This is a genomic window from Polaromonas sp. CG_23.6 (assembly GCF_029892315.1).
Classification (GTDB): Bacteria; Pseudomonadota; Gammaproteobacteria; order Burkholderiales; family Burkholderiaceae_C; genus Polaromonas.
The window spans coordinates 1,477,384-1,533,832 of record NZ_JARXUY010000001.1 but is presented as its reverse complement, the minus strand read 5'-3'; the positions used below and the strand labels follow the sequence as shown (position 1 = coordinate 1,533,832).

51 protein-coding genes and 4 pseudogenes (2 of these 55 running past the window's edge) are annotated in these 56,449 nt (G+C 61.9%); 22 read left to right on the top strand and 33 right to left on the bottom strand.

The genetic code is table 11. The annotated features are described in order from the left end of the window. The 8 genes and pseudogenes from H4V98_RS07265 to H4V98_RS07230 form a co-directional block, all read left to right on the top strand. Positions 1 to 222: the 3' end of a sigma-70 family RNA polymerase sigma factor gene (locus H4V98_RS07265; RefSeq protein WP_196861607.1), read on the top strand. It extends 312 nt beyond the left edge of the window; 222 of the gene's 534 nt are visible here — the last part of the coding sequence; its start codon lies beyond the left edge, outside the window; the stop codon is at positions 220 to 222. Positions 223 to 244: 22 nt separating this feature from the next. Next, positions 245 to 1,102 (top strand): anti-sigma factor, encoded by an 858-nt coding sequence (locus H4V98_RS07260; RefSeq protein WP_196861606.1) that lies wholly within the window; start codon positions 245 to 247, stop codon positions 1,100 to 1,102. Positions 1,103 to 1,230: 128 nt separating this feature from the next. Further along, positions 1,231 to 2,661, top strand: a complete 1,431-nt coding sequence (locus H4V98_RS07255; protein ID WP_196861605.1) for a YncE family protein — start codon at positions 1,231 to 1,233, stop codon at positions 2,659 to 2,661. Continuing rightward, positions 2,658 to 3,023, top strand: coding sequence for a DUF305 domain-containing protein (locus H4V98_RS07250; protein WP_196861604.1), 366 nt, complete (start codon positions 2,658 to 2,660; stop codon positions 3,021 to 3,023). Before H4V98_RS07255 ends, H4V98_RS07250 begins: the two co-directional genes overlap by 4 nt. Positions 3,024 to 3,208: 185 nt before the next feature. Further along, a pseudogene (locus H4V98_RS07245) lies at positions 3,209 to 3,377 on the top strand (IS3 family transposase); the annotation flags it as partial. Positions 3,378 to 3,619: 242 nt separating this feature from the next. After that, positions 3,620 to 5,740: a BCCT family transporter gene (locus H4V98_RS07240; protein ID WP_255532069.1), complete on the top strand. Its 2,121-nt coding sequence runs from the start codon at positions 3,620 to 3,622 to the stop codon at positions 5,738 to 5,740. Positions 5,741 to 5,787: 47 nt separating this feature from the next. Beyond that, positions 5,788 to 6,102 (top strand): annotated as a pseudogene (locus tag H4V98_RS07235) (transglycosylase domain-containing protein). Between the two features lie 192 nt (positions 6,103 to 6,294). Beyond that, positions 6,295 to 7,455: an alpha-hydroxy acid oxidase gene (locus tag H4V98_RS07230; protein WP_196861603.1), complete on the top strand. Its 1,161-nt coding sequence runs from the start codon at positions 6,295 to 6,297 to the stop codon at positions 7,453 to 7,455. 34 nt (positions 7,456 to 7,489) lie between these two features. Here H4V98_RS07230 and H4V98_RS07225 read toward each other — a convergent pair whose 3' ends face one another. Together H4V98_RS07225 and H4V98_RS07220 are read right to left on the bottom strand one after the other, a co-directional pair. Beyond that, positions 7,490 to 8,311, bottom strand: a complete 822-nt coding sequence (locus tag H4V98_RS07225) for an alpha/beta hydrolase (protein WP_196861829.1) — start codon at positions 8,309 to 8,311, stop codon at positions 7,490 to 7,492. Positions 8,312 to 8,496: 185 nt separating this feature from the next. Then, a complete protein-coding gene (locus tag H4V98_RS07220; protein ID WP_280757368.1) occupies positions 8,497 to 9,495 on the bottom strand; it encodes a tripartite tricarboxylate transporter substrate binding protein in 999 nt (332 codons plus the stop codon). A gap of 448 nt (positions 9,496 to 9,943) precedes the next feature. Here H4V98_RS07220 and H4V98_RS07215 point away from each other — a divergent pair, with 448 nt between their 5' ends. From H4V98_RS07215 to H4V98_RS07205, 3 genes are all read left to right on the top strand, one after another. Then, on the top strand, positions 9,944 to 11,146 hold the full coding sequence (locus H4V98_RS07215) for a DNA polymerase IV (protein WP_196861827.1): 1,203 nt from the start codon (positions 9,944 to 9,946) through the stop codon (positions 11,144 to 11,146). A 15-nt stretch (positions 11,147 to 11,161) separates the two neighbouring features. After that, positions 11,162 to 11,389 (top strand): hypothetical protein, encoded by a 228-nt coding sequence (locus H4V98_RS07210; RefSeq protein ID WP_196861602.1) that lies wholly within the window; start codon positions 11,162 to 11,164, stop codon positions 11,387 to 11,389. Positions 11,390 to 11,556: 167 nt separating this feature from the next. Beyond that, on the top strand, positions 11,557 to 12,507 hold the full coding sequence (locus tag H4V98_RS07205) for a ZIP family metal transporter (RefSeq protein ID WP_231374279.1): 951 nt from the start codon (positions 11,557 to 11,559) through the stop codon (positions 12,505 to 12,507). Between the two features lie 107 nt (positions 12,508 to 12,614). On the opposite strand, the gene H4V98_RS07200 is transcribed toward H4V98_RS07205, so the two are convergent. Together H4V98_RS07200 and H4V98_RS07195 are read right to left on the bottom strand one after the other, a co-directional pair. Next, positions 12,615 to 12,992 (bottom strand): hypothetical protein, encoded by a 378-nt coding sequence (locus tag H4V98_RS07200; RefSeq protein ID WP_196861601.1) that lies wholly within the window; start codon positions 12,990 to 12,992, stop codon positions 12,615 to 12,617. A gap of 204 nt (positions 12,993 to 13,196) precedes the next feature. Then, positions 13,197 to 17,171: an NAD(P)-binding protein gene (locus H4V98_RS07195; protein WP_280757367.1), complete on the bottom strand. Its 3,975-nt coding sequence runs from the start codon at positions 17,169 to 17,171 to the stop codon at positions 13,197 to 13,199. 344 nt (positions 17,172 to 17,515) lie between these two features. On the opposite strand from H4V98_RS07195, the pseudogene H4V98_RS07190 reads away from it, so the two are divergent. Beyond that, positions 17,516 to 17,926, top strand: a pseudogene (locus tag H4V98_RS07190) (enoyl-CoA hydratase-related protein); the annotation flags it as partial. Positions 17,927 to 17,978: 52 nt separating this feature from the next. Here H4V98_RS07190 and H4V98_RS07185 read toward each other — a convergent pair. From H4V98_RS07185 to yaaA, 7 genes are all read right to left on the bottom strand, one after another. Continuing rightward, complete coding sequence (locus H4V98_RS07185; protein WP_280757366.1) at positions 17,979 to 19,232, bottom strand: HupE/UreJ family protein; 1,254 nt, start codon at positions 19,230 to 19,232, stop codon at positions 17,979 to 17,981. Further along, positions 19,229 to 20,422 carry a hypothetical protein gene (locus tag H4V98_RS07180; protein ID WP_196861599.1) on the bottom strand — a complete coding sequence of 398 codons (1,194 nt, stop codon included), beginning with the start codon at positions 20,420 to 20,422 and terminating at the stop codon, positions 19,229 to 19,231. Before H4V98_RS07180 ends, H4V98_RS07185 begins: the two co-directional genes overlap by 4 nt. A gap of 126 nt (positions 20,423 to 20,548) precedes the next feature. After that, positions 20,549 to 20,800 carry a hypothetical protein gene (locus H4V98_RS07175; RefSeq protein WP_196861598.1) on the bottom strand — a complete coding sequence of 84 codons (252 nt, stop codon included), beginning with the start codon at positions 20,798 to 20,800 and terminating at the stop codon, positions 20,549 to 20,551. A gap of 25 nt (positions 20,801 to 20,825) precedes the next feature. Beyond that, complete coding sequence (locus H4V98_RS07170; protein WP_196861597.1) at positions 20,826 to 22,355, bottom strand: DUF4331 domain-containing protein; 1,530 nt, start codon at positions 22,353 to 22,355, stop codon at positions 20,826 to 20,828. 343 nt (positions 22,356 to 22,698) lie between these two features. Continuing rightward, entirely contained in the window at positions 22,699 to 23,544 is an 846-nt protein-coding gene (queF, locus tag H4V98_RS07165; protein WP_196861596.1) for an NADPH-dependent 7-cyano-7-deazaguanine reductase QueF, read from the bottom strand. Beyond that, positions 23,531 to 24,469, bottom strand: coding sequence for an alpha/beta hydrolase (locus H4V98_RS07160; RefSeq protein WP_196861595.1), 939 nt, complete (start codon positions 24,467 to 24,469; stop codon positions 23,531 to 23,533). The genes queF and H4V98_RS07160 overlap by 14 nt, the downstream gene beginning before the upstream one ends. Before the next feature lie 655 nt (positions 24,470 to 25,124). Then, positions 25,125 to 25,901: a peroxide stress protein YaaA gene (yaaA, locus tag H4V98_RS07155; protein ID WP_280757365.1), complete on the bottom strand. Its 777-nt coding sequence runs from the start codon at positions 25,899 to 25,901 to the stop codon at positions 25,125 to 25,127. A gap of 588 nt (positions 25,902 to 26,489) precedes the next feature. Between yaaA and H4V98_RS07150 the strand changes: the two genes are divergently transcribed. After that, entirely contained in the window at positions 26,490 to 27,254 is a 765-nt protein-coding gene (locus H4V98_RS07150) for a DUF2189 domain-containing protein (protein WP_231374433.1), read from the top strand. Between the two features lie 38 nt (positions 27,255 to 27,292). On the opposite strand, the gene H4V98_RS07145 is transcribed toward H4V98_RS07150, so the two are convergent. The 10 genes from H4V98_RS07145 to H4V98_RS07100 all read right to left on the bottom strand — a co-directional run bounded on the left by H4V98_RS07145 (position 27,293) and on the right by H4V98_RS07100 (position 36,629). Continuing rightward, positions 27,293 to 28,006 (bottom strand): heme-binding protein, encoded by a 714-nt coding sequence (locus H4V98_RS07145; protein WP_280757364.1) that lies wholly within the window; start codon positions 28,004 to 28,006, stop codon positions 27,293 to 27,295. Further along, a complete protein-coding gene (locus tag H4V98_RS07140) occupies positions 28,003 to 28,224 on the bottom strand; it encodes a TIGR02450 family Trp-rich protein (protein WP_196861592.1) in 222 nt (73 codons plus the stop codon). The genes H4V98_RS07145 and H4V98_RS07140 overlap by 4 nt, the downstream gene beginning before the upstream one ends. 230 nt (positions 28,225 to 28,454) lie before the next feature. After that, positions 28,455 to 29,027 (bottom strand): dCTP deaminase, encoded by a 573-nt coding sequence (gene dcd / locus H4V98_RS07135; RefSeq protein ID WP_029523828.1) that lies wholly within the window; start codon positions 29,025 to 29,027, stop codon positions 28,455 to 28,457. 368 nt (positions 29,028 to 29,395) lie between these two features. Next, complete coding sequence (locus H4V98_RS07130) at positions 29,396 to 29,779, bottom strand: 6-carboxytetrahydropterin synthase (RefSeq protein WP_196861591.1); 384 nt, start codon at positions 29,777 to 29,779, stop codon at positions 29,396 to 29,398. Continuing rightward, the gene (gene queE, locus H4V98_RS07125) at positions 29,776 to 30,411 is read right to left on the bottom strand and encodes a 7-carboxy-7-deazaguanine synthase (RefSeq protein WP_196861590.1); all 636 of its coding nucleotides are present in this window, start codon (positions 30,409 to 30,411) and stop codon (positions 29,776 to 29,778) included. Before queE ends, H4V98_RS07130 begins: the two co-directional genes overlap by 4 nt. 18 nt (positions 30,412 to 30,429) lie before the next feature. Further along, positions 30,430 to 31,506, bottom strand: a complete 1,077-nt coding sequence (locus H4V98_RS07120) for a BMP family ABC transporter substrate-binding protein (RefSeq protein ID WP_196861589.1) — start codon at positions 31,504 to 31,506, stop codon at positions 30,430 to 30,432. Between the two features lie 74 nt (positions 31,507 to 31,580). Further along, complete coding sequence (locus tag H4V98_RS07115; protein ID WP_196861588.1) at positions 31,581 to 32,852, bottom strand: YbfB/YjiJ family MFS transporter; 1,272 nt, start codon at positions 32,850 to 32,852, stop codon at positions 31,581 to 31,583. A gap of 102 nt (positions 32,853 to 32,954) precedes the next feature. Beyond that, on the bottom strand, positions 32,955 to 33,347 hold the full coding sequence (locus H4V98_RS07110) for a response regulator (protein WP_196861587.1): 393 nt from the start codon (positions 33,345 to 33,347) through the stop codon (positions 32,955 to 32,957). A 2-nt stretch (positions 33,348 to 33,349) separates the two neighbouring features. Continuing rightward, positions 33,350 to 36,268: a PAS domain S-box protein gene (locus tag H4V98_RS07105; RefSeq protein ID WP_231374276.1), complete on the bottom strand. Its 2,919-nt coding sequence runs from the start codon at positions 36,266 to 36,268 to the stop codon at positions 33,350 to 33,352. Continuing rightward, positions 36,261 to 36,629: an Hpt domain-containing protein gene (locus tag H4V98_RS07100; RefSeq protein WP_196861586.1), complete on the bottom strand. Its 369-nt coding sequence runs from the start codon at positions 36,627 to 36,629 to the stop codon at positions 36,261 to 36,263. Before H4V98_RS07100 ends, H4V98_RS07105 begins: the two co-directional genes overlap by 8 nt. 547 nt (positions 36,630 to 37,176) lie before the next feature. On the opposite strand from H4V98_RS07100, the gene H4V98_RS07095 reads away from it, so the two are divergent. From H4V98_RS07095 to H4V98_RS07085, 3 genes and pseudogenes are all read left to right on the top strand, one after another. Next, positions 37,177 to 37,440, top strand: a complete 264-nt coding sequence (locus H4V98_RS07095; protein WP_196861585.1) for an IS3 family transposase — start codon at positions 37,177 to 37,179, stop codon at positions 37,438 to 37,440. 27 nt (positions 37,441 to 37,467) lie between these two features. Then, on the top strand, positions 37,468 to 37,989 hold the full coding sequence (locus tag H4V98_RS07090; RefSeq protein ID WP_196861584.1) for an IS3 family transposase: 522 nt from the start codon (positions 37,468 to 37,470) through the stop codon (positions 37,987 to 37,989). A gap of 56 nt (positions 37,990 to 38,045) precedes the next feature. Next, positions 38,046 to 38,269: pseudogene (locus H4V98_RS07085) on the top strand (IS5/IS1182 family transposase); the annotation flags it as partial. A 252-nt stretch (positions 38,270 to 38,521) separates the two neighbouring features. On the opposite strand, the gene H4V98_RS07080 reads toward H4V98_RS07085, so the two are convergent. The 4 genes from H4V98_RS07080 to H4V98_RS07065 all read right to left on the bottom strand — a co-directional run bounded on the left by H4V98_RS07080 (position 38,522) and on the right by H4V98_RS07065 (position 42,063). Then, positions 38,522 to 38,914 (bottom strand): response regulator, encoded by a 393-nt coding sequence (locus tag H4V98_RS07080; protein ID WP_196861583.1) that lies wholly within the window; start codon positions 38,912 to 38,914, stop codon positions 38,522 to 38,524. 2 nt (positions 38,915 to 38,916) lie between these two features. Beyond that, entirely contained in the window at positions 38,917 to 41,316 is a 2,400-nt protein-coding gene (locus H4V98_RS07075) for an ATP-binding protein (protein ID WP_196861582.1), read from the bottom strand. A 194-nt stretch (positions 41,317 to 41,510) separates the two neighbouring features. Next, a complete protein-coding gene (locus H4V98_RS07070; RefSeq protein WP_196861581.1) occupies positions 41,511 to 41,702 on the bottom strand; it encodes a hypothetical protein in 192 nt (63 codons plus the stop codon). Further along, positions 41,695 to 42,063 carry an Hpt domain-containing protein gene (locus H4V98_RS07065; protein ID WP_196861580.1) on the bottom strand — a complete coding sequence of 123 codons (369 nt, stop codon included), beginning with the start codon at positions 42,061 to 42,063 and terminating at the stop codon, positions 41,695 to 41,697. The genes H4V98_RS07070 and H4V98_RS07065 overlap by 8 nt, the downstream gene beginning before the upstream one ends. 143 nt (positions 42,064 to 42,206) lie before the next feature. Here H4V98_RS07065 and H4V98_RS07060 point away from each other — a divergent pair, with 143 nt between their 5' ends. Beyond that, the gene (locus tag H4V98_RS07060; protein WP_196861579.1) at positions 42,207 to 43,019 is read left to right on the top strand and encodes a response regulator; all 813 of its coding nucleotides are present in this window, start codon (positions 42,207 to 42,209) and stop codon (positions 43,017 to 43,019) included. 57 nt (positions 43,020 to 43,076) lie between these two features. Here H4V98_RS07060 and H4V98_RS07055 read toward each other — a convergent pair whose 3' ends face one another. The 5 genes from H4V98_RS07055 to H4V98_RS07035 form a co-directional block, all read right to left on the bottom strand. After that, a complete protein-coding gene (locus H4V98_RS07055) occupies positions 43,077 to 44,114 on the bottom strand; it encodes an adenosine deaminase (protein ID WP_196861578.1) in 1,038 nt (345 codons plus the stop codon). A 95-nt stretch (positions 44,115 to 44,209) separates the two neighbouring features. Next, the gene (locus tag H4V98_RS07050; RefSeq protein WP_196861577.1) at positions 44,210 to 45,361 is read right to left on the bottom strand and encodes a BMP family ABC transporter substrate-binding protein; all 1,152 of its coding nucleotides are present in this window, start codon (positions 45,359 to 45,361) and stop codon (positions 44,210 to 44,212) included. Between the two features lie 80 nt (positions 45,362 to 45,441). Beyond that, on the bottom strand, positions 45,442 to 46,362 hold the full coding sequence (locus H4V98_RS07045; protein WP_196861576.1) for an ABC transporter permease: 921 nt from the start codon (positions 46,360 to 46,362) through the stop codon (positions 45,442 to 45,444). Next, positions 46,362 to 47,444 (bottom strand): ABC transporter permease, encoded by a 1,083-nt coding sequence (locus H4V98_RS07040; RefSeq protein ID WP_280757363.1) that lies wholly within the window; start codon positions 47,442 to 47,444, stop codon positions 46,362 to 46,364. Before H4V98_RS07040 ends, H4V98_RS07045 begins: the two co-directional genes overlap by 1 nt. After that, positions 47,434 to 49,005, bottom strand: coding sequence for an ABC transporter ATP-binding protein (locus H4V98_RS07035; protein WP_196861574.1), 1,572 nt, complete (start codon positions 49,003 to 49,005; stop codon positions 47,434 to 47,436). The genes H4V98_RS07040 and H4V98_RS07035 overlap by 11 nt, the downstream gene beginning before the upstream one ends. Before the next feature lie 449 nt (positions 49,006 to 49,454). Here H4V98_RS07035 and H4V98_RS07030 point away from each other — a divergent pair, with 449 nt between their 5' ends. The 3 genes from H4V98_RS07030 to H4V98_RS07020 all read left to right on the top strand — a co-directional run bounded on the left by H4V98_RS07030 (position 49,455) and on the right by H4V98_RS07020 (position 52,183). Then, positions 49,455 to 49,856, top strand: a complete 402-nt coding sequence (locus H4V98_RS07030; protein ID WP_196861573.1) for a hypothetical protein — start codon at positions 49,455 to 49,457, stop codon at positions 49,854 to 49,856. Positions 49,857 to 49,863: 7 nt separating this feature from the next. Further along, the gene (locus tag H4V98_RS07025; protein ID WP_196861572.1) at positions 49,864 to 50,844 is read left to right on the top strand and encodes a CvpA family protein; all 981 of its coding nucleotides are present in this window, start codon (positions 49,864 to 49,866) and stop codon (positions 50,842 to 50,844) included. Positions 50,845 to 51,220: 376 nt separating this feature from the next. After that, positions 51,221 to 52,183, top strand: a complete 963-nt coding sequence (locus tag H4V98_RS07020; protein ID WP_196861571.1) for a tripartite tricarboxylate transporter substrate binding protein — start codon at positions 51,221 to 51,223, stop codon at positions 52,181 to 52,183. A 91-nt stretch (positions 52,184 to 52,274) separates the two neighbouring features. Here the strand turns inward: H4V98_RS07020 and H4V98_RS07015 are convergent, their stop codons facing one another. Beyond that, positions 52,275 to 52,505, bottom strand: coding sequence for a hypothetical protein (locus H4V98_RS07015; RefSeq protein WP_196861570.1), 231 nt, complete (start codon positions 52,503 to 52,505; stop codon positions 52,275 to 52,277). A 317-nt stretch (positions 52,506 to 52,822) separates the two neighbouring features. Beyond that, a complete protein-coding gene (locus tag H4V98_RS07010) occupies positions 52,823 to 54,169 on the bottom strand; it encodes a glycerate kinase (protein WP_196861569.1) in 1,347 nt (448 codons plus the stop codon). Positions 54,170 to 54,255: 86 nt separating this feature from the next. On the opposite strand from H4V98_RS07010, the gene H4V98_RS07005 reads away from it, so the two are divergent. Both H4V98_RS07005 and H4V98_RS07000 read left to right on the top strand, forming a co-directional pair. Next, the gene (locus H4V98_RS07005) at positions 54,256 to 54,588 is read left to right on the top strand and encodes an SMR family transporter (protein WP_196861568.1); all 333 of its coding nucleotides are present in this window, start codon (positions 54,256 to 54,258) and stop codon (positions 54,586 to 54,588) included. A gap of 515 nt (positions 54,589 to 55,103) precedes the next feature. Next, on the top strand, positions 55,104 to 55,613 hold the full coding sequence (locus H4V98_RS07000) for a hypothetical protein (protein WP_196861567.1): 510 nt from the start codon (positions 55,104 to 55,106) through the stop codon (positions 55,611 to 55,613). Positions 55,614 to 55,891: 278 nt separating this feature from the next. Here the strand turns inward: H4V98_RS07000 and H4V98_RS06995 are convergent, their stop codons facing one another. Continuing rightward, positions 55,892 to 56,449, bottom strand: partial view of a tripartite tricarboxylate transporter substrate binding protein gene (locus tag H4V98_RS06995; RefSeq protein ID WP_196861566.1) — the 3' portion only. 459 nt of this gene lie beyond the right edge of the window; 558 of the gene's 1,017 nt are visible here — the last part of the coding sequence; its start codon lies beyond the right edge, outside the window; it ends in the stop codon at positions 55,892 to 55,894.

Genomic DNA, 56,449 nt, shown 5'->3' with positions numbered 1-56,449 from the left:
CTGGCAGTGCTCGACCTGCAGGCGGCGCTTGAGCAGCTTCCCGCCGAGCAGCGCGAAATCATGCTGCTGGTCGCGCTCGAAGACATGAGCTATGCCGAAGTCGCGGCCACCCTGGGCATTCCCATCGGATCGGTCATGTCCCGGCTGTCGCGCGGGCGCGAGCGGCTACGCTCGTTGTTGACGGGCCACGTTCAACCCGTTCGCCTGAAAGTTGTCAAATGAGCCGCTCCCCGAACACGCCCTTATGAATTCCGTCACGCCCCCATCACCACCGGCCGCGCCGGTGACCGAAGCCGAACTGCAGGCGTTTGTCGACCGCCAGCTCACGCCCGAGCGCCAGCGCGAGATCGAGGCTTACCTGGCCAAGCGGCCCGAGGAGGCGCTGCGCGTGGAGGCCTACCTGGCGCACAAGCGTGAGTTGCGTGCGCTGTTCGATCCGGTGTTGGACGAGCCACTGCCGCACCGGCTGAGGCAGGCCGCCAGGCCGCGGACACCTTGGTATGCGCAGCGCCTGGCGGCAGGCATTGCCATTGCGGTGGTCAGTGGCGCCGCAGGCTGGGCACTGCGCGGCATCGGTGCCGAACCCGGCGCACAAACGCTGGCGCGGCGCACCCCCAGCGCCATCACCCTGGCTTCGGCCACCGGCTTTGCCCAGCGCGCCGCCGTCGCGCATGCGGTGTACAGCCCGGATGCGCGCCGTCCCGTGGAAGTGGGCGCAGACCATGAAGACCAGCTGGTGGCCTGGTTGTCCAAGCGCATGGGCGCGCCCATGAAGCCGCCCCATCTGCAGGACCTGGGGTATGCCCTGGACGGCGGGCGGCTGTTGCCTGGCGGACAAGGTCCGGTCGCGCAGTTCATGTACCACGACAGCGCCGGGGCCAAGCTGACGCTGTATGTGTCCCGCGAAGTGGCTGCGCCTGACGCTGCTGCGCCGTCAGGTAGCCACCAGGAAACGGCGTTCAGGTTTGCCAGGGAAGGCCCGGTGAATGTCTTTTACTGGGTCAACGGTCCTTTTGGCTACGCCATCTCCGCCGATGCCGACAAGACCGAGCTGGCTCGGGTGTCAAGCGAGGTGTACCGACAGCTTGGCAGCGCACGCTGAGGGCGTTCGGACTCCGTTTAAAAAACTCTCAACATTCTGGACAACCCCATGCCCTGCAGACCGTCCACCGCGTTCGTGCGCTGCTTGCCATTTTCAATCGACCACACTATTTACTTGAAAGCTGACCAATGAATGCAAAACTGAACGACACGCGGCGCGACTTTCTGAAAGCCGCTGTCGCCTTGCCTGCAGCGACCGCTGCCGCAGCTGTAACGCCGTGGGCCATGGCCCAGGATTCCACCGCCGCGCCTGCCGCGCTCGCGATACCCACCGCCGGACCGGATATTTCGCCCGTGGACCGGGTCTTCATCACCAATGAAGACTCCAACACCATCAGCGTGATCAACCCGATGAGCAACACGGTCGACACGACGATCAACCTCACCAGCTTCGACGAAGACGCGCGCCCGCCCTTTCGCTTTGTCACCGGCGGCGTCATGCCGACCCATGCGGCGATGATCCACAAGCCGCTCTACCATGGCTGCGTGGACGCGCATGGCGCCGTGCCCAACCCGGACGGCACGCTGCTTGCCACCTCCGGGCGCGGCAGCAGCAACATCTACCTGATCGATGCGGCGAACCGCCGCGTCATTGGCAATGCCATCAATCCACAAGCCGGCCCGACGACCAGCCCGGATCGCCTGTCCAGCGGCATCTTGCTCGGCCGGGAGCCGCATGAGCCGACGTTCACGCGCAACGGCAAGGAGTTGTGGGTCACCTTGCGCGGTGAAGACCGCATCGCCATTGTTGACGTGAGCCAAGCCATGCGCCAGTTGACGGGTCAGGGGCCCATGCCTTCGCAGGCGGTGCGCGCTTACCTGCCGACCTTGAACGGGCCGGCCCAGGTGTGGTTCTCCAAAGACGGCCTGCTGGCCTTCGTGGTCAGCCAAAAGGCTGCGCAGCTCGAGATCATGCAGGTCAATCCGGACGCCAATGGCCATTCGCGGCCGAAACGTCTTCGCCTGGTGGACCTGGGCGCGCAGGACAAGCCGGCCTTCACGCCGTTTCAAAAGCTCTCGCCCGACGGCACCCAGATGTGGCTGTCGCACAAGCTGGCCGATGCGGTGTCGATTGTTTCGGTGAAAGACCCCGGCACCGTGCTGGCGACGCTCTCGTTAGGCGAGATGGCCCGGCCCAACCACCTTGAATTTGTTGACAACGCTGGCGGCCAGGTGACTTACATGAGCCTGGCCCGGGTCGATGACGGCGGGCCCAACGGCGCGGCGTCCAGCCGCCTGGCCATCATTGACCGCTCGGTGCCGCTGGCCCAGCAAAAGGTCGTGGGCATGGTGTACACCGGCGGGCGCGAAGCGCACGGCCTGTGGACCAATCCGGCCAACAACCTGCTTTACGTGGCGCATGAGCAGGACGAGCTGCCCGGCACGCCCCATGCAGGCCAGGTGGTGTGTTCGGCCTTCGACGTTTCAAGGCCGCTGGAGCCCAAGCTCATCACCCAGATTACGCTCGGCGCCCTGAAACTGCCGTCGGGCGAACTGCGCAACAAGAAAAGCATCAACCTGGTCTATGTGCGTCCTGGAACCAAGGGGCAGACCGCATGACGGACCATGGCGCGCATGGGCACGTCAAAGCGCGGCCGGGCACTGCCAGCGCCTTTGAATCGGACATGGATGCAGGTATGGCCCGCATGATGGACGACATGCACGGCCCGGGCTACACCGGTCAGCCCGATACCGATTTTTTGGCCATGATGATTCCCCACCACCAGGGCGCTGTGGAAATGGCGCGGCTGGTACTGATCCATGGGCGCGACCCGATGGTGCGCCAGCTTGCCCAAGACATCATTGCCAGCCAGACGGTGGAGATGGTCGCCATGAAAGGCCGAATGGCGGTGCTGAAAAAAGGACCGGACCCGCAGCCCGGCGGCTACCCCGCCCTGGGCGCCGTTCGGGGCGGCGCCTGATGGGATAAAAACCAAAAGCGCTCAAGCGGGTTGCCGTAACGTGCCCCACTTTGTAGGGGTGGTCGGTGTCGCAGGCCATTTTTTGACCCAAAGCAAACATGCTTTGTTGCCAGGACTGCCGACATCGGTGCTTGGCGTGCAGGCGTCAGGAAAAGCATAATGGCCACTGGCGCACTACAACCAGGATGGAACACTTTTTACTGAGCCTGAAGATGGAGCGGGTCTGGCAACGCGACGACGCCAATCCACGGCAAAGCCATTCATGACATGGCTGACTACATCGTCAACTTCTTCAACCCGGTGCGGCTGAACACCAAACCGGGGTACTTGTCACGCCAATGCTTTCGCGCCTAAATCGGCAACTCAACCCACCTGTTGACCTCTCCGCAATAACTTGACCACTGCAGCGAAACGCCGAATGCACGGATTGAAGCAAAGACGACGAAATAGCCATTGACCGACACGCACAGGCCGGCGCAAGGCGTACTATGCCCCGCTAACCCGACTGGCTTAGACCTTGCGCACCCGGTTTGATCAGGGTGCACAAGGCCGTCAGATGCCGGGCTGCCTTTGAGCCAATCCCAGGAGATCACCGCATGCAAGACCCTTCTCCCACCCCTTCCATGGCTTCCATAGCTTCCAGCCCTCCCGTCCCCATAGAGCCTGAAACAGGTCCCGGTATCAAGCCCCCTTCTCCCACGCCGGAGCGCGCACCGCTGACCACGCTGGTGCCGCAGGTCGTCATTCCGGCACTGCTGGTGCTGGGCGCCCTGCTGGTGTTTTGCGGCATGTTTCCGGAGCTTGCCAACCAGGTTTTTTCAGGCGCGCAAAGTTGGGTGGTGGGCCACTTTGACTGGTTTTACACCAGTGCGGTCACGGTGTTTCTGGTGTTTTTGCTGATGGTGGCAGCCAGCCGCTTTGGTGACATCCGGCTCGGCCCGGATGACTCCCTGCCCGAATTCAATTTCCTGTCGTGGACCGCCATGCTGTTTGCCGCCGGCATGGGTATTGGCCTGATGTATTTTGGCGTGGGCGAGCCGCTGCAGCACTTTCTCAAGCCGCCAACGCAAATCGGCGGCACACCGGCGGCGGCCAAGGAAGCACTGCAGGTGACGTTTTTCCACTGGGGCTTTCACGCCTGGGCGATTTACGGCACCATGGGGCTGGTGCTGGCCTACTTCGGCTTTCGCTACAACCTGCCGCTGACGCTGCGCTCGGGCCTCTACCCGCTGCTCAAGGAACGCATCAACGGCCCGATCGGCCACTGCGTCGATGCCTTTGCGCTGGTCGGCACCATTGCCGGCATTGCCACCACGCTGGGCTACGGCGCATTGCAGTTGGCGGCCGGGTTGAACAAGGTCGGCGGCTGGGACACCTCGACCAACGCCTTTCGCATCGGCATCATCGTCGTCGTGGTGTTGCTGGCCGGCCTGTCGGCGGTCAGCGGGCTGGACAAGGGTGTGCGCCGCCTGAGCGAGTTCAACTTGTCGCTGTCGTTCTTGCTGCTGGGCTTTGTCATCATTGCCGGACCGACGGTGTATTTATTTCAGGCACTGAGTGAAAACATTGGCGGCTACCTGTCGAACCTGGTCAGCATGTCGCTGCGCACCTTTGTTTATGAACCGACACGTGACGAAGGCTGGTTTGGCGGCTGGACCATCCTGTACTGGGCCTGGTGGATTTCCTGGTCGCCGTTTGTCGGTATGTTCATTGCGCGCATTTCGCGCGGCCGCACGATTCGCCAGTTCATCCTTGGCGTGCTCCTGGTGCCAACGGCTTTCAATCTGCTGTGGATGACGGCGTTTGGCAACGGCGCCATCTGGATCGACACCAACGTGGCCGCTGGGGCGCTGGCGCAGACCGTGGGCAACGTCGATGCATTGCTGTTCCGGTTTTTTGACTTTTTGCCGCTGACCGTGACGGTGTCGTGGCTGGCTATCTTGCTGATTGGGGTGTTCTTTGTCACCTCGGCCGACTCCGGCGCTTATGTCGTCGATGCCATTGCCTCTCGCGGCAACCCGCGCTCGCCGGTTTGGCAGCGCTTGTTCTGGGCGGGCGTGCTGGGCGTGACCGCCGCCGTGCTGCTGCTGGCCGGTGGGCTGGGCGCTCTGCAGGCCATGACGCTAGTGGCCGCACTGCCAGTGGCCGTGATCATGCTGGCCCTCTGCTATGGACTTTGGCGCGGCCTGCAGGCGGACGTGGCACATTCGACGCAAGACCTGTCGCCTGCCACCAATTTCTGGAGCGGCCAGCACTGGCGCAAGCGGCTGGAGCAGATCGTGCACCAGTCCACCCGCAAGGACGTGCTGCAGTTCATGCAGACAGGCGTGCTGCAGGCCATGCGCGACGTGGTGCGCGAGCTGAACCAGCGCGGCGTGGCCGCCAGCGTGCACGAGGACGACCTGGGCGAAGGCGTGCTGCGCCTGACGATTCCCGACCCGACGCTGCGGGACTTTGTCTATGGCGTCAAGGCCGTCAGCCGTGCGGTGCCGGTGTTCATCGTGCGCGAAGCGGCACGCGATAGCGAGCGTGACCAGGTATTCGAGCCGATGACCTTCTTCGAAGACGGCCGCCAGGGCTACGACATCCAGTACCTGCGGCCTGAGGAAATCATCGTCGACATCCTGCGCCACTACGAACGCTACCGCACGGTCAGCATCAACCAGCAGACACAGTTGCTGAATCGCGCGCCGGGCCACACCGAGCCGCTGCTGTGACCGCCGCGCCCGCCTGAGGCTTGCCTGGCGCCAAGCACTGCCAGCGCGTGCATACCGATGCCAGCGTGCGGCGCGGGCAGTGGGTCGCCCAGGCCGACATCTCGCCGGCCTTGCGCAGGGCGCTGGTGCCGAGTGAAGACAAGCGGTTTTACGAATACAGCGGCGTGGACTGGCAGGCGGTGTCCAGTGCAGGGTGGGCCAACCTGTGGGACACGAAAACGCCGGGCGCGTCCACGCTGAACATGCAGCTGGCAAGGACCAGATTCTGGAGGCTTACCTGAAGCTGGTGCCGTTTCGCGGCGAGCTGGTCGGCATCGGCTCACTCAGCCGCACGCTGTTCGGCAAGGCGGCGAACGGGCTAAAAGTGCGCGGCGCCGGTTTGCGCCGAGCCAGGGCATCAGCGCCTTCCAAAAGAAGGAACTGACCTATGCGCCTGCAGCGCTGCAACGCTGTGCCAACTGCGGCGCTGTTGAAATAAATTTACCAGGCAAAAAAATTATTCACTCGCCAGAAACGCGCAAACCGCTAGCATCAGTTGCTTCAGGAGACAACCCATGACCGTGATCACCAACATCGAAGACCTGCGCGTGCTGGCGCAAAAACGCGTTCCCCGCATGTTCTACGACTACGCCGACTCAGGCTCGTGGACCGAAGGCACCTACCGCGCCAATGAGACTGATTTTCAGAAGATCAAGCTGCGCCAGCGCGTCGCGGTGAACATGGAAAACCGCTCGACAGCGACAAAAATGGTTGGCATCGACGTGAAGATGCCGGTGGCGATTGCGCCTGTCGGCCTGACCGGCATGCAGCATGCCGACGGCGAGATCAAGGCGGCCCGGGCGGCTGAAAAGTTCGGCATTCCCTTCATCCTCTCGACCATGAGCATCTGCTCGATCGAGGACATCGCCGCCCACACGCAGCGCCCTTTCTGGTTCCAGCTCTACATGATGCGCGACCGCGAGGCCATGGCCGCGATGATCGAGCGCACCCGCAAGGCCGGCTGCAACGCGCTGGTGCTGACGCTGGACCTGCAGGTCATCGGCCAGCGCCACAAGGATTTGAAAAATGGCCTGACGGCGCCGCCAAAACCGACGCTGGCCAACATCATCAACCTGATGACCAAGCCGCGCTGGTGCCTGGGCATGGCGGGCACGCGCCGCCGCACTTTTGGCAACCTGGTCGGCCACGTCAAGGGCGTGAGCGACATGAATTCGCTGTCCGCCTGGACCAACGAACAGTTCGACCCGCGCCTGTCGTGGGCCGACATCGCCTGGGTCAAGGAAAAATGGGGCGGAAAGCTGATCCTCAAAGGCATTCAGGATGTCGAAGACGCCCGGCTGGCGGTGCAAAGCGGTGCCGACGCCATTGTCGTCAGCAACCATGGTGGCCGCCAGCTTGACGGCGCACCGTCAAGCATTTCAGCGCTGCCGGAGATCGTCGAGGCCGTTGGTTCGGAGATTGAGGTGTGGATGGACGGCGGCATCCGTTCCGGCCAGGACGTGCTCAAGGCCTGGGCGCTGGGCGCGCGCGGCACGCTGATTGGCCGCGCCATGGTGTACGGCCTGGGCGCCATGGGCGAGGCCGGCGTGACCAAGGCGCTGCAGATCATCCACAAGGAACTCGACATCACCATGGCCTTTTGCGGCCACACCGACATCAACACAGTGGACAAGAGCATCTTGCTGCCCGGCACATACGATTTCAGGAATTCCTGATTGCAGCCTGGCAAGGCTGCGTCCTTTTTACAGCTTAGCCTTTCAGGAAGTCGAGCAGATCGCGCGTCACGCGGTCTTTTTCAGTCACCAGCAGGCCATGCGGCGCGCCGTCATATTCCAGCAGGGTTGAGCCGGCAATGCCCTTGGCTGCGGCCCGGCCGGCAGCGTCAATCGGCACCGTGTTGTCGCCAGTGCCGTGGATGATCAGCGTCGGCACCTTAAACGCCGCCAGGTCCGGGCGGAAGTCGGTGGTGGCGAAGGCGGCCGCGCAGGCCAGCGTGGCTTTCAGGCTCGCCTGCATGGCCACTTGGCGCGACCAGTCGATGACTTCGTCGCTGACCGGGCTGGACAACATGCCGACGCCATAAAAATCTTCAAAAAACGTGCCGAAGAACTCGGCGCGGTCTTCCTTCATGCCAGCGGTCATCTTGTCGAACACCGACATGGGCGTGCCCTTGGGGTTGTCGTCGGTTTTCAGCATGAAGGGCACGACCGACGACACCAGCACCGCCTTGGCCACTGACTTGCCGCCATGGCGCGACATGTAGCGCGCCACCTCGCCGCCGCCCATCGAAAAGCCGGCCAGCACCGCATCATGCGCGCCGGTCTGCTCGATCACGGCGGCCAGGTCGTCGGCCAGTGTGTCGTAGTCGTAGCCGCTCCAGGGCTGCGATGAACGGCCGAAACCCCGGCGGTCGTAGGCGATGGCGCGGTAGCCGGCGTCGGCCAGCGCCATGGCATGGTCGTCCCAGCTGTCGGCCGACAGCGGCCAGCCATGCAGCAAGATGACCGGCTGGCCGCTGCCCCAGTCCTTGACGTACAACTCGGTCTTGTCGGCGGTGGTGACGGTGTTCATGGCGACGCGCTCCTTGAAATGGGTTGAAATATCCATTCTGCAAACATGCGCCTGTCGGTGGTGTCGGTGAAAGCGGCCGCTGGCTGTCAGTCTGCGTCGTCAGGAATCCAGGCACACATGCAGCGCTGGCCGATGGGACAGGCGCGTACCCGGCAAGCGCGCTGGCATGTCAGGGCTGCCTCCCCTCAGTCAAGCGACAGGTGGCGTTCGCGGATCAGCTTGTGCCAGAACTTCTTTTCACTCGCGATGAAACTGGCCAGCTGCGGTCCGTCGGACGGCGTCACGTCCAGGCCAAACTCTTCCAGCCGGGTCTTGACTTCAGGCACCAGGATGGCTTTTTGCATCTCGGCCGACAGCAGCGCTGCAATGTCGGGCGGCGTGCCTTTGGGAACAAACAGTCCCTGCCAGGCGACAGCCGCGAAATCCGGCACGCCGGACTCGGCCAGCGTCGGCACGTTGGGCAATGCGGCAATCCGCTGGGGCGACAGCACCGCCAGCGCGCGCACCTTGCCGGCGCGGATCTGCGCCAGGCCGCCGGCGGTGTCGACAATCATCATAGGCAGTTGCCCGCCCATCACGTCCTGGATCGCCATGGCCGTGCCCCGGTAGGGCACATGCACGATGTAGCTGCCGGTGCGCTCCTTGATCAGTTCCATCGCCAGGTGGTGCGGGCTGCCCGCGCCGGGCGAGGCATAGCTGTACATGCCCGGCGAGCGCTTGACCGCCGCCAGCCACTGGCGCGCGCTGGTGAACGGGCTGTCGGGATTGACCACCAGGATCAGCGGAAACCCCGCCATGTAGCCCAGCGGCGTGAAGTCGTCGGGGCTGTAGGGCAGCTTCTTGTACAGCGCGGTGTTCAGCACCATGGCGCCGTTGTCGCCCGTCACCAGGGTGTAGCCGTCGGCGGTCGCCTTGGACGCCGCGTCGGTGCCGATGATGCCGGCCGCGCCGGGGCGGTTGTCGATGATGATGGACTGGCCGAGTTGCTTGCCCATCTGCACCGACAGATGGCGCGCCAGAAAATCCTGGCCACCGCCAGCCGGATAGGCAACGATCCAGCGGATCGTCTTGGCGGGCCAGGCTTTTTGCGCCAGTGCCTGCGGGCTGGCCAGGGCCAGTGCGGCGGCCGCACCCAGGGTGGTGTGGAGCATGGAACGGCGGGACAAAGCAACAGGAATGGTCACGAAAATACCTCTTGGGAAGTTCAACAATGGGGCGCACTGCCCGGGCCAACAAGCGCCGGCACACCGCGCAATTTGCGTGCCGTGATTGTGGCCCGCGCACACCCGATGGAACCGACAACGCCTGCCGCGCGGGATTTTTTAGAGCCGGTTTTTTATATTAAAACCAGCCTTGGCGCAGGCTGGTCATGCCAAAGCAGCTATTAAATAAATAGCATTTGACAAAAACAAGCTATCCGTCGACAGGGCCGGTTATTTTCCTTCCCGAAGAAATTTCCCTTTGGCGGCAAGGTGATGCCAACGCCTGAAAAGAGAAAATCCTGCAGTACACGCCTACTGGGTAGCGCAGGCGCATTGTGGCGGCAAGCCATGCCCGAAGCGCGGCACAATCCTGTCTGTGACCTCCGAGCCAGCCCCAAACGCCCTGCCCCGGCGCATTGCCCACCTCGACATGGATGCTTTTTTTGCATCGGTCGAGTTGCTGCGCTATCCGCAGCTCAAGGGCCTGCCGGTGGTGATCGGGGGCGGGCGGCGCACGGTCGATCAAGCGCTGATGGCCCAGCATGGCGAGCGGGCGCTGCGCTTTATTCCGGTGGCTGAATTCCCCTTGCTCAAGGACTACGTGGGCCGGGGCGTCATCACCACCGCCACCTACCCGGCGCGGCAGTTTGGCGTGGGTTCGGCCATGGGCATGATGAAGGCCGCCCGGCTGTGTCCGCAGGCCATCGTGCTGCCGGTCGATTTCGACGAGATTCGCCGCTTTTCGCGCCTCTTTAAAAGCACGATTGCCGAGATCGCGCCGCTGATGCAGGACCGGGGCATCGACGAGGTGTACATCGACTTCACCGACGTGCCCGGCGGTCAGCGGGAGGGGGGACGGGCGCTGGCCCGGCTGATCCAGCGGGCGATCTTTGAAAAAACCGGCCTCACCTGCTCCATCGGCGTGGCGCCGAACAAGCTGCTGGCCAAGATGGCCAGCGAGTTCGACAAGCCCAACGGCATTTCGATTGTCCAGGCGGCCGATGTGCAAAGCCGCATCTGGCCGCTCAACGTGCGCAAGATCAATGGCATTGGTCCCAAGTCGGGTGAAAAATTGACGCGCCTGGGCATCCAGACCATCGGCGAGCTGGCTGCGCAGGACCGGCAGTTTTTGATGGGCCAGTTTGGCAAGGCCAGCGGCGCCTGGATGATTGAAGCGGCCTGGGGCCGCGACGACAGCCCGGTGGTCACCGAGAGCGAGCCGGTCAGCATGAGCCGTGAAACCACTTTCGCGCGCGATTTGCATGCGGTACGGGACAAAGCCGAACTCGGCGCGATTTTTACCCGGCTGTGCGAGCAGCTGGCGGCCGACCTGCAGCGCAAGGGCTATGTCGCCAAGACCATCGGCATCAAGCTGCGCTATGAAGACTTCCGGATTGCCACGCGCGACCAGACGGTACCGGCGTACACCGACGACGCCCGGACCATTCGCCAGATCGCCGGCCAGTGCCTCAAGCGCGTACCGCTCGACCAGCGGCTGCGACTGCTGGGCGTTCGGGCCAGCGCGCTGGCCAAGGCGGGTCTAGTGCCTTTTGATAATGAAAACAGTGCTTTTGCGCAGACTGCGCAGGCACAGGCAGCTATTGAAAAAATAGCAAACTACCAACTTTTCTAATGGGAAGAGTGCGCCATGCGCGGCAAAATGCAGCAAGCTGGCGGCGATGCGGTAAAAGGGACGCACTGGTCGGGCAAGCCCTGGAAATCAGAATGTCAGGCCGTGTGGCGCACCAAGCTGCATCCATTTTTTTGCCCACGCAATCAGACGATGCAGGCCTACGCTGCCGATGCAAAGATGATATTTAAGATTGGCGGCTGGCCGTCAAACGCATGCACTGGACCTTGGCGCGCGCTGGTTTAGGGGTGAGAGCCAGTACGCCGACCCACAATGCCTGGTTGCGCTTTAATCAAAAAAAGACGCTTCTTCCGCTCGCACAAATTGCCACCTCAGCTAACGGACACACAGCAAGCCATCGGCTTTTTTCAAACCTTTCAAAAATTTTTTTATTGATTGACAATCCCGAAATCATGTCAAGCCAAGATGACCCTGCTGCTGCCTGCAGCGTTGAACACCGCGCTGATCGCGGCATTGATCCGCAGGCTGCCCGCCGCCGCTTTCCTTGGCGCCGCCTGGTGGGCCTGGCTATTTTCCTGGGCGGCGCCGCAGTGCTGGTGTCCGGAATTTTTCGCATGCTTCCGCTGGACGATCCGCGCATGCGAGGCGCGCTGATCGGCGGCGGCATGGCGGCGCTGGCAACCGCACTGGGCACGCTGCCGGTGCTGCTGTCGCACCAGTTTTCTCAGCGCACCTATGACACGCTGCTGGGCTTTGGCGCCGGCGTGATGCTGGCGGCCAGTTCGTTTTCGCTGATCATTCCTGCGCTGGCCAGCGCCCGTTTGCAAGGCGCCAGTGCCTGGGGGGCCGGCGGCATCGTCGGGGCGGGCATCATGGCCGGCGCGCTGTTTTTGATGCTGGTGGACCGCCTGGTGCCGCATGAGCATTTCATCAAGGGGCGCGAAGGCCGGGAGGCACGCGCCCTGAAGCGCGTGTGGCTGTTCGTGTTGGCCATCGGCCTGCACAATCTGCCAGAAGGCCTGGCCATCGGCGTGGCTTTTGCCGGCACCGACCCGGTGGCCGCGCTGGCGCTGGCCACCGGCATTTCCATACAGGACGTGCCGGAAGGCATGGTGGTGGCACTGGCACTGCGCGGCGTCGGCTATGGCCGCTGGCACTCGGCGGGCATCGGCATGCTGTCGGGACTGGTCGAGCCGGTGGCGGCGGTGCTGGGCGTGGCGGTGATCAGCTTGTCAGCCAGCCTGCTGCCCTGGGGACTGGCCGCCGCTGCAGGCGCCATGCTGTATGTCATCAGCCACGAGATCATTCCCGAGTCGCACCGGGAGGGCCATGAAACCTTTGCAACAGGCGGCTTGATGGTCGGCTTCGTGATCATGATGCTGCTGGATACCGCGCTGTCCTGAAGCACTGCCACAGCAGAAAAAGAAAATCCCCGGAACACCAGGCTTTGCTGGAAATGCCACCGGGAAAATTATTGGTGTGTCAGATCATGTCATGTTGAAAGACCGCTTCACTTGCGGTCGGTGCGGGCGCGGTGTTTCTTCTTGGCAGCGCCTTTGCCGCGGGTGGTACCGGTGCCGGCCTTGCTGGCGCTGTTATTGGCCATGCTGGCCCCTGAGCGCGAGCCAGATCCGGAACCCGTAGCGGCTGCGCCAGCCGTGCCCTGCGTTGCGGTTGCGCCTGAAGTGCCAGCAGCGCCGGAAGTCCCGGCGGCACCCGGCGCGGCACCCATGCCAGCAGCCCCGCCAATGCCTGTCGCGCCGGTGCCGGTGGTGCTGCCAGGGGTAGTGCTGGTAGCCGCAGCACCGGTTTGTGCCTGGGCCAGCCCGATGCTGCCAACCAGTGCGGCCACTGCCAGGGCGGTGGCCACGGTGTTGAATAGCTTCATGATGAGTCTCCTTGAAAGTCCAGCTTCTTGATGAAGCCGCCAGATGAATGAACCAAGCCGACAGATTTGTCAACTGTGTTCAATCTAGGGCCTGACCAATGCTTGCGGATCGGTCAGTGGCTGATATGGTTGTAGGAAAACCAATCGCCTTGGCTGCAACGCGTGGCGTGGGCAAGGCGATGGCGTTGTTCAGCCCTGCACTGCTTACGGCGACGGGCTGGACCCCACTGCCTTCAGGGCTGGCAGGGCGTCGGCCGCCAGTTGCCCGTTCAGTGCGTCGGCTTGGGCAGCCGCATTCCTGCCGGCCACGAAGGCATGGTCCGAGTTGTAGTATTCCCATTCACTGTAGCGGCCCGCCAGGATGATGTTGGACCGGGCCACCCAGTTGCGGATGGTTTCGACATGCGCGGCGCGGTCATGGTCATAGACCACATAGGCGTACGGCATGTCCACCTGGTTGGCGGCCAGCACGGCGTCGTCCTCGGTGAACATGCCGACCGCGATGCACTCGCGGATGCAGCGGTCGATGAGATCCTGACCGTCGCACGGCAATGGCTTGTATTCCGAATAGGTGATCTCGCAGGTCAGGCCGAAGCCGCCGGGCGCGTTGCAATGCGGGCTGGCGTTGCCCTGCACAAAGATGCGGTGGAACACCGTCTGTTCAGGGTAGTAAATCCAGTGCTTGTCGGTCAGGTTCTCCCGGCCAATGCCCAGGTTGACGCAGCGCACCGACACATGGCGCAGTCCCCTGGCTGCCGCCTGCACCGAAGGCGGCGCCTCGTCGCCCATGGCCGCAACCAGATGCGGCAGCGCCAGCGTGCTGATCAGGGTGTCGTAACGGTAGGCGCGGCCATCTTTCAGCGTCACCGTGCGGCGCGAAGGCGACACGGCGAGCACATCGGCCTGCATTTCCACATCGCCTTCAAGCAGCGGCAAGAAGCCGTCCATCAGCGCCTGAAAGCCGCCGCGCAGCGGGTAGCCAAAGCGCGCGTTCGGACCCATCGGCTTGGTCACCGGCTTCAGGGCGCCGTCGATCATTTCCTCAAGATCAGGCATCGGCACACGGCCGCCCAGCCACGAGGTTTCCATTTCACTGAGCGGCACGGCCCAGAGCTTCTTGTTGTACGGAATGGCAAAGTGCTTGGCCACGCCGGCGCCCCAGACCTTGTAGATGAATTCCTCGAAATTCTTCGGCGCTGCCGCAACTGCATGGCCTTTGGAGATCACGCCGGCAACCGGGCTGCCACTGCCCGCATGGGAAATCGTGGCAGTGGCTGCCGAAGGCGCTGAAATGGCCGTGCCGGGAAGCTCTTTTTTCAGCGGGCCGAATCGCGCTTCGATCGCGCCGATCAGGCATTCCTTGAGCACTTCGGGCGGCAGGCCGTACAGCGCGCCCTGGAACGGGTAGCGCGTGAACACCTCCTTGCTGTAAATCCAGGCTTCGCGGTTTTGCCAGTGAACGTTGTCACCGAGCAGCGTCTTGTACAGGTCCAGCACATAGGCATCGTTGGAAAACATGATGTGGCCGGCATAGTCAAAGGTAAAGCCGTTGTCCACGATCGAGCGGCACCAGCCGCCCACGGTACCGGCTTTTTCCAGCAGCAGGCTGCCTTCGCCCAGATGGTAGGACGCCGCCAGGCCGGTGGGGCCGGCGCCAATCACCACGGTGGAATAGTACCGCGCTTCGTCCTCGCCCTCCTCCTGCGCTGTGCCATTGAGCATGCGTCCCAAGGGCTGGCCGTCAAAACCCGGATCGCTTGTCACTGTAAAACCGGAATGGGCAGCCTCCTGCGCAGACACAGTCTGGCGCGGTGCCAGCGCGTCGATCTGGACACGGATGGCGTCGGCGGTGGCATCCCATGACGTGGCGGCCACGATGCTGCGCACCTGTTCGGCGCGGCTGGCCGATTCGGCCTCTGGTTCAGCCAGCAGCGCCTCGCAGGCGTGAATGAATTCCAGCGCCGTGTCGGCAATCGCCACCACATGGCCGTAAGGCTCGGCCACATCGCGAATGCGGGTGCTGACCGACGGCCTGCCAGCGGCCATGTATTCCAATGTCTTGGTCGGGCTGATGAAACGCGTGGCGTCGTTCAGCGCGAACGGCAACAGGCAGACCTCCCATCCGGCCATGAACTGCGGCAGGACTTCATAGCTTTGCTGGCCGAGCCAGTGGATGTTGCTGCGCTGCGGCAGCTTGTCTGGGTTGATCTTGACCACCGGCCCGACCATGACAATCTGCCACTCGGGATGCATGTCGGCCATGGCGGCAATCAGGTCCAGGTCGATGCGCTCGTCGATCACGCCGCAATATCCCAGGCGCGGATGCGCCAGGCCCGCCTGCTTCGGATGGTCAGGCAAGCCGTTTTTGACAGCCGATGCGAAATGCGCGGCATCGACGCTGCTGGAAAAACAATGCACGTTGTCATGCCGCGCGCGCTTGGAACGGTACAGGCTCGGGCCACCCGTCAGCACCAGGTCGGCCATCTGGTAAAGCGCGTTTTCACGCTGGATCAACTGCCGCGGCGCGTTCATGAAGGCCGACAACTCGTCCATGCAGTCGTAGATCACCGCGCCTGGCTGCAGCTCGGCGGCCAGCGGCAATGCCATCGGGGTGTAGAACCAGATCAGGTAATCGTCGATTTCCTCGTCGCGCAGGTAGTCGGCCAACTGGCTTTGCAGCGCCGGCAGGTGGTCGTCATGAAAACCCGGAATGCTGCTGGTCACGTGCGGGCGCAGCACCTCGATATTGGCAGCGGGCGACAGCCGCTCCAGAAAATCACGGCCATTGGGAACCGGTTCTTCCATGAAGACGATACGGTAATGCTGCGCCAGGCGTGAGAGCAGGTGCTGTGGCCGTTGGTAGACAAAGTTCCAGCGCAGGTGTGAAAAAACAATAATGGTCTGCATGTCGCGTCCTCGATAGTTGATAAATTGGCTGGTGCTGGAAACGTCCGCTTGAGGCTGAGGACCGCCGGGCAAATGGCGCTGCCAGCGCCGCAGTTGCTCGGCATAGGGTTCGCACAACATACGGGTTGACAGGGCTGGGTCGTCCCCCGGCAATGGCGGCTGCACATCCCACAGCCCGCTGCGGTGCCAGTGTGAAAAGTCGTCCCAGCCGTGCCGGTCAATCGCCGGGTACAGGCAGATGCCCTCAATCGGCAAGCCGCGCGCCCGGGACACGCTGACTTCCCGCGCCACGTCGTCAAGCCACTGGCCGCGGCCGTCACCGACATGGCTGGTTTCGGCCAGCAGCATCGGCGCGCGGTAGCGCTGCCAGACCGAATCGAGCAGTTCGCTGAGCGGCTTGCGACGCGGGTCGCGCAGGTGCCAGTGCAGGGGATCGTCGGCCTGTCCCTGGCCGGTCCACTGGTTGTCGTGGTAATAGTTGATGCCGACGATGTCGAGGTGCCGGGGCGAGCCGCCCAGTTGCGGCTCGGTGCGACCAGACAGCATGTCCCAGGCTTCAAAGGCGCCGTCACTTTGCCGGCGCGCCGCTTCCAGCACTTCAGGAGGCGAATCACCGGGTGCCGTGACATGAATCAACGGGTCGCCGTGCATGAAACGCGCCTGCGGGTCCACGCTGCCAATCGCATTGCAGGCCTGCAGCGCGGCACGCACCAGCTGGATTTTCACCGCCTGCCCGTCACCCGAAAAAAGCGTGCGCCGGGCATGCTGCATCAGTCCGGTCGATGACAGCGCCCAGGACAAAAAGGAAATCTCGTTGACCGGCTGGTAGAAATGCCGGCCGCTGGACACACTGCACAGGGTGCGAGCCACCCTTTCGCTAAAGGCCGAAAAACGCGCGGCAAACGACGGCGACAGCAGGTCAATGTCGGCAGGCCAGCCATAGTGCATCAAAGTCCAGATCACCTCGATGCCATGCTGCTGCGCCAGTTCGGCATGCCGGCGCAAGCGCGTAAAACCGGCATCCCCCTGCTGCTCGGTGATGCGCCAGCCAATGCTTTCACGCACCGTGCGAATGCCGAATCGGGCCAGCAAGGCATAGTCGGCGTCGAGCTGTTGCCAGTGGTGGTTGGCCTGGTTCATCGACAGGGGCACGCCCGCAATGTTCAGATGGTCAGCGCCTTCGTAACCGGCCATCCAGAAGGAACGAAACAGGCCTGCAGGGGTTGACGGCACGGGGCTGGTGGCGGTGTTGGACAAAGAGGCATCTGTCATGTCAACCTGTGGTGGGTATCAGCGTAAAACAGGAAGACCCTGTCAATTGGGAAAGCTTTCGAGGCAGCAGCTCTGGCGAGCCATGGCACATCAATGTAGATCTCGGACCGCAATGGCAGCACAGACCTAAAATCTCGATGCATGCCTTGCATGTCAGCCAGAAATACGCAGTCTCGTCATCATTGTTCAGTGTGCGCAGACGGCTGGCTGTAGGAAAAGCCAAGTGCGCAAGGTGCGTCCTGCACCGCGACCCGGTTCGGCTCAATGCCATGCGCTGGCAGCAAATTCTGACGTTTCGAGCGGCTTAGCCCTACAAGTGCACGACCGAATCAACCTGGCTGCAGGTGGCCGACGTCGGCACACTGCAGCGTTTGCCCAAGCTGCTGCCGCTGGCAGTGGTGAAAGAGCTGGCCTGTACCGGCCGCAAGATGGGTGCAGCCAAGGCGCTGGGCCATGGCCTGGGCAATGAGGTGCTCGACACGCCCCAAGCCCTGCTGGCCGGTGCGCTGCAATGTGCCAAAGAGATTGCCGCCAAGCCGCCCGTCGCCCTCTGGGGCACCAAGCAGGCGGTGCATTACGCCCGCGACCATTCGGTGGACAACGCGCTTAATCAGATGGGCTGGCTGCAAGGGGCGATCTGGAGCCACCAGCAGGTGCACCAAGCGGTGACGGCGGTGACGGCGATGAAGGAAAAGCGCGCCGGCAACTTTCCGGACCTCGCCGTCCTTCAATATTTCAATGAAATAGGCCTGTAGCGCATATTTAGCGGGCGCAAGCAGCTATTGATTCAATAGCTGCTTGCATCAATCAACCGACCCGCTGCCAGAACCACCAGCTGGCCAGCAGCACCAGCAGCACCGATCCGCCGCGCACCACCACATTGGCGTACCACGACCGGCCCACCAGTGCCTGCGACACCAGCACCCAGCCCAGCACGGCCATCAGCTGGCCGGCCTCGACGCCCAGGTTGAACCCGGCCAGCGCCCAGGGCAGCAGCCCGCCGGGCGCGGCGGCTTCGAGCAGCAGGCCGGCAAAACCAAAGCCGTGGACCATGCCAAACAGCAATGCCAGCACGTCAAAGCGGACCCATTTCACCGGTCGCAGGTTGAGCAGTGCGGTCACCACAATCGACAGCGCGATCGCCGGCTCCACCCACAGCGGCGAAGCCTGCGTCAAGCCAAACGTCGCCAGTATCAGGGTGATCGAATGGCCCACCGTGAAAGCCGTCACGGTGCGTAGCAACGTCATCCAGGTGGCACGGCTGGCATAGGCAGCAGCCCCGATTTCAGGATGCCCGCGCAGCAGTGCGGCGGAGGGGCTTCGCCGCAAACTCAGTTGCAGCGGCAGTACCAGCGCCAGCAGGAAAGCCAGGTGGTCGTAACCCTGCAGCAAATGGTGAACGCCCAAGCTGAAATAGTCGCGCAGCGCCGACCAGCGGTTGGAAGCGCCGGCGCTTTGTGCCTGCGCACCCGTGCCTGCCATGGCGGCATCGGTCACGCCGGGACTCAGCAACAGGCTGCCCTGCTGCGGCGACATGGTGCTGAGCAGGTCCTTGCCGCCAATGCGGCCGGCCACCAGAAGGCGATGGGTCGAATCCTGATCCTTCAGCAGCAAGTAACTGAAACGCAGGTCTTGGCCGACCGGGCAGCGGGCGGTTGCTGTAGCGCGCAGATAAACCCCGTCGCTGCGGCGTTCCAGGCCGTCGGTTTGCCAATCGAGGCGGCAGGCACCCGGCGCGCCAGCGGGCACGTCAAGCCGGGCCTGCTGGTTGAACAAAGCCAGCGCTTGTGGCGTGGCGGCCTTGACTTCGCCCCAGGTCACGCGGCCGTCAGCGTTCCCATCCATCGGCACGACCAGGTCCAGGTCCCGAATCGCCACCGCCAGCACAAACCTCAGGTCGCGCAGCGTTCCAGCGCTTTCGGCACCTGTGGCGTCAGATTGCTGCACCTCAAGGTAAGCATCACTGCCCTTGTGCGCCTGTGCGGGACTCCAGGCCAGACCCATCGCCAACACCAGCAACCAGCCGGTTTGCATCAGGGGGCGAAGCAGCGCCCGCATCATTTCGCAGCCTTGGCCGTGGCGGCGATGGCCGCCAGCCGCACATCATGCAAACCGGCCGCCTGAATGGCGCTGCCAATTTCTGCCATCGCTTGCTGGTCATTGGCCTGCCTGGCGCTTTGCAGCGCGACCCACCAGTCCAGCGGCTCGCGCTGCAGCTGAAGATTGCGCCTGGCCAATGGCAGCGCACTGGCTGCATCGCCATCCAGCCACAAAGCGGCCAGCGCCAGTTCGCGCCCATGCAGCGTCGTGTCGTCGCCGCGCCGCGCCAGCTCGTCCATGCGCGACTGCAGCACTTGGCGCCCGGCCGTCCAGCGTGCATCCCCCAGACGCTTCCAGGCGGTGGCCTGGCGAAGCACGACGGCATCGGTTTCTGGCAACGGCGTGAGCAGCTTGAGCGCCTGGGCCGTCTTGCCGGTGCGCAGCAGCAGATCGCTGTAGGCGATGGCGGTGTAAAGGTCGTGTTCGGCTGCCAGGCTGCGGGTGTAGGCGTCGGCGGCTGCTACATCCCGCCCCGCGCGTTCGTCGCTTTCCGCTTGCAGTGACAACAACCAGCTGCGCTGGCTGGCGTTGGCTGCCCGGTCAATCAATGCCTGAAAATCCTGCCCCGCCTTCGGGTTCTGGCCCTGCAGCGATCTGGTTTCCAGGCGGCAGGCCTGGGCGTACAGCGCCTGACCGGCGCGTTCCACCGCATCGCAGGCGGCCAGCGACTCGGCGTAACGGGACGACAGGCGTTCCAGCGACGCCAGGTTCAGCCAGCCCTGCGCATGGCCGGGCGTGCGCGCCAGTGCTGCCGTGAGCACCTTTCGCGACGCTGCAAATTCGTGTCGGCCCTGCTGCACCGTGGCCTGCAAAACAGCCAGATCGGCGGGTGCGTCAGGCCGGTCCCACCACGGGGCCAAAATAGCCTGGGCGCGGCCCCAATACCGGGTGTCGCCGGTTTGCCGGGCCACGCCAATGTCTTCCCGGGCCTGCGCCGCAGCCGCTGCCGGATCACTGGCCGGCACGCTGGTTGCCGACGCTGTGGTTGTTTGCGCCGGGCGGTTGCGGGTTATGGCCGGCAGGACTTCCAGAACTTCATCGTCCCGTGCGGGCTGCACGGCAGTCGCCGCCACGGCATTGAGCTGTACCGCCAGCAGCAGACCTGCCAGCGCTATCAGTTTGGAAAAACGGTGCATCTTGAGTGCTTTCATCGGAGCGGCCATCAGGTGCGGCACGTCGGCCTACAAGCCGGGGCGCTGCCATCAACCTGAAAAATTACGAAAAAATGGCCCGGCAATCGAGGTATCTCGACTGCCGGGCCACGTCACCCCTTGCGGTTACTGCACGGGTGCCGGATCGGCGTTGTTGTCAACCGCCAGTGTCAGCGGGTTGATGTCGACCGGCACGGTATTCTCGCCATTGCTGGCGATCAGGTTCTGGATGAACCCCACCACGTCGGTGATGGTCTGGGCAACCGGTCCGGGCGGCTGAGCACCGGCGTCATAGCCACCCCCACTGCCACCGCAGCCGGCGAGCAGCGCGGCAGACAGTGCAGCGCCCGCCATCAGTTTTAAATTCAGCTTCAACATGATGTTTCCTTTTCAGTTGCGGTGTTTACTTGGCACCTGGCAGCGGAGTGTTCAGGTAAGGGAATACCTGCTGGAAGTCGGTTGCGCTGGCACGCACGCCGTCCACAAAGGCCACGCCGCCGGCGGGTGCATCAGCAGGCTTGCAGCCCACCTTTAACGCGTCGTTATTGCCCGTCAGCACGCACAGCGCACCCATGGCCACACGCAGCGACACGTCGACCACGTCGTCACCCAGACGGCGACCGTTCGGGAAACCTGCGTTATCGCCTGCCGCCACACCCAGGGAGTTCTGCGAAGCGGCCGGAGTGGCCGCGATGCCGGTGTTCAGGCGCAGCATCTCGGTCAGCGGACCACCCACGCCCAGGCCAGTGATGTTGGCTGGACGGTTAACCGTAGGCAAGCCGGTCAGGAAAGCGGTCATCAGGTCGGTACGCGGGAAGTTGGTCGGTGCCTTGGCACCAAACAGGCTTTCGATCAGCGCCGGCAGCGTCGGGTTGGTCACGTAATCCGCAAAGTTCGCAGCGTCGTTGAGCGGCTTGCTGCCGTTGAACTTGTCCTTGTCCTTCAGGCCGATCACCACCTCGTTGACCAGCGGCATGCCCAGACGCGACACCTGTGTCCAGGCGCCTCCGGCTTTTTCGCTCGCTTGCAGACCGGACATCGTCGCACCGTTCAGCAGACGACCCTGGCGCAGGCTGGCCGTGGTCCAGCCGCCGATGACTTTTTCGTTGCCTTGCGTCAGGCAACTGGCCGGAATTTCAAGCGCCAGCGAGGTGACGTTCTTGTCTGCCATCTCGCCGAACTTGCCGCCAGCCGAAGCATTGGCCTCGTTGGTGATGAAGGAGGCTGGTGCGTTCACCAGGTCGAAAATCACGCCCAGGTTGACCGAGAAGGCTTCCTTGCGCTGGCCGACGAACACCTTGCCGGGCAATGCGCAGCCAGGAATGTTGATGGTCTGGATGTAGGAGTTGGCATACCCTTCGTAGCTGTTGTTGGGGAAGGTCTTGGTGCCGATGTAGTCGATCGGCTTGCCAAAGGTGGTGCCACCGCCGGCGGTCTTGACAGACTCGCGGCTGCCACTGCGGCGGTCACCACGCACCACGTCCAGCGTGAAGCTTTCGGTGTAGCTCAGCGGCGCGTTGGGTGAATTGGTCACAGCACCGGCCTGGCGCAGGGGAATGGCAACATTCTTGCCGCCGATAGGCAGCGTGATGCCGTTGCCGTTGTTGGCCAGTTCGTTCTTGAACTTGAACTGGAACGTCAGGTCTTCCTTGCCATCGCCATTGTTGTCGACGTGGATTTCATACAGCGCATTCGAATCGAGTGAAAAATAGTTGGGGCCGCCGTAAGCGTCTTGCAGCGGCAGGTAGTTGGCGATCAGCGTCACGTTGCTGGCCTTGCCTGCCTCGTAGCTGTTGAACATGTAGAAATCGGTGCCATCGACCTTTGGAGCGGTGGTGATAAACGGCGCTTCGCGGTGGCTTGACGCCATGGCGCTACCGGCAGCAACCAATAACAGGCACGCCTGAGCAATGTGCCCAATTTTCATTTTCATGGTGATTCTCCTATTTGAGTACGCTACAGCGGTTGCTGCAGTGATGAGTTGTACTCGCGCAGTTGCAGCTTGGATTCAAATAAAGCCGACGAAAGCGTTTCGTCCTACAAAACTGTTCGCATCAGCGCAATTGAGACGGGCCGCTCGCGTCACCATGTGGTGCGAAAAACACGGTATCCAGTGCTGTCAGGTTTTGGCAGCAACGCGTGCAAAGCGACCCGATTGGACGGGCACAAACCGTAAAAACTGGCCCGGACAACCCACCCATCGATGAATGCCGCACACACCAGAAAAAGCAGGCCATGCGAAACCGACAGGAAAAAAACGATTTTATTGACAGCAGTTACTGCCGGGCCGTACGCACATTCGGCGGCATCGCCTGGGGATGGCTGGTGCGAAACGGGTTGATGTCGAGCCCGCCGCGCCGGGTATAGCGCGCATACACCGTCAGCTTCACAGGCTTGCAGCGCGTCCACACGTCCATGAAGATGCGCTCGACGCATTGTTCATGGAATTCGTTGTGGTTGCGAAAGCTCACGATGTACTGCAGCAGCCCTTCCTGGTTGATCTGCGGGCCGCTGTAGCTGATGCGCACGCTGCCCCAGTCGGGCTGGCCGGTCACCAGGCAGTTGCTTTTGAGCAAATTGCTGGTCAGCACCTCGGTCACTGGTGGCTCGTCAAACACAGCGGTCAGCAGCTCGGGGGCGGGTGTGTAACGGCTGCATTCCACGTCCAGCCGGTCCAAACTCAGGCCGTCAAGTTCATGCACCGGTTCCCGGTCAAACAGCTCGGGCAGCAGCAGCCGCACGCCCACTGTTGCGGCATGGGGCGCGCCGCGCCAGGCGGCTTCGCTGATGTCGGCGCGCAGCCGCGCCTGTACGGCGGCGGCGTCGGCAAACCGGGTGTTGTTCAAACTGTTCAGGTAGAGCTTGAAGGACTTGCTCTCGACAATATTCGGCGTCTCGCAGGGCACGGTGAAATGCGCCAGCGCCAGCTGCGGCTTGCCGCGCAGGTTCAGCCAGCTCAGCTCGAACGCAGTCCACAGGTCGGCGCCGAAAAACGGCGGCGCGGCGCCTACGCCAATTTCTTCGCGCTTGGCCAGGCGCGGAATCGGAAACAGCAGCGACGCGTCGTACTGGTCCACATAGGCAGACGATTTACCCAGTTCGGAATGTTCAGGAAGGTTCATGTTGGAATGCAGGGGTTGTCGGGTTGGCCGCAACAAGGTGCGGAATCAGCAAGGCCAGCAGGCGCTCGACCACGCCGGGCGGCAGGTCATGGCCCATGCCGTCGATGCCGGCCAGGTGCGCACCCGGAATGCGGCGGGCGGTGTCTTCGGCGCAGGCGAACGGCACCAGCGGGTCGGCCTTGCCGTGGACCACCAGCGTCGGAATATTTATCAGTCTGGCAAGTTCATCGGCGCGGCTGCGATCGGCCAGCACGGCGACCATTTGCCGCAAGATGCCGTCCGGGTGCAGGCTGCGCCGGGCCGCCGTGCCCACAAGGGCTCGCCACTCGGCGTCGCTCATTGGAAAGCCGGGGCTGGCAATCGCCTTGAAGACACGCACCGAATGGTCGATGGCCGCGTCCAGTCCTTTGCCCGCAGGCCGGCTCATCAGCACGCGGGTGACCTCTGGGGAAGGCCCGGGCAGGCCCCGTGCGCTGCTCGAACTCATGACGCTGGCAAGACTCAACACGCGTGCGGGCACCAAGAGCGCCAGGCGCTGGGCAACCATGCCGCCCATGCTCGCGCCGACCACATGCGCCCGGTCGATGCCCAGCGCATCGAGCACGCCGAGCGCGTCCTGCGCCATGTCGAGCAGACTGTAGGGCGGCCTGATACGCCAGCCCAGCCGGTATTTCAGGCCGGCCCACAGCACGCCGGGCTTGCCCAGCGCATCCAGATGCTGGCTCAGCCCGGCGTCGCGGTTGTCAAAACGCACCACCCGGTAGCCCGCGTCAAGCAAGGCCTGCACCAAGGCTGGCGGCCAGGCAATCAATTGCATGCCCAGGCCCATGATGAGCAGCACGACCGGACGCGGCCGGCCCTGTGCATCGAAAGCCGTGCCGCTGTCCTCGACTTCAAGGTCAATGCCATTTGCTCTTATTTTCATAGCTTCTTGTACATATGGGTATTGCGCTTAATGGTTATTTGATCACTTTTATTGTGACGCCAGCGATGTTATTCCCGCTCTTCTGTCATCCTCTCTCTCTTCTGTCATCCCGGGCTTGACCCGGGATCCATGCATTTCTCTGTGCGCAGTCACCGAACATGGGGCCATGGATTGCGGATCAAGTCCGCAATGACAAAGAAAAATACGTCATCCCAGCCCGTGCTCTGTCGTCCCTGCCCTTGTCTCATCCCTGCCTCTTGTGTCATCCCCGCCTCTTGTGTCATCCCCGCGCTCTTTTGTCATCCCCTCTCTTCTGTCATCCCGGGCTTGACCCGGGATCCATGCATTTCTCTGTGCACAGTCACCGAACATGGGGCCATGGATTGCGGATCAAGTCCGCAATGACAAAGAAAAATACGTCATCCCCGCCCATGCTCCGTCGTCCCCGCCCTTGTCTCATCCCTGCCTCTTGTCTCATCCCCGCGCACTTTTGTCATCCCCTCTCTTCTGTCATCCCGGGCTTGACCCGGGATCCATGACCTCTCCCCAGCGGGGCCATGAATTGCAGACCAAATCCGCAATGACAAAGAAAAAAACAGATCATCTCGATTTCCGGCTGGATCTGAAATGAAAAGCTTTGTCATTCAGCACCCACTCAAGCACCCTGCCCGCGCCTGAACACCAGCCGGTCCACAGCCGACGCGCCAGCGTCAAAGCCATAGCCGTCCACTGCAAAACCCTTGAGCTTTTCCACCGTGGCGAGCTTGTTTTCAATAGCGTAGCGCACCATCAAACCACGAGCGCGCTTGGCCATGAAACTGATGATCTTGTAACGGTCGCCGCGCCATTCCTCGAACACGCAGGTCACGACGCGCGCCTTCAGCACTTTGCGGCTGACCGCCTTGAAATACTCCTCGCTGGCCAGATTCACGATCACCGGCGACAGCTCGGTAGCCGCGCGTTCATTCAGGTAGTCGGCAATCTGCGTGCCCCAGAACTGGTACAGGTTCTTGCCCTGCGCGGTCACCAGCGCAGTGCCCATTTCCAGCCGGTAAGGCTGCATCCAGTCCAAAGGCCGCAGCACACCGTACAAACCGCTCAAAATGCACAGGTGCTGCTGTGCCCATTCCAGTTGCGTTTCGCCCAGGGTTTTGGCGTCCAGCCCGTTATACACATCGCCATTGAAGGCGAGCGCCGCCTGCTTCGAGTTGCTGGCGGTGAACTTGGGCGACCATGCTTCGTAGCGCGCCGCATTCAGCCCGGACAGCGCATCCGAGAGCTTCATCAAGGTGGCGATTTCCTGCGGCGACTTGGCGCGCATGACGCTGATCAACTCGGTCGCCTGGCGGGTGAACAGCGGCTGGCTGTGCGGCACATGGCCAGAGGGCGTGTCGTAATCGAGGGCTTTGGCGGGGGACAGTAAAAACAGCATGGGCGAGAATCCTTTGCGCAGGATTATCGGGTAACCGACAGCCCCAGCCATGCGGGGAAATGCAGGGCTTGCTCAAGCAAATTGAACGGCAAGGCGGCAACGGCAGCGGCGTGCAGCCTTTGTCAATTGCTCTGTTTGATGGATTCCCCGGACACCCTGCGCCGACTGCGCAGCGCCCATCCCCGCGTCAAGGCGCAAGGCCCGCCTCGAAGCATCGTGCTGCATTTGCCTGCCTATAAAAAGTCGCACAGCGCCAAGCCGCCAGAAACCCGATTTTCCTGTTTTTGGCGTTCTCTCAATGGAAAATTTCATGGGGGTTTTTCACATCGTTGCCCGATGAAAGGGCCAAAGTCCAGGTGCCGATGTTTGACCTTGGGTACTTTCCTGCTGGTCAGTGCCTTGAGAACTGGTTAGGCTGACGGCCGACCTGCCTTTTCAACCAAAGCCCGCATGACCTCACCCCCTTCGCGCGACGACGCCAGCCAGCCGCCTGCAGCCCTTGGGCCCCCAGCCCCGCCTTTGCGCGACGATCTGCCGGTCATGGCCACGCCGTATGTGCCGCCGCCCCCGGTCGGGCCACAAGCCATCATGCAACCGCTTGGCCAGGGCGCGCCCTTTGCCTGGCTGGCCGCCGGATGGCGCGATCTGAAAGCACACCCTGGCATCGGCCTGTTTTACGGCCTGTGCTTCTGGCTCATGGCGGTTACGCTCGGCGCCGTGTTTCGCGCCAAGCCTGAATACACACTGACGATTGCCTCGGGCTGCCTGCTGGTCGGCCCCTTTTTGGCGCTGGGGCTGTATGAAGTCAGCCGCCGCCGCGAGCAGGGCCTCACGCCCGAACTCGGCGCATCGCTGACCTGCTGGGACAGCCATATTCGCAGCATGGGCATGCTGATTCTGGTGCTGATCGTGCTGGAGCTGCTGTGGGGCCGGGCGTCGCTGGTGGTGTTCGCGGTGTTTTTCAACACCGGCATGCCGTCGACCAGCGGTGTGCTGAATGCCGTGTTCAACCCCGACAACCGGGAATTTGTCGCCGTTTACCTGGTGGTGGGCGGAATGTTTGCGGCGCTGGTGTTTTCGACTGCCGTGGTGTCGATCCCGATGATCCTGGACCGCGACACTGACGCGATTTCAGCCGCCATCACCAGCATCCGGGTGGTGTTTTCCAGTCCTGGCGTGATGCTGCTGTGGGGGCTGGTCATCACCACACTGATCGCCATGGCGCTGCTGCCCTGGGGAGCGGGCCTGGTGGTGATTGGTCCGCTGCTTGGGCATGCAAGTTGGCATGCTTACCGGGGAACAGTGCGCTGGCAGGAAGCCGAGGCAGTGGCCAGCGACACGCTCCAAGCCTGAAACAGGCTACAGAAAAATGGCCGGTGAACGCCGGCAGTTCAGGGGTTTTTGACTTCCACCTGTATCTCGTTTCGCCGCCACATGGGCAGGGTCCACGGCGGGTCATAGCGCGCCAGCTGCGGCGCACCGACGGGCTGCAGCTGGCGCGACCGCATCCAGGTCGTCAGTTCATCGGTTTTTTGCTGCACCCTGGACGCCGTGTTCAGACCCGAATAAGCCAGCACGGCAAAGGTACGGGTGGGCAGCTCGCGCAAACTGACCGCCAGGTTGACGGGTTTGGGCAGCGTCTGCAGCGAATACTGGCTTGGCATCACAAACTGAATGCGCCACTGGGTGGCAGTCGCCATGGAAGCATCAGCGGCGACGGGTTCTGCCGTGACCGGGGCCGTCATGGCAATTTTTTCTGACCGGACCACCGGCACCAGCGTGACAGGCGCGGTCATGGCAATTTTTTCGGAGGCGTTGTCAGTGCCAGTGGCCGCCAGGGTGTTGTTGCCGAAGATGTAGTCGGCAATCAGCCTGAAGCCCTTGCCAGATGCCGCGTCCATGTCGCCATCGACCCGCGTTTCGGCCACGATGACCGGCGCATACCGACGGACTTCGTAGCTGCCGTCCTGCGTCAGGATGTCAAACTTCGGTTCTTCAACGGCCATCGCCATGCTCCCTGCAGTGATTCCGGCCATGAGTATGGCGGCAAATCGCATGGGGGCACGCCACGTCGCCAGGTTCAAGGTGAAGTCGGCGACGTTCATACCCAGCCCTGTTTCCAGATTTCGTCGTTTTGCAATTCACGCCAGAGAACGCGCTGCGTGGCGCGCGAAAAAACCGCCTCGATTTCCACCCACTGCGCGTTGTCGCCTGCCACCGGCGGTTCAATCACCTTGGTGACCAGAAAATGCTTGTCCTTTTGCATCGGCTGCACCGCCGTCCATTTGGACAGCAGGAGTTTTTTGACATTCAGGGGGTTCATGCGCGAGGCGGATGCACAGTTGTCCGGGGTTCCGCCGATGTTTCATCATCTGCGGCGTCAGGTGCTGCCTCGACTGAGGGCACGCTGGACAAGCTGGGTGCGCACATTTTCTCTCCGTCCCAGCGCTGGCCGCACCAGCACAGGCCTTCTGCATTGATCATGCAAGTGCCGGTTCCGCAGCAGCGGGTGTCGTCATTTCTCATGGGTTTTTTGCCTTTCGTGGGTGGGCTTTACGCCTTGGGCAGCGTCACGCCGACCTGGCCCTGGTATTTGCCACCCCGGTCCTTGTAGCTGACTTCGCAGACATCGTCCTTGTCGCTTTCAAAAAACAGCACCTGCGCGCAGCCTTCTCCGGCATAGATCCGGGCGGGCAATGGCGTGGTGTTGGAAAACTCCAGCGTCACGTAGCCTTCCCATTCGGGCTCAAAGGGCGTGACATTGACGATGATGCCGCAGCGCGCATAGGTGCTTTTGCCCAGACAGATGGTCAGCACATTGCGCGGGATGCGGAAATATTCGAGCGTGCGGGCCAGCGCAAAGCTGTTCGGCGGAATGATGCAGCTGTCGCCGTGCATGTCGACAAAGCTTTTTTCGTCGAAGTTCTTCGGGTCCACCACGGTGCTGTGGATGTTGGTGAAGACCTTGAACTCGGGTGCGCAGCGAATGTCGTAGCCATAGCTTGACGTGCCGTAGCTGATGATCTTGTGGCCATCGCGTTCGCGCACCTGTTTCGGCTCGAAAGGCTCGATCATGCCGGTGGTTTCAGCCATGTGGCGAATCCATTTGTCGCTCTTGATGCTCATTGTGAAGGTTCCTTGCGTTGCCGGTGATTGTAGGCATCGTCGGCTGAAAAAGCTGGCGTCTGGATGCGGTGTGGCGGCATGCCGGTTCGCTGACAGATTGCTATTATTTCAATAGCTTACTGCGCTTGTGCAATATGCGCAAAAGGCTCATTTGACCATTAATTTGCAAGCTTCACCGGACCAGCACTGCCGGACTGCGAAATCACGGTCTTTTCAATCACCCCGTCGTCGCGAGCACGATCATGGAAAACAGCAAACCGGGCAGACTGCCTGCACCGCCTGCCGGCTCCTGGCACTGCCCGGGCGACTGCAGGGCCGGGAAACAGGAGGCGATGAGCGCAAGGCTTCATCGCCTCGGCATTGCCCGACTACAGGGGCCGGGTCATGCGGCAGCCATCGCCCATCGAAACACGCCAGACCCGCACCGAAGTCAGTGACGGCAGCGCGGGCAGCAGCTTGCTGAAGATGAACTGGCACAGGTTTTCCAGCGTCGGCGGCCCCAGGCCCGCCACTTCGTCGAGCAGGTGGTGGTCAAGCTGCTCGCGCACCATTGCCAGCTCGTGCCGAACCACCCCCAGGTCGATCAACATGCCGGTGGCCGGATCGGGCTGGCCGGTCAAAAACACCTCGGCGTTGTAGGTATGGCCGTGGATACGCTTGCTGCTGGCGCTTTCAATCGCGCGTTCCAGCGTGTGTGCGGCGTCGAAATAGAAGGACTGGCTGATCTCGCACGATTTAGGAATACTGTTCATCGGATGCCTGTTATTTTGTGGGTCTGAATACTGAGCCGCCAAACGGGCCGGTCCAGGCAAATCTGGATGCAGGTCTGGGTGTTGCGCAGCCGCTGGAGATTATCCATCGGCTGCAGATAGCGGTAGGCAAAATTTGCCGCTTCCAGTTCGGCCCAGTCGAGGTCCGGCTGCGGCCAGACAACCTTCAGTTCGTGGCCTTCGCGCTGAATCCACGGCGCGCCGGCCTTGGGGCTGACGCAGATCCAGTCAATGCCGGGCGGCGCGGCAATCGTGCCGTTGGTTTCCACTGCGATCTCGAAACCGCGCGCATGCAGCGCCGCGATCAGCGCGGCATCAACCTGCAGCAATGGCTCGCCACCGGTCATGACGACGAAACGGTGCGCGCTGTCGCCGGCCGGCCACTGGGCTTGAATCTGGTCAGCCAGTGCGTCGGCGTTCCTGAACTTGCCGCCCAGCGTGCCGTCAGTGCCGACAAAGTCGGTGTCGCAAAACCGGCAGACGGCCGTAGCGCGGTCCTGCTCGCGGCCCGACCACAGGTTGCAACCGGCAAAACGGCAAAAAACGGCGGGCCGGCCTGCGTTGCTGCCCTCGCCCTGCAAGGTGTAGAAAATTTCCTTGATCTGGTAGCTCATGATGGTTCTGGGTGCCGGTTAGTTCAACTTGCCCTGAACGCCCTGCACCAGGAAATTCATGTTCAAAATCTGCGCGTCATTCAGCGTTTTGCCGGCGGCCAGCACTTCATGGCCCTGGTTGTCCAGCAGCGCCGCACGCGCCTTGAAAGGATGCAGCCGGCCAGCGGCAATGTCGCGTTGACGGGCCAGCACTTCGTCGGCCACCTTTTGGGACACCTTGGGGCCGAAACTGTCGACGCGGATCATGCCTTCCTTCACGCCGCCCCACAGCGCAGCGCTTTCCCAGCTGCCGCTCAGCACGGCCTGGGCACGGCGCGTGTAGTAGTCGCCCCACTGGTGTGTGACGGCCAGCACCTGCGCGTCAGGCGCGACCTGGCGCATGTCGGAATGGTAGGCAATTGCCAGCTTGCCGCGCTCTTGCGCCGCACGCATCACAGCGGTCGAGCCGGTATGAAACGCCATCACCTCGACACCCTGGTTGAACAGCGTCATGGCCGCTTCGCGTTCGCGCGGCGGGTCAAACCAGGCGCCCAGCCACACCACCTTGACGGTGGCCTTCGGATTGACCGAACGCATTCCCAGCGTGAAGGCATTGATGCCCTGGATCACCTCGGGAATCGCAAAACCCGCCACATAACCGGCGCTCGTGGCCAGCCGGCCGGCGGCAATACCGGCCAGGTAGCGGCCTTCGTAATAGCGCGCATTGGCCACCGCCACGTTGGGCGCGGTCGTGTAGCCGGTGATGGATTCGAACTTCACATCGGGAAAATCTTTGGCGACCTTGAGCGTGGGCTCCATGTAGCCAAAGCTGGGGGTAAATATCAGTTGGTTGCCCTGGCGGGCCAGGTCGCGGATCACGCGTTCGGCGTCGGCGCCCTCTGGGACGTTTTCAACAAAGGTGGTCTTGACCTGATCGCCCAGCGCAACCTCGACGGCCTTGCGTGCTTCGTCGTGCTGGTGCACCCAGCCGGCGTCGGTGACCGGCGTGACATAGACGAACCCGATTTTCAGCGGCTTGGGTGGCGTGGGTGCTTGTGAAAAAACAGGCGAAACAAAACAGGCAGCCACGAGCGTGGCAACGAGGTTTTTATACATGGTAGTCCTCTACATGGCCCCGGAAAAATGAAAACACCAGCGCGCCGGGACGGCACGCTGGTGAAGATGCGATTTTAGCGTGTTACTTCAAGGACCGGATAAACGCGCACCATCCAGGCGTACAGGACCGCCCCAATCAGCAAGGCACTGGCAGCAATCTCCAGCGACAGGGTGAAGCCTTCGCCGGTGGTGGTGCTGTTCCTGAGCAGCAACGCCACGAGCGGGGGGCCGGCAATCTGGCCGACACCATAGGCCGCCGTCAGCAGGCCGGTGAAACTCGATGCCGTGGCCGGGCGCAGGCGCCGCACTTCCTGCAGCGCAAAAAAGGTGATGGCGGTGAAGGGGATGCCCAGTAACAGGCTGCCGATGACGAAACCGGCCAGGCTCGGACTCCACAGGCTGGCAGCAATGCCCAGCGCCTGCAGCACATAGCAAACAGCCAGTCGCACGCGCAGGTCGCCGCCGTGCGGCAGGCGCGTGGCCAGCAACGCACCCAGCATGACACCCAGGCCGAAGATTGGCCAGAACAGGTCCAGCCAGGCCGATCCGGGCAGTGCGGCACGGGCAATCACCGGCAAAAAGGTGGCGGTGATGATGTAGCCAAAACCGGCCAGCCCATAAGCCAGCGTCAGTGCGGCCATTTCACCCGGACCATGACTTGCCGCCGCAGCGTGCGGCAGGTCGGCCGCCTGGACCCCCCGCGTGGCCAGCGCCATCAGGCGCTCGTCGCCACCGCGCAAAATCTTCCATACCGCGGCGGACAATGCAAATGCGAGTACCCCCAGAATCACCCAACCGCTGGCCGCCGTCCAGTGCAAGGCCACCATGCCGCTGGCCAGCAGGCCACTGACGACAATGCCCGCGCCAGGGCCGGCGTAGATGATGCCGCCCATGCTGGGTACGCCCAGCCGGGACAGGCGCGACAGGCACCAGCCGGAGGTATAGACGAACACCACCGCGCTGGTCATGCCAGCGGCAAAGCGCAGCACCGGCCAGAGCGCTGGAAAAGGCCATGCCATGGCCAGCGTCAGCGCACCGGTTGTCAGCAGGCCGACGCGCACGAGGGACGAAAAGGCCAGCGCCGGCAGCCAGCGCAAGCGTGCCCAGAGCCAGGGCTGCAACGTGCAGAAAATGGCGCCCAGCATGTAGCCCAGGTAATTGGCACTGGCCAGCCAGCTGGCGCCCGGCAGGTCAACTACACCATCGCTGAGCATCATCGGCAGGATGGGCGTGAAGGCAAACCGGCCGATGCCCATGGCAACTGCCAGCGACACCAGACCGGCCAAGGCAATGGGCCACGCGCCCGACGACGCTGCAAAAATTGGTTTTTTTGTCTCGGATGTCATGTCAGGAGTCTGAATTATTCGTTTGCGCTTGTTAAGCAAGCCCAGGACCCTACAAGCTGCGCGCAGGCCAGAAGCGGTTGCTTGTTACCGGTCAGGCCAGGGTCATTCTGAACGGCGCGCCGCCCATATCTGGCGTATCTGATCGGACAATTTCATCGGGTCGAAAGGTTTTGAAATCACCTCCAGCGCCCCCATGGCCTTGTAAAGCGCCACCTCGGCGGCCTGCACCTTGGCGGTCATGAAGATCACCGGCGTCTGCGCCGTGGCAGGCAGCAGGCGCAAGGCCTGCAAGGTGCTCGGCCCGTCCATGCCGGGCATCATCACATCGAGCAGCAGCAGGTCAGCCATGGCGTCAGGGGCCTTGCTCAGCGCCTCCTGGCCAGAAGCGCAGGCCACGACGGTAAATTTCCCCACGACCTCCAGCGCCATCTTGGCCACCAGACGAATGTCAGGCTGGTCTTCAACGTAAAGGATGCGACAAAGCGGTGAAGACATGGTCAATCTTGATTCTTGGGATAAATGAGCCCCGCATTCCCGGAATTTTCGGGGATCAGGAGGGCGCGCTGTATGGCATTGAGTAATTCGGTGTTGGACGTGTTGGACTTGACCAGCACGGCTTCAACCTGACTGCCTTGTGCAGGGTTTTTATCGCTGGCCGAAAACACGATTACCGGCGGCCTGAGGTTGAGCATGTCAATTTCTCTGAACAGGCTCCAGCCCGAATCCTCACCCAGCGCTAGATCCAGCAGAATCAGGTCAAAGGAGCTCTCGCGCAGCCGGACACGGGCCTCATTGAGCGTGGCCGAAAACTCAAGCACGGCAAGTTCCTGCACCACGGCGGCAACGACCCTCTGGATATCGGGATCGTCTTCCACATGCAAAATGCACGGCTTTTTGCGCCTGGAGCCCACCACAGCCCGGCGCACGCTCTGCACCAGCCGGCTTTCATCGATAGGTTTTTCAAGCCAGTCTGACACTGTGAGCAGCTTTTGATTGAATTGCAGGCGCCCTTCCTCCACCATAGCCAAGATCACCACGACTGGCAGGTGGCATGTGCGTTCATCGGCGCGTAAAGCGTTAATGAAGGAAGCGCCGCCTTTGTGCGTCAAGTCCACGGTCAGAGCCACGAAGCCGCCACGCAAGACGCGTTCCAGCGCCTGCGGCACGTCGTGCACCATTTCCGGGTTGAAACCCGCTTTTTCAAGCATTATGCTGATCAAACGCGCAACGTCCGGATTGCCCTCGCAAATCAGGATGCGTGGCCGCGCAGCGACAGGCTGAACATCGGCAGACGGCAGTTGCGCCTGCGGCCCCCGACTGCGCCATTCGGGAAGCTCGAAGAAAAACGTGGAACCTAAGCCCGTCGTGCTGACAAAGCCGATCTGACCACCCATCTTGTGGACCAAGGCCTGTGAAATATTGAGCCCCAGGCCGGTGCCGCCTTTTTCCCGGCTGTCGGACGCATCGGCTTGGGAGAACTTCTGGAAAATCCGGTCGCGAAAATCATCGGAAATGCCATGGCCACAGTCAACCACCTCCACGCGAACAACCTGCGCAACCTGCAGCACGTTCACCGTCACCGTGCCGTCAGGCGGTGAAAACTTCACCGCGTTGGACAACAGGTTGGTCACGACCTGCACCAGCCGGTCGCTGTCCACGCTTGCCTGCAGCGAAGCATCGGGCGCTTGCAGCACCAGCTTCACGCCATGCTGTTCGGCAAAGCCTTCATTCGCGGCCATGGCCTGCTGCACCAGTTGCGCCATATTGACGACTTTGAGTTCCAGCCGCATCTTGCCGGACTCGATTTTTTCGCTGTCCAGAATGTCGTTGATCAGGCGGATCAGGCGCTCGCAGTTTTTGTTCGCAATGTCCACCAGTGTTTTCACGGTATCGGGCAGTTCGCCCGCTACGCCGCCCAGCACCAGCCCCAGCGAACCCCGGATCGAGGTCAGTGGCGTGCGCAGTTCGTGGCTGACGGTCGAGATGAATTCGGTTTTCATGCGGTTGATTCGCTTGAGCTCGGTGATGTCTGCGCCCAGCGCGTAAAAACCGATGACCTGGTCTTGCTCCAGTCCTTCGCCATAACGCGGGAAATAGTGCATGGCGTAATCCCGGGAGTCGCCCTGCGGTGTGGTTTGAATGCGCTCATAGCGCACGGCATTGCCATGCAGCACATCTTCAACCTTGGCCTGCACGCGCTCGTAAGCCGATTGGCCAAGGACTTCAGCCATGGTGCGGCCAATGATCTGCTCGGATTTGAGGCCAAAAACCTCTTCATAAGCTTTATTGTGAAAGATGAATCGCTGCGCGCTGTCCACAGAGGCAATCAAGGCCGGAACCGCGTCGGTGATCTGGCGCAATTTTATTTCGCTTGCCCGCAGCGCCTTGGTGATCCGCTTGCTGTCGGTGATGTCGCGAAGCATTGCCGTGAACAGGCGACGGCCGCCAACCTGCACGTCGCCAAACGATACGCTGACCAGAATTTCGCGGCCGTCCTTGTGCACACTGCGCACTTCACGGTCAGCTATCCTGAAGGCCTCCGGGGAGGCGTTCAGCATCGCAGTAAACGCCTTGTAGTCGCGGCGCAGGTGCTCTGGCAGCAGATCGGAAACATCGCGGCCGATGAGTTCGTTTTTTTCATAGCCAAAAAGTTGCAGCGCTGCCGTATTGGCCTCCAGAACAATGTCATCCGCGCCCGTGGTGATCACGCCCTCGGCCATGCCCTCGGTCACGATCCGGCTCATGGCTTCGCTGTCGCGAAGCTGGGCCTCCCCCCGTTTGCGCTCTTCCTCGTAGTGCTTGACCATGTAGATAACCCAGGCGAGCATGGCGAGCAACAGCAGCCCTGCGGCAATGATGAATCGCTGGGCCCACTGGGCCCTGCGCTGGGCCATGGCTTGGGAGTTTTGCCACTCCAGGTTTTCCCGGTTTCGTGCGGCGTCCAGCAAATCGTCAGTACGCTGCCTGAGTTGCCGGCTGAGGTTGCTGATGAGAATGGCGGCGGCAGCTTCCTGTCCGCTGCTCTGCCGCACGGTAATTGACTGCAACGCCAGAGCCGTGCGCTGAGCCACCAGTTCGTCGAGGGCAGCTTGTTCGGGCAAGCGCGTTTTGCGCAGCCGGCCGATCGCGTCCTGTATGCCATCGCGCGCCTGGTCAATTTTCTGCCGATCTATTGGGTCGCCCGTCAGGAGGTACTGGCGGGTCGAAGTTTCGGCTGTCTTGATGCTGGAGGCTACCCGCTCCAGCAAGACCAGTGCCTCTTCGGTCTGGTCTCCGGTGCGTGCAGTTTCGATCAGCCGGTTGATCGTGACATATGAGGCCCCACCCAAGGTCGCCATCAAGACGATGGCGACACCAAGTGCCAGCTTGATTTTAAAAAGAAAAGCAGTAGAAGACATGACGGTCTCGTTAGGCATGGGGTCGAACTCTCTGAGTTCCGATTTCGCCAGGCAAGCTGCGCTGAAGCAATTCAATCGCCTGGCTTATTTGGGACTGTGTTCCTACAGTCAAGGCGCAGGCAGTGTCCAGCAGCGTAGTGATAGTCCGTTCCAGGTCACGCGCGGCGTTGCCGACTCCGGCAAAGCCGAAGGTGGCGCCGGACCCGGCCAGGCTGTGTGCGCAGCGCTCCAAGGTCGTCAGCGCTTCTACTGCACTGTCGCCGTTCAGCACTTGGTGCCAGAGCAACTCGATTTGCGCCAGTCGCTGGGGCAGTGCTGCGCGGTAATCAGCGCGCTGCAGCTCCACAAAGGCGGGAAAGGACGGATCGGTGATGCTCACGAAGCTGCAAATGACATGTTATTCCCCGAAATAAAGCTGACCCATCGTTGATCTTAAAATGAAATTATTAATGTCCAGCAAAAATTTAGTGGAATTGATACCACTCCTTTAAAAATACAGACTTCAATCGCCCCGGGTTTGAACTGACCCCCAGAAGTTGGACAAACCTCAAAGGGGTTTATGAGGAAGTACAAAACGGAGTTCAAGCTTCAGGTGCTGTCCCATCAGGACCGCAAACAACTTTCGAGCCGCCAGGTCGCGGCGGTCCATGACATCCGTAATCCCAACCAAGTCGTGGCCTGCAGACGCAATCTCGACCAATGCGACGTGGAGGCTCTCAACAGGCGCCCCAACATGAAACTAAAAAGACACTGCCCGGCGCCATCCGATACGATCGCTACCGATTCGGCGCAGGCCCTGCGCGAAGAGAACGAGGACTGCGCGCGGAGGTGGCGTACCTAAAAAAATTACAAGCCTTGATCCGGTCCAAGAGATCAGCTGCGCCAACAAAGCGCGCCTGATTACCGGGTTGAGGCATCACCATAAATTGGCCGATCTACTGCAGGCGGCAGGCTTGGCGCGCAGCACCTTCCATTACCAGTGCCAAGTGGCCCAGCGAGCCGACAAGCTCGGCGCCATGGAGCCCAGGATCCGCTCCGTCTATGACGAGCACAAGGGCCGCTACGGGTACAGACGAATCACGGCAGCGCTGTGCAGTTCAATGGCAGAACCCGTCAACCACAAGTTCGTGCAGCGTCTGATGCGGAAGATGCGACTGCGCGCGTTGATCCGTGCGAAAAAGCGTTCCTGACATGCCCCTGGCATTAACGATGCGCACGTGCCCAATGTTCTGCAGTGCGATTTCTGCGCGACTGCGCCAAACCAGAAGTGGGTGACCGATGTCACGGAGTTCAATGTGAACGGCCATGAGCTGTATTTGTCGGCCTGCATGGACTTTTACAGCGGCGAGATCAGCGCGCACCGCATGGCCAAGCGTCCCGTTTTCGAGCTGGTCTCCGGCATGCTGGAGGCGGCACTTTCGCGGTTGGGAGACACCAGTGCACTGACCGTGCACTCAGACCAAGGGTGGCATTACAAAATGCAGCCGTACCGGGCGATGCTTGCGCATCGCGGGGTGACACAAAGCATGAGCCGCAAAGGAAATTGCTTTGACAACGCGGTGATCGAAAGCTTCTTCGGCACCCTCAAAGCCGAATTTTTGCACCTTGCAGCGCTTGACAGCATTGAGATGCTCGAAGCAGGCGTGCATGATTGCATCCACTACTACAACCACGAGCGCATCAAGCTCAGGTTAAACGGACTCAGCCTGGTGGGATACCGGCTGAGAAACGCCGCCTGATTGGCGCATAGCAACCGTCCAGCTTCTCGGGGTCAGTTCAAACCCGGGGCGGTATAAGCAGCTTGCTGCACGGGCAGGAGAGAGATGTCTTCGCCGATGCAGGCTACCAGGGTCTCCACAAACGCCCGGATGCCAAGCACGATGTCACTTTGCATGTAGCGATGCGCCCGGCCAAGCGCAGAGCGCTGGACAAAGTAAACAAGCCCATTGATGCCTTGATTGACAAGGCCGAGCGCTGTTTGCGCTATCGAACCTGTGGATGGTGCGCCATCAATTACTGGCTGCGCAGAAATATGTGCGCCTGCAAACCGCAGAAGGGATTCAAAACGGCTGCAAACGCGGTGTAAAACGCACTCACAAGACCGACATCTCACGCCAACCGCGTCGAAATATGCACAATCGCATCTGGTCAGCGTTTTGCGCGCTGATTCCCGTTTGAAATCGAGTTGTTCAGAACATCCTTAAGCAAGCCCAGGACCCTACAAGCTGCGCGCAGGCCAGAAGCGGTTGCTTGTTACCGGTCAGGCCAGGGTCATTCTGAAGGGCGCGCCGCCCATATCTGGCGTATCTGATCGGACAATTTCATCGGGTCGAAAGGCTTTGAAATCACCTCCAGCGCCCCCATCGCCTTGTAAAGCGCCACCTCGGCGGCCTGCACCTTGGCGGTCATGAAGATCACCGGCGTCTGCGCCGTGGCAGGCAGCAGGCGCAAGGCCTGCAAGGTGCTCGGCCCGTCCATGCCGGGCATCATCACATCGAGCAGCAGCAGGTCAGCCATGGCGTCAGGGGCCTTGCTCAGCGCCTCCTGGCCAGAAGCGCAGGCCACGACGGTAAATTTCCCCACGACCTCCAGCGCCATCTTGGCCACCAGACGAATGTCAGGCTGGTCTTCAACATAAAGAATGCGGCAAAGCGGTAAGGACATGGTCAATCTTGATTCTTGGGGTAAATGCGCTCCGGCTTGCCAGAATTCCCGTAATGTTCAGGAATCAGGAGTGCGCGCTCAATCGCATGGAGCAATTCGGTGTTGGAGGTGTTGGACTTGACAAGGACCGCTTCAACCTGACTGCCTTGTTCCGGGTTTTTATCGCTGGCCGAAAACACGATTACCGGCGGCCTGGGCTTGAGTTTGTCGATGTCATCGAAGAGGCTCCAGCCCGAATCCTCCCCCAGCGCAAGGTCCAGCAGGATCAGGTCAAAGGAATTCTCGCGCAGACGGGCACGGGCTTCACCGAGCGTGGCCGAAAATTCGAACTCCGCGCTGTCCCGAACGATGGCGGCCACGATGCTCTGGATATCGGGATCGTCTTCCACATGCAGGATGCGCGGCTTGGGCCCCTTTGAACCAGCCACCGCACGGCATACGCTCTGCACCAGCCGGCTTTCGTCAATGGGTTTTTCAAGCCAGTCCGACACAGTCAGCAGTTTTTGATTGAATTGCAGGCACCCTTCCCCCGCCATGGCAGAGATCGCCACAACGGGCAGATGGCGTGTGCGTTCATCGCTGTGCAAGGCATTGATGAAGGAGGCACTGCCCGTGAGGTTCAGGTCCACGGTGATAGCCACAAAATTACCGCCCAGAACGCGGTCCTGGGCTTGTGGCGTGTCATGCACCATTTCCGAGCCAAACCCCGCTTTTTCCAGCATCATGCTGATCAGCAGTGCCACATCCGGATCGCTCTCGCAAATCAGGATGCGTGGCTGCCTGAGGGCGGAGGGGGCATCGGAAAAAAGCAGTTGCACTGCCGGTTCTGGAGTTTGCCATTCGGGAAGCTCGAAGAAAAACGTGGAACCCGCGCCAACCTCGCTACTAAAGCCGATCTGCCCACCCATTTTGTGGATGAGGGCCTGTGAAATATTGAGACCCAGGCCGGTGCCGCCTTTTTCCCGGCTGTCGGACGCATCGGCTTGCGAGAACTTCTGGAAAATCCGGTCGCGAAAATCATCGGGAATGCCGGTGCCGCAGTCAACCACCTCCACGCGGACACCCTGCGCAACCCGCAGCACGTTCACGGTCACCGTGCCATCAGGCGGTGAAAACTTCACCGCGTTGGACAACAGGTTGGTCAGGACCTGCACCAGCCGGTCGCTGTCCACGCTTGCCTGCAGCGAAGCATCGGGCGCTTGCAGCACCAGCTTTACGTCGTGCTGCTTGGCGAAGCCTTCATGGGCGAGCATGGCCTGCTGCGCCAGTTGCGCCATGTTGACGACGGTCAACTCCAGGCGCATCTTGCCGGACTCGATTTTTTCGCTGTCCAGGATGTCGTTGATCAGGCGGATCAGGCGCTCGCAGTTGTTGTTCGCAATTTCCACCAGGTTTTTGGCGGCTTCGGGCAATTCACCGGCGATCCCGGCGGCAATCAGCCCGAGTGAGCCGCGAATCGAGGTCAGCGGGGAACGCAATTCGTGGCTGACGGTTGAAATGAATTCGGTTTTCATGCGGTCAATCCGCTTGAGCTCTGTGATGTCGGCGCCCAGGGAAAAAAACCCGATGACATGGGTGGCGTCCGCGCCCTCGCCATAGCGCGGGAAATACTGCATGTCGTAAATCCTGTTCTCGCCTTTGCCGGTAATGTACGTTCGCTCGTAACGAACATGGCACCCACGCAGCACCTCCTCGGCCTTGTCATGGACAGGTCCATAGGCTTGCGGGCTGACCAGTTCGGCAATCGTTCGGCCATGAATCTGCTCAAAATCCATGTTCAAGAGCTCTTCATAGGCTTTGTTGTGAAAGATGAAGCGCTGGTCCCGGTCCCGGTAGGCAATCAGCGCAGGCACCGTGTCGGTAATCTGGCGCAACCGCGATTCGCTCTCTTTGGCTGCTTTGACGGCCTCGCCCAGTTCCTTGTTCGCCAGTTGATCCGATACAACCGCCGCCAGATCGCGCAATGCGTCGGCATCGTCCGAAGTAAATTGACGCGGGTTCTGGTCAATCAGGCACAGGGTGCCGACCCGGTAGCCTTTCGGCCCGTGCAAAGGTGTGCCGGCATAAAACCGGAAACCCAGGGGGCCCGTCACCAGCGGGTTGTCCGAAAAACGCGCATCAAGTTCGGCGTCTTCCACAACCAAAGGCGCATCGCTCAGAATCGCGTGGGCGCAAAACGAGATGTTCCGGGGCGCTTGCAGTACATCGAATCCCTGCCGTGACTTGAACCATAGCCGGTCATGGTCGATCAGCGACACCAGGGCGATGTTCACACCGAACAGACGCTGGGCAATGCGTGTGAGACGGTCGAAGCGTTCCTCGGGCAGCGTGTCGAGTACACATAAACCATGCAGTTCCGTGACACGGGCAAGCTCTTCTGGTGGTTTTTCAGATTCGATCATGGTTTTTTTAAACGTCTTGTTGGGGAACGCACAAATGCGGAAACGGCGTTCAGGCCTTTATCCAACTTTCGAGCGTGTCAGCAAAAATTTTCGAAATATGCATTCAGCCGGTCGAGATGACGCTCTTTGGCTCATGGCTTCGCTGTGGCGAAGCTGGGCCTCCACCTGTTTACGCTCTTCCTCGTAGTGCTTGACTATGTAGATAACCGCTCCAGCAAGACCAGTGCCTCTTCGGTCTGGTCTCCGATGCGTGCAGTTTCGATCAGCCGGTTGATCGTGACATATGAGGCCACACCCAAGGTCGCCATCAAGACGATGGCGACACCAAGTGCCAGCTTGATTTTAAAAAGAAAAGCAGTAGAAGACATGACGGTCTCGTTAGGCATGGGGTCGAACTTTCTGAGTTCCGATTTCGCCAGGCAAGCTGCGCTGAAGCAATTCAATCGCCTGGCTTATTTGGGACTGTGTTCCTACAGTCAAGGCGCAGGCAGTGTCCAGCAGCGTAGTGATAGTCCGTTCCAGGTCACGCGCGGCGTTGCCGACTCCGGCAAAGCCGAAGGTGGCGCCGGACCCGGCCAGGCTGTGTGCGCAGCGCTCCAAGGTCGTCAGCGCTTCTACTGCACTGTCGCCGTTCAGCACTTGGTGCCAGAGCAACTCAATTTGCGCCAGTCGCTGGGGCAGTGCTGCGCGGTAATCAGCGCGCTGCAGCTCCACAAAGGCGGGAAAGGACGGATCGGTGATGCTCACGAAGCTGCGAATGACATGTTATTCCCCGAAATAAAGCTGACCCATCGTTGATCTTAAAATGAAATTATTAATGTCCAGCAAAAATTTAGTGGAATTGATACCAATCCTTTAAAAATACAGACTCGCCAACAATGCCAGCAATTATGCAAAACCATGAAAGTTATGCACTTACCGAAAAAGGTCAAAAGGAACTGCGCGACAACGCCACGACGTTGTTGCCTGCCCAAATCGAACTGCTGGTCAGGATCGACGGCGCGCTGACTTTTGCGGAAATCAAGGCAGGCATGCCTGAGATTTCCAGTGAGGCCTTCACAGCGACCTTCAAGGAACTCCTGGACCAGTGCTTGCTGGCGGTGGCAGAGGTCGATCCCTTCGCCGCACAATTCCAGGGCAATATGGACAAGCTGGCCTTGTTCGGGGCCGAAGCCGAAGCCGATTCGGGTGCCCGTTCGCTCAGGAGAAGCGGCTACTATGTAGGCATTGCCCGCAAGCGTGGCCCCGCCCGAACGCTGGCACTTGGCGAGGTGCTGACAGCCATCGTGGTGGAGGACGAGCCAATGCTCGCCAAATTCATCCAGAGTTATTTGTCATTTGAAGGCTTTCAGGTCCGGCTGGCTGGCAACCGGGTAGAAGTCATTGCCGAGTTCCGCAAGCCCCCCGTGCCCGATCTGATACTTCTGGACGTGATGCTGCCCGATGCCGATGGCTTTGACATATTGCTCAGGCTGCGTCAGCACCCTGCGCTGAAAAACGTTCCCGTCATCATGCTCACTGGAAAGTCAACGCGCCAAGCCGTAATCAAAGGTTTGGCTGGGGGAGCGGACGGCTACATAACCAAACCTTTCGAAGCCGACGCCCTGATGCGCGCGGTCAGGACAGTAATCGGATTGCCACAAGAACCTGCTTTAGCCCGCATACCCCAAGATCCTTGGGTCAACCGGGATGCTAAACCCTGACGCTGGCAGCTTTACGCGGCATCTGCCAGCCCATCAGCCCAGACTGTTGAGCCGATGTCAAAAAGCTTCTAAAAACGCACTCAGCCGGTCGGAGTGCCGGCGCTTTTCCGCATCTTCCAGGAAGCTTGCTTCAAAACTGTTACTTGCGAGCATGTAGGCATGCTGACTGGTGAGTTCGCCAGCGGCAAAGGTCTGCGTGAAGTTTTCGTTGATATAACCGCCAAAATAGGCCGGATCGTCGGAATTGACGGTGGCCGCCAGCCCGGCGTCGAGCAGCTGGCGCAGGTTGTGGCTCGCCAGGTCGGGGAACACGCAAAGCTTGAGGTTGGACAGCGGGCAGACGGTCAGCGCGATGCGGTCTTGGGCCAGGCGCTGCATCAGCGCCGCGTCCTTGCTCGACTGCACGCCATGGTCGATGCGCTCGACTTTCAGCACATCGAGCGCCGTCCAGACATAGGCCGGCGGTCCTTCCTCGCCGGCATGCGCCACCAGGTGAAAGCCCAGTTCGCGGCAGCGCGCGAACACGCGGGCAAACTTTTCTGGCGGATTGCCGACTTCGCCGGAATCCAGGCCGATGCCGATAATCTTGTCACGGTAAGGCAGCGCCTGCTCCAGCGTTTCAAAGGCCTCTTTTTCACTCAAATGGCGCAGGAAACACATGATGAGCAAGGCGCTGACGCCGAATTCGGCCTGCGCATCGACGCAGGCGCGGTGCAGGCCGTTGATCACGGTTTCCATGCTGACACCGCGCGCCGTGTGCGTTTGCGGGTCGAAAAACAACTCGGTATGCACCACGTTGTCTTCGGCTGCCCTGGCGAAATAGGCCATCGCCATGTCATGGAAATCCTGCTCGGTGATCAGCACGCTGGCGCCGGCGTAATAGATGTCCAGAAAGCTCTGCAGGTTGGTGAAGGCATAGGCGCTGCGCAGTTCTTCCACGCTGGCATAGGGAAGCGCTACGGCGTTGCGCTGGGCCAGCGCAAAAATCAATTCAGGCTCCAGCGAGCCTTCGATGTGGATGTGCAGTTCGGCCTTGGGCATTTGCCTGAGCAGCTCGCTCAAGCGGTCGGCGGCTACGGGTTTGACAAGCTTCATGGCAACTCCAAAAAAAGAAAAAGCTGCCCGAGGGCAGCCAGCAAGTATCTCTTTTTTTTACCGCCGCCCCTTTTGAGAGGGGCGCCGGCCCGGCATCAACCGCCCGGAACTTTGCCTTCAACGCCCTTGACGTAGGTCTTCAGGCCACCCAGGAACTTGTCGTCGGCGACCACATCCTTGGCCAGCAACTCCTTACCGGTGTTGTCCATGATCGGGCCTTTCCAGATGGCAAAGCTGCCATCCTTCAAGCCAGCCTTGACTTCGTCGATGCGCTTTTTCGTGTCGTCGGGCACATCGGCAGCGATGGACACCAGGTCAATCGCGCCTTCCTTCACGCCCCACCAGGCCGACGTGCCGCCGGTCCACTTGCCGTCAAGCGCCTCGCCCACGGACTTGATGTAGTAAGGCGCCCAGTTGATCACGGCCGAGGCCAGATGGGCTTTCGGGCCGTAGGCGGTCATGTCGGAATCCCAGCCAAAGGCACGCTTGCCCATCTTTTCGGCGGTCTGCAGCACGGCCGAGGAGTCGGTGTTCTGGAACAGCACGTCGGCGCCGCCGTTGATCAGCGCCGTAGCGGCTTCGGTTTCTTTCGGCGGGTTGAACCATTCGTTGACCCAGACCACCTTGGTCTTGATGGCCGGGTTGACCGACTGCGCGCCCAGCGTGAAGCTGTTGATGTTGCGCACGACCTCGGGAATCGGCACCGAGCCGACCACGCCCAGCGTGCCGGTCTTGCTCATCTTGCCGGCGATCACACCGGCCAGGTAAGCACCTTCGTAGGTGCGGCTGTCGTAGGTGCGCAGGTTGGGGGCGGTTTTGTAGCCGGTGGCATGCTCGAACTTGACATCCTTCAGATCGGCGGCGACCTTGAGCATCGGCTCCATGTAGCCGAAGGTGGTGCCGAAGATCAGCTGTGCGCCCTGCCCGGCCATGTCGCGGATGACGCGTTCGGCGTCGGCCGACTCGGGAACTTTTTCGACAAAACTGGTGACGACCTTGTCGCCGAATTCCTTTTCAACCGCCTTGCGTGCATTGTCATGGGCGAAGCTCCAGCCGCCGTCGCCCACCGGGCCGACATAGGCAAACGCAACTTTCAGGGGTTCGGCCTTGGCCGGGGTAGCGGCCACCGGTACAGGCGCAGGTACGGGCGCTGCCGCCTCTTTTTTGCCGCAACCCATCAGGGCGGCGGCGGCCACTGCCGAGAGGGCCGCCAGCTTGAGCAGGGAACGTTTTTGCAGGTCTGTCATGTCATGTCGCTTTCATTCAAGGGTCAAAAAAAATCGATCGAGCCAAAGCTGGGAAAGCGCCATTATCGGGCGCGAAAATCTCACGCGCCGGGGTGGAAAGGCTTGCCAATGGAGGTCGGCATGTTGATGCGTATCCACAGCGGATTGCGTGAAATCAGCACCAGCACCACGATGGTCGCCAGGTAAGGCAGCATCGACAGGAACTGGGGCGGGACATCCACGCCCAGCCCCTGCAAATGGAACTGCAGCATGGTCACGCCGCCGAACAGGTAAGCACCAAGCAAGACCCGCGCCGGTCGCCAGGTGGCGAAGGTGGTCAGGGCCAGCGCAATCCAGCCCTTGCCGGCAATCAGGCCCTCGACCCACAATGGCGTGTAGACCACCGACACATAGGCGCCCGCCAGCCCGCACAGCGCGCCGCCCGCCACCACGGCGGCCAGGCGGATGCGCCGCACCGGGTAGCCCAGCGCATGCGCCGACTCCGGGCTTTCGCCGACCGAGCGCAGCACCAGGCCAGTGCGTGTGCGGTACAAAAACCAGATCAGCCCGGCCGTGATGGCCATGGCGATGTACACCATCGGATGCTGGCGAAACAGCGCCATGCCGATGAAAGGAATGTCGGCCAGGTAGGGAATCGGGTACGTCGCCTGTTCGGGCAGCTTTTCCTGCACGTAGTTGATGCCGGCAAATGCCGAAAAACCGCCGCCAAACAGTGTCAGCGCCAGCCCGGTGGCGTACTGGTTGGTGTTCAGCCAGATCACCAGCCCGCCGAAAATGGCCGCCAGAAAAGCCCCGGCGGCCATGCCGGCGGCAAACCCCAGCCAGGTGTTGCCAGTGTGCACCACCGTGGCAAAGCCGGCGATGGCGGCGCACAGCATCATGCCCTCGGCACCGAGGTTGACGATGCCGGCTTTTTCGTTGATCAAAAGGCCGAGCGAAGCTATCGCCAGCACGGTGCCGGCGCTCAAAGCCGAGGCCAGCAGCAAGGCGGTGGAATCCATCAGCGGGCTCCTTGGGCGGAAAGGGGAAGCGGCCGGGACAAGCGAAGGCGATAGGCAATCAAGGTGTCGCAGGCCAGCAGGTTGAACAGCAGCAGGCCCTGGAACACACCCGTGATTGACTTGGGCAGCCCCAAACGCGACTGCGCGAGTTCACCGCCGATGTAGAACATGCTCATCAGCAACGCCGAAAACACCACGCCAACCGGATGCAGCCGGCCGACAAACGCCACGATGATGGCGGCAAAACCGTAGCCCGCCGGCACGTAAGGCGTGAGCTGGCCAATCGGCCCGGCCACTTCCAGCGCACCGGCCAGCCCGGCCGCGCCGCCCGAGATCAGCAGCGCCACCCACAGCGCGCGGCGCGACGAAAACCCGGCGTAGCGCGCCGCCGCGGGCGCCAGGCCGCTGACTTCCTGTGCAAAGCCGGCGTAGTTGCGGTAGAGGTAAAGCCACAAGGCGCCCACGCCGACCAGCGCCAGCACGATGCCGATGGTCACGCGCGAGCCGGCCATCAGCCGGGGAATCTGCGTGACCGCGTCAAACGTCCGGGTCTGTGGAAAGTTGTAGCCGTTCGGGTCTTTCCACGGGCCGAACACCATGTAGTTCAGAGTCAAGCCGGCCACGTAGACCAGCATCAGGCTGACCAGGATTTCATTGGCATTGAAGCGGTCGCGCAAAAAGGCGGTGATGCCGGCCCAGGCCATGCCGCCCAGCACACCCGCCAGCAAGAGGGCCGGAATGATCCATGGTCCGGTGGTCTTGTCGGCCAGCAGCGCGACGCCGCCCGCCGCCAGCGCGCCCATCACGAACTGCCCTTCGGCGCCAATGTTCCAGACGTTCGAGCGAAAGCACACCGCCAGCCCGAGCGCGATGATGAGCAGCGGCGTGGCCTTGACCAGCAGCTCGCCAATCGCATACGGCGACCTGACGGGTTCCCAGAAAAACACCTGCAGGCCCTTGACCGGGTCCTTGCCCAGCGCCAGAAACAGAGCGATGCCGATGGCCACGGTCAGCAGCAGCGCCAGAACCGGCGAGGCGTAGCTCCAGAACGACGACGGCTGGGGCCGGATTTCAAGCAGCATGCTGCGCTCCCTCCAGTGAAGCGGCTGCGGGCGCCCACAGGCCGCTCATCCACAGCCCGACCTTTTCCACCGTGGCGTCAGCGCGCGGCAGCGAAGGCGAGAGCTGGCCCTTGGCCATGACGTACAGCCGGTCGCAGATTTCAAACAGTTCGTCCAGCTCTTCACTGACCACCAGCACGGCGCAACCGGCACCCGCCAGCTTGAGCAGCTCGCCGCGAATCTGCGAGGCAGCGCCGACATCGACGCCCCAGGTCGGCTGCGACACGATCAGCAGCGCCGGACCGGCATCCATTTCACGGCCCATGATGAATTTTTGCAGGTTGCCGCCCGACAGCGACTTGGCCGCCGCCTGCGGTCCGCCGCACTTGACCTTGTAACGCGCAATGATCTGCCGGGCCTGCGCCTGCAGCACGCCGCCGCTCAGCCAGCCGCCCGCCCCCACGGCTTCCTTGCGGGTCAGCAACAGGTTGCGCGCCAGCGACAGCGAAGGGACCGCACCGCGGCCCAGCCGCTCTTCGGGCACGAAATGCAGGCCCAGCCGACGCCGCCGCGCCGGGCTCATCTTGCCGGCGCCCTGGCCCTTGACGGTGATGGCTCCGGCGTCTGCCCGCGTGTCTTCGCCCGACAAGGCGTAGAGCAATTCCTTCTGCCCGTTGCCCGACACGCCGGCGATGCCGACCACTTCGCCGGCCCGCACCTGCAGCGCGACCTGACACAAATCCACGCCGAACTGGTCGTCCTTTGCCAGATCAAGCTGCTTTACCTCCAGCACGATGGCGCCGGTTTTCACGGCACGCTGCTCCAGCGCCGGCGGCTCGGCGCCAATCATCAGGCGGCTCAGCGACGCGTTCGATTCTTCGCGCGGATCGCACTCGCCGGACACCTTGCCGCCGCGCAACACGGTGCAGGCGGTGCACAGCGCACGGATTTCGTGCAGCTTGTGGCTGATGTACAAAATGCTGCAACCTTCGGCGGCCAGCGTGCGCAGGGTGACGAACAGGTTTTCAACCGCCTGCGGCGTGAGCACCGACGTGGGTTCGTCCAGGATCAGGAGCTTCGGATTCGTCAGCAGCGCACGCACAATCTCGACGCGCTGGCGCTCGCCGACGCTCAGCGTGTGCACCGGCCGCGTCGGGTCCAGTTGCAAGCCGTAAGCCTGGGTGGTTTCCAGGATGCGCTGCGACACCCCAGCCAGGCTCAAATGCTTGCCCAGCCCCAGCCAGACGTTTTCAGCCACGGTGAGCGTGTCGAACAAACTGAAATGCTGGAACACCATGCTGATGCCCAGCGCCCGTGCTTCCTGCGGATTGCGCACCAATACCGTCTGCCCGTCGATGGCCATGCTGCCAGCGTCGGGCTTAACCGAACCGTAGATGATCTTCATCAGCGTGGACTTGCCGGCGCCGTTTTCGCCCAGCACGGCGTGGATCTGGCCGGGCAGGACGCTGAGCGCAATATCGCTGTTGGCGACCACGCCGGGGTAGCTTTTGCTGATGCCGGCCAGCTGCAGCCGGGGCGGTGCACCGGTGGCGCTTTCAGTCAAGGTTGATAGAGCAGTCATGGGGTTGTCGGGGTAATCTGGGTTAGCCGGATATGCTTAAATGTCTTTTTTTGAGCTTTTCAGGCTCTTGGCGCATACAGGACGGGCGCAGGCAGCTATTATTTTAAGAGCACATCAGTTGCCGTTAAATTTCATTAACCGGTGCAGCACCATGGTTGCCTGGCATTCATGCACCCAGCCTGTCAGCATGGCTTTTTGCAAATTTGATGCCAATACGAAAAGGCACGAATTCCAGCGTGCCGAATGCCCATGCCTGTCCCTCCCGGCGGGTGATGTGAAGCGGTTCAGGCAGCGCATGGCCCCTTTGTTATAACCTGATCCGCATGAATCTCACCTCTTCTCCCGTTCAGCATTCCGTCAAAACCATCCGCTTCACCTGAAGGGGCGAAGGGGTCAATCCCGGCAATGTACCACCCACACGCGCGCAGCTGGAGCGGCTGCGTGAGGACTTGAGGCTCACCGGCAAAAAAGAGGGCGGCGGCGAAGGCAATTACGGCGCCTGCACGGTGGCTCTTGGTCAGACCCAAGGACAGCGCGTTGGGCTTTCGGGGCAGCAACAGTTGCATCCGGTGCAGGAAGATTTTTCGGGCGAGCTGTACCGCTGCACCGGCTACCGGCCGATTCTGGACGCTGCGCAGCACATGGCCCGCCTGTCGCCAGTCTTCTTCGAGGTCACCGATTCGCTATTTAAAGTAGAGCAGCTTTCGACCGCCAGTCATGCACCAGAGCCGACTTTTTCGTATACGCTGCCACAAACGCTGGCAGATGCTTATGCCGCGCCGGGCAATCAACGGCAGTTGGGTGCCAAATCCATAGGCCACTGGTGCGCTGAAAAAATTTTTCCAGAATAAAACACGTATGAACGAATTTGACCTGTCTTCCCTGAACCTGATCGACGCCTTGCTGGCGCTCATCGTAATTGTCGGTTTATGGGGTGGATGGGGCCGGGGCTTCCTGAGGGCCGCGCTGCAGTTGTTCACGCTCGCGGCCAGCCTGGTGCTGGCCTTCGTCGGCTATCCCTACCCTCAGGCGTGGCTGCAGGCCGGGGCGCCGGCGCTGGGCGTGTGGACGGCGCCGCTGAGTTTTCTGGCGACCTACATCCTGGCGCACCTGGTCATTGGCAGAGTAGCTGGTGCTCTGGCGGGCATGTTTGCGCGCACCGTGCACGCGCACGGCATCAACCGGACGCTGGGGCTGGCGCCGGGAGCGGTCAACGGCTTGATCAACGCCATGCTGGTGTCGCTGCTGTTGCTCACGCTGCCGCTGTCCGACGGGCTGAGCAAGCTGGCCCGAGAAAGCGCGCTGGCCGGCCAGTTGTCAGTGCCGGCGCAATGGCTGGAAGCCCGGCTGGCACCCATCTTCCATCCGGCATTGCAACGCAGCCTGCAGGCGATGACCGTGCCTGCAGAGCCGCATTCAACCCTCAAACTTCCTTTTCAGGTGAAGGCTCCGAAGGTTCGGCCCGACCTGGAAGCGCGCATGCTCGACATGGTCAACGCAGAGCGCACCGCCCAGGGGCTGCGGCCGCTGCAGGCGGACCCGGCGCTGGCCGAGGTGGCACGCGCGCACAGCCGCGACATGTTGGCGCGCAGCTATTTCTCGCACACCAACCCCGAGGCTCAAGAGGCTTTCGACCGCATGCGACAGGCCGGCATCACCTATCGGATCGCCGGTGAAAACCTGGCGCTGGCGCAAACCCTGCCCATGGCGCACCAGGGTCTGATGAACTCGCCCGGCCACCGGGCCAACATCCTGCTGCCCCGCTATGGCCGAGTTGGCATCGGCGTGCTCGATGGCGGCAGATACGGGCTGATGGTCACGCAGAATTTTCGCAACTGAGCGCGAACCCGGCTCCGCTTCGTCATCTTCTCCAAACAGGGAAACCTTTGGGGCACATTCTTTGCGCAACACCCAATGCACACGTATGGATTGAGTTCTGCACTCGACAGCGCAGGGTGAACGAAAAAAAGGAATTCAGCATGCGAGCCGCTTTAGCGCTTTAGCGCTTTAGCGCTTTAGCGCTTTACCGCTTTACCGGCTTGACGGCCATCGCCAAAGAAGAAGCCCGGCATTTGCCAGCCAAGGGAAATCCCAGTGTTTGCCAAAGAACACGCGCCCTAGAATTGGCCACCACGACGTGCCCGGCAGCACGGGGCGTGAAATTCATGGCCCCAGCACTGCCGGTCCATTTCCAAGCCCTTCACCGAGACTATCGATGCTACGCAAACTATTTTCATTCCTGCTGATGGCATGCGCTTTGAGCGCGGCGCTGGCGCAGACCTACCCGGCCAAGCCGATTCGCATGATCGTTCCCTTTCCGCCCGGCGGCGGCACCGACATCCTGTCGCGGCTGGTGGCCAACAAGCTGACCGAAGTGAGCAAGTGGACGGTGATTCCCGACAACCGGGGTGGGGCTGGCGGCACTATCGGGATTGCCGAAGCCGCGCGGGCCGCCCCCACCGGCTACGAGATGGTGATGGGCCAGAAAGACAACATGGTGGTGGCGCCGTGGCTGTACAAAAGCCTGAGCTACGACCCGACCAAGGACCTGGTGGCCGTGGCCCATGTGGCCTACACGCCGGTGGTGATCGTCACCGGCATCAACTCCCGCTTCAAGACGCTGGCCGATGTGGTGGCAGCCGCCAAGGCCGCTCCCGACCAGATCACCTATGGCTCGCCCGGCAACGGCACGACCATTCACCTGGCGGGCGAAATCTTCAACACGGCGGCCGGCATCAAGCTGCGCCACATTCCCTACAAGGGTTCCAACCCCGCCATGATGGACGTGCTGGCCGGCAATGTGGACCTGATGGTGTCGTCGCTGCCATCGGCCATGGGCCAGATCAAGGCCGGCAAGCTGCGTGCCCTGGCGGTGACATCGGCCAAGCGAAGCACGTCGCTGACCGAGGTGCCCACGGTGGCCGAACTGGGCTTCAAGGACTTTGATGTGAGCACCTGGTATGGCCTGTTCATGCCGGCAGGCACACCGAAGGAAATCGTCGCGACCGTCAACGCCGAGGTCAACAAGCTGCTGGCCACGCCCGACATCAAAAGCGCCATCAATGCCCAGGGCGCCGAGACGCAGACCATGACGCCCGAGCAGTTTTCCACCCTGCTCAAGACCGACTACCAGAAATGGAAGGGCATCGTGCAGGCCTCCGGCGCAACCATCGAATAAGCCTCTGGCCATATTTTGCCCAAGGGACGGCAGGGCTGTCCCTTTTTCACGTGCGGGTCAAAGTGACAAGACCGAATCCTGCAAGGACAGCTTAAAAACCCAAGCCGATGCCCACGCCGCTGCCCCAGCTTCCCAGACCAATGCCCAAGCCGACGCGGGGCACGCGGCGCGGCACCACTTCAACCGGAACGCCATTGGCGTCCTGCGTCACGACCGGGTAAGCGGCATTGGCATTGGGGTTGGCGTTGACATTAGAACCGGGTGGCGCTGCGGCGCATCCGGCCATTGAGGCGATCAAGGCGGCGGTTAACCAGGGTTTCATTGCGGGGCTCCTGCAGTTGATACCCAAAATGGTAGGGGCCCCGACCGGTGCCTATCGGGCGTCGCCGAAAAGCCATCCTGCCATGCTGGATTTTGGCTGTTGCGCACGGGCGCTGCCAGGCGTGGTTGCACTCTGGCGTGACGCGCTTGAACAGCAAGTCAACATGTCCCCCCACGCCTGAGGGTGAAGGGAGAAGTCGCGCCGATAATGCTGCCCCAATTGGGTGCCAGGGCACATGAGGACAAGGCGTTTTGGCAAGCAGATCAAGGACCGGCACGCCATGCACAATTGACAATACCAGCCATCGCGCAGCCGTATTACAAAATCAAAATCGCCCGGAAATCGTTGACGTTGGTATAAGTCGGTCCGCTGACGACCAGATCACCCAACGGGTTGAAGTAGCCATAGGCATCATTGCGGTCGAGGAACTGGTCCAGCTTCATTCCGGCGGCCAGTGCGCGCACCAGCGTGTCGGGCGCGACGCAAGCGCCGGCATTGACTTCAACGCCGTCAATGCCGTCGGTGTCGGCCGCCAGCGCATACACGCCCGGCTGGCCCTGCAGGCCCAGCGCCAGTCCCATGCAGAACTCACCGGCCCGGCCACCGCGCCCGCGAGGTGTGCCGGGCGCCTGCTTGCGGATGGTGACGGTGGTTTCACCGCCGCTCAGAATCACGCACGGCTTTTGAAACGGCTGGTTTTTCAGGGCCACGGCGCGGGCCAGCGCCGCATGCACCTTGCCGACTTCGCGCGACTCGCCTTCCATTTCATCGCTCAGGATGTAAGCCATCAGTCCGGCGGCGCGGGCGGCGTCGGCGGCCGCTTGCAGGCTTTGCTGGGGCGTGGCAATCAGGTGGACTTCATGGCCGTCAAATACTGGATCGCCAGGTTTTGGCGTCTCCAGCGCGCCCTGCTCCAGCAGGCGCATGATGTCGCCGGGCACCTCAATGGCGTAGCGCTGGAGAATGGCGACGGCCTCGGCGCAGCTGGTAGCGTCGGGCACGGTCGGGCCGCTGGCGATGATCGACGGGTCGTCACCCGGCACGTCACTGATGGTCAGCGTGACGACTCTGGCCGGCGCGCAGGCAGCCGCCAGCCGTCCGCCCTTGATGCGCGACAGGTGCTTGCGCACGCAGTTCATTTCGCTGATGTTGGCGCCGCTGTTGAGCAGCGCCTTGTTGACAGCCTGTTTTTCTTCCAGGCTCAGACCCTCGGCCGGCAAGGCCAGCAGCGACGAGCCGCCGCCCGAGATCAGGCACAGCACCAGGTCGTTTTTACTCAAACCTTGAACCATCGCCAGGATGCGCCCGGCTGCCGCCTGTCCGGCTTCATCCGGCACCGGATGGGAGGCCTCGACGACTTCGATGCGCTGCGCCAGGCCTTCGGGGCGCGGCGGCACATGGTCGTAGCGCGTCACGACCAGGCCTTCGAGCGGCGCATCCGCCGGCCAATGCGCTTCAACCGCCTGCGCCATCGCCCCGCCGGCCTTGCCCGCGCCAATCACGATGGTGCGGCCGCCGCTCTCGGACGTGGGCGGCTCAGGCAAAAACCGGGCTGTGTTGGCCAGCGGCAGGGCACGCGTGACGGCGACCTGGAACAGGTGGTCGAGAAACCGGCGCGGCTGCGCCTGCACGTCGGAAAGGGAATGAAACGAGGGTGTGGTCATGAAATGGTTGCCTCCAGAGCGGATTGTGCAACGCAGCCTACCCCTAAAATTGTCGTTTCTCTTTGAACCTTCTGAAAGCGTGGCGCATGAATGCTTATCTTGCCCTGGGCATTGCCATTGTTGCCGAGGTGGTCGCCACCACGGCCCTGAAAGCCAGCGACAGCTTCACGCACGGCCTGACTTCGGCGCTGGCCGTGGCTGGTTACGCCGTCGCCTTCTACTTCCTGAGCATCACCCTGCGGTCCATGCCGACCGGCATTGCCTACGCCATCTGGGCGGGGTTGGGCATCGTGCTGATCACGATTGCCAGCTTCGTGATTTACCGCCAGACCATCGACCTGCCTGGCCTGCTGGGCATGGGGCTGATCATTGCGGGCGTTGTGGTGCTCAATGTGTTTTCAAAGTCGGCGGTGCATTGATGCCGGAAAACCGGCAGGGCCGGAATACCGAATACATGTATTTTTCATGACCAAATAGTGACTTTGCGCACGTTCTTATTGCACAGCCAGCTATTGATTAGATAGCAGACAGTCTTCACACCCTGCCCGGCGACACGCTTGGCGTATGCAACAACTTCGCCGCTACCTGTACCGCCATCACTTCGGGTGCCTTGCCCATGACGCACAAATCGCCCATCGGACAGCCAACCTGCGCCCGTTCATCCTGCTTGTCGCCACGCGCTTGCAGCCGGCGGGCGGGTCAGCCCTGCAAAAAAGTGTTCGGCACAATGGACGAAATGGCTGAAAATCCATGAACAAACCGTCTTGAAATGAAACCCCTGCAGATGAAACCCCGTGCTTTCGGCGGCCGGCACAGGCTTGGTGCGCTTCAGTCCTTGTGGCCGGATGCCTGGTTGCCCGGTCGATGCCGCCACTGTTCATGGTGCACCCGGACGGCTCAGGGCCCGTACAAATCACCTTAACAAAATTTGCCTATGTCTGAATCCAAACTCCGCCGATTCTGGCTGCTCCGTTGGCTGACAGGCGCTGCCGCGCTGGTGGCCAGCGCGTGCAAGATGGCGCCTTTGCCTGCCCCCGTTTCTGAACCGGTCCAGCCGCCCGGTGTTGTCGGGCCCGTGCCTGGCAACCGGGGCTCAGCCCGCAATTCCTCGGCGGCATCGCCCCGCGCCTACCGGGAAGACGGCGCCACCCACCTGTACGGGCTGAATGCCGACCGCATCTACAAGGGCCGGATGCCGCCGTTGCTGTACGCCGTGGGCGTGATCAATGTCGAAATCGACCGGGTCGGCCGCGTGACCCGGCTGGACTGGCTGCGGGCGCCGCGCCATGCGCCTGAAGTGATGGCCGACATCGAACGCACCATCCGGCAGGCCTCGCCGTTTCCGGCGCCGGTGCGGCTGGGCAAGGTGGTCTATACCGACACCTGGCTTTGGCACAAAAGCGGCAAGTTCCAGCTTGACACGCTGACCGAAGGGCAGGACTGAACGCCCCCACGGTCGCTCACTTCGTGTAGCTCCCTGCCCCCCGAGGGGGCCGCTGCGCCTGCGGCCCGGCGAAGCCGGTTCCGCGGCCCCTGCTGGCGGGGAAAGTGTCACCCCCCCCCCCCGCTACCCACTGCGTGTGGTTCGCTGCCCCCCGAGGGGGCGCTGCGCCTGCGGCCTGGCAAAGCCAGTTCCGCGGCCCCTGCTGGGTGGGAGGTGTCGCACCGACGCTTGTTGAAAGGATGCTGTTGCAGTCTTTCCTTTGCCCGCAGATGCGCGGGCTATTCGATCTTCAGGTTCTGCGTCTTCACGACATTGCGCCAGGCGCGGTAATCGGCTTCGATGAAGTGGCCGAGCAGCGCGGGTGAGCCGGGTGCGGCTTCGACGGCATCGGCCTTGAAGCGGGCCAGCACCTCCGGCAGCGCCACAACCTTGTTGAGGGCCGCATTCAGGCTGTTGACGATGGCGGGCGGGGTGCCGGCCGGGGCCATGAGCGCAAAGTAATTCACCACGTCGATGCCTGGCAAGCCGGCCTCGGCCATGCTGGGCACGTCGGGAAGCGCACTGGAACGTTTGGCGCTGGTCACCGCCAGCGGCTTGATGCTGCCGTTTTTTATGAACGGCAGAAGGGCCGGAATGGTGCCGGTGACCAGCTGGATCTGCCCGCCGATCATGTCCATCGTCGCCGGCGCCACACCCCGGTAGGGAATGTGCGTGATGAAAGTGCCGGTGCGCGCCTTGAGCAGTTCGAGCACCAGGTGGTTCACGCCGCCAGCGCCCGCCGAGCCGTAATTGAGCACGCCGGGCTGCCGCCTGGCCAGCGCGATCAGTTCCTGCAT

Excerpts from the sequence above, each read along its gene's own strand:
- dcd (WP_029523828.1), bottom strand. The coding sequence starts at position 29,027 with ATGAGCATCAAGAGCGACAAATGGATTCGCCACATGGCTGAAACCACC.
- H4V98_RS07040 (WP_280757363.1), bottom strand. The coding sequence starts at position 47,444 with ATGCTGCTTGAAATCCGGCCCCAGCCGTCGTCGTTCTGGAGCTACGCC.
- queE (WP_196861590.1), bottom strand. The coding sequence starts at position 30,411 with ATGAGCTACCAGATCAAGGAAATTTTCTACACCTTGCAGGGCGAGGGC.
- H4V98_RS07255 (WP_196861605.1), top strand. The coding sequence starts at position 1,231 with ATGAATGCAAAACTGAACGACACGCGGCGCGACTTTCTGAAAGCCGCT.
- H4V98_RS07185 (WP_280757366.1), bottom strand. The coding sequence starts at position 19,232 with ATGATGCGGGCGCTGCTTCGCCCCCTGATGCAAACCGGCTGGTTGCTG.
- H4V98_RS07225 (WP_196861829.1), bottom strand. The coding sequence starts at position 8,311 with ATGAACACCGTCACCACCGCCGACAAGACCGAGTTGTACGTCAAGGAC.
- H4V98_RS07015 (WP_196861570.1), bottom strand. The coding sequence starts at position 52,505 with ATGAAACCCTGGTTAACCGCCGCCTTGATCGCCTCAATGGCCGGATGC.
- H4V98_RS07045 (WP_196861576.1), bottom strand. The coding sequence starts at position 46,362 with ATGGATTCCACCGCCTTGCTGCTGGCCTCGGCTTTGAGCGCCGGCACC.
- yaaA (WP_280757365.1), bottom strand. The coding sequence starts at position 25,901 with ATGCTGTTTTTACTGTCCCCCGCCAAAGCCCTCGATTACGACACGCCC.
- H4V98_RS07130 (WP_196861591.1), bottom strand. The coding sequence starts at position 29,779 with ATGAACAGTATTCCTAAATCGTGCGAGATCAGCCAGTCCTTCTATTTC.
- H4V98_RS07005 (WP_196861568.1), top strand. The coding sequence starts at position 54,256 with ATGAATGCTTATCTTGCCCTGGGCATTGCCATTGTTGCCGAGGTGGTC.
- H4V98_RS07020 (WP_196861571.1), top strand. The coding sequence starts at position 51,221 with ATGCTACGCAAACTATTTTCATTCCTGCTGATGGCATGCGCTTTGAGC.
- H4V98_RS07115 (WP_196861588.1), bottom strand. The coding sequence starts at position 32,852 with ATGACATCCGAGACAAAAAAACCAATTTTTGCAGCGTCGTCGGGCGCG.
- H4V98_RS07230 (WP_196861603.1), top strand. The coding sequence starts at position 6,295 with ATGACCGTGATCACCAACATCGAAGACCTGCGCGTGCTGGCGCAAAAA.
- H4V98_RS07145 (WP_280757364.1), bottom strand. The coding sequence starts at position 28,006 with ATGAACGTCGCCGACTTCACCTTGAACCTGGCGACGTGGCGTGCCCCC.
- H4V98_RS07060 (WP_196861579.1), top strand. The coding sequence starts at position 42,207 with ATGCAAAACCATGAAAGTTATGCACTTACCGAAAAAGGTCAAAAGGAA.
- H4V98_RS07055 (WP_196861578.1), bottom strand. The coding sequence starts at position 44,114 with ATGAAGCTTGTCAAACCCGTAGCCGCCGACCGCTTGAGCGAGCTGCTC.
- queF (WP_196861596.1), bottom strand. The coding sequence starts at position 23,544 with ATGAACCTTCCTGAACATTCCGAACTGGGTAAATCGTCTGCCTATGTG.
- H4V98_RS07170 (WP_196861597.1), bottom strand. The coding sequence starts at position 22,355 with ATGAAAATGAAAATTGGGCACATTGCTCAGGCGTGCCTGTTATTGGTT.
- H4V98_RS07150 (WP_231374433.1), top strand. The coding sequence starts at position 26,490 with ATGCAACCGCTTGGCCAGGGCGCGCCCTTTGCCTGGCTGGCCGCCGGA.
- H4V98_RS07120 (WP_196861589.1), bottom strand. The coding sequence starts at position 31,506 with ATGTATAAAAACCTCGTTGCCACGCTCGTGGCTGCCTGTTTTGTTTCG.
- H4V98_RS07140 (WP_196861592.1), bottom strand. The coding sequence starts at position 28,224 with ATGAACCCCCTGAATGTCAAAAAACTCCTGCTGTCCAAATGGACGGCG.
- H4V98_RS07210 (WP_196861602.1), top strand. The coding sequence starts at position 11,162 with ATGCGCGGCAAAATGCAGCAAGCTGGCGGCGATGCGGTAAAAGGGACG.
- H4V98_RS07035 (WP_196861574.1), bottom strand. The coding sequence starts at position 49,005 with ATGACTGCTCTATCAACCTTGACTGAAAGCGCCACCGGTGCACCGCCC.
- H4V98_RS07260 (WP_196861606.1), top strand. The coding sequence starts at position 245 with ATGAATTCCGTCACGCCCCCATCACCACCGGCCGCGCCGGTGACCGAA.
- H4V98_RS07175 (WP_196861598.1), bottom strand. The coding sequence starts at position 20,800 with ATGTTGAAGCTGAATTTAAAACTGATGGCGGGCGCTGCACTGTCTGCC.
- H4V98_RS07080 (WP_196861583.1), bottom strand. The coding sequence starts at position 38,914 with ATGTCCTTACCGCTTTGCCGCATTCTTTATGTTGAAGACCAGCCTGAC.
- H4V98_RS07010 (WP_196861569.1), bottom strand. The coding sequence starts at position 54,169 with ATGACCACACCCTCGTTTCATTCCCTTTCCGACGTGCAGGCGCAGCCG.
- H4V98_RS07000 (WP_196861567.1), top strand. The coding sequence starts at position 55,104 with ATGTCTGAATCCAAACTCCGCCGATTCTGGCTGCTCCGTTGGCTGACA.
- H4V98_RS07205 (WP_231374279.1), top strand. The coding sequence starts at position 11,557 with ATGTCAAGCCAAGATGACCCTGCTGCTGCCTGCAGCGTTGAACACCGC.
- H4V98_RS07160 (WP_196861595.1), bottom strand. The coding sequence starts at position 24,469 with ATGAAAATAAGAGCAAATGGCATTGACCTTGAAGTCGAGGACAGCGGC.
- H4V98_RS07250 (WP_196861604.1), top strand. The coding sequence starts at position 2,658 with ATGACGGACCATGGCGCGCATGGGCACGTCAAAGCGCGGCCGGGCACT.
- H4V98_RS07070 (WP_196861581.1), bottom strand. The coding sequence starts at position 41,702 with ATGCCTAACGAGACCGTCATGTCTTCTACTGCTTTTCTTTTTAAAATC.
- H4V98_RS07110 (WP_196861587.1), bottom strand. The coding sequence starts at position 33,347 with ATGTCTTCACCGCTTTGTCGCATCCTTTACGTTGAAGACCAGCCTGAC.
- H4V98_RS07180 (WP_196861599.1), bottom strand. The coding sequence starts at position 20,422 with ATGAAAGCACTCAAGATGCACCGTTTTTCCAAACTGATAGCGCTGGCA.
- H4V98_RS07215 (WP_196861827.1), top strand. The coding sequence starts at position 9,944 with ATGGATGCTTTTTTTGCATCGGTCGAGTTGCTGCGCTATCCGCAGCTC.
- H4V98_RS07200 (WP_196861601.1), bottom strand. The coding sequence starts at position 12,992 with ATGAAGCTATTCAACACCGTGGCCACCGCCCTGGCAGTGGCCGCACTG.
- H4V98_RS07105 (WP_231374276.1), bottom strand. The coding sequence starts at position 36,268 with ATGCCTAACGAGACCGTCATGTCTTCTACTGCTTTTCTTTTTAAAATC.
- H4V98_RS07025 (WP_196861572.1), top strand. The coding sequence starts at position 49,864 with ATGAACGAATTTGACCTGTCTTCCCTGAACCTGATCGACGCCTTGCTG.
- H4V98_RS07075 (WP_196861582.1), bottom strand. The coding sequence starts at position 41,316 with ATGATCGAATCTGAAAAACCACCAGAAGAGCTTGCCCGTGTCACGGAA.
- H4V98_RS07195 (WP_280757367.1), bottom strand. The coding sequence starts at position 17,171 with ATGACAGATGCCTCTTTGTCCAACACCGCCACCAGCCCCGTGCCGTCA.
- H4V98_RS07240 (WP_255532069.1), top strand. The coding sequence starts at position 3,620 with ATGCAAGACCCTTCTCCCACCCCTTCCATGGCTTCCATAGCTTCCAGC.
- H4V98_RS07050 (WP_196861577.1), bottom strand. The coding sequence starts at position 45,361 with ATGACAGACCTGCAAAAACGTTCCCTGCTCAAGCTGGCGGCCCTCTCG.